General features: G+C 41.4%; 43 protein-coding genes (1 of these 43 running past the window's edge). 25 read left to right on the top strand and 18 right to left on the bottom strand.

Annotated features, from left to right (window positions below):
- The 5 genes from Q4533_RS16610 to Q4533_RS16590 form a co-directional block, all read left to right on the top strand.
- Positions 1-747: the 3' portion of a hypothetical protein gene (locus tag Q4533_RS16610; RefSeq protein WP_303503394.1), read on the top strand. Its footprint begins 594 nt before the window's first position; only the last 747 of its 1,341 coding nucleotides appear in the window; its start codon lies beyond the left edge, outside the window; its stop codon occupies positions 745-747.
- Between the two features lie 524 nt (positions 748-1,271).
- Positions 1,272-3,683: a winged helix-turn-helix domain-containing protein gene (locus tag Q4533_RS16605; RefSeq protein WP_303503392.1), complete on the top strand. Its 2,412-nt coding sequence runs from the start codon at positions 1,272-1,274 to the stop codon at positions 3,681-3,683.
- A 24-nt stretch (positions 3,684-3,707) separates the two neighbouring features.
- Positions 3,708-4,148 carry a hypothetical protein gene (locus tag Q4533_RS16600; protein WP_303410711.1) on the top strand — a complete coding sequence of 147 codons (441 nt, stop codon included), beginning with the start codon at positions 3,708-3,710 and terminating at the stop codon, positions 4,146-4,148.
- A 157-nt stretch (positions 4,149-4,305) separates the two neighbouring features.
- Entirely contained in the window at positions 4,306-5,088 is a 783-nt protein-coding gene (locus tag Q4533_RS16595; RefSeq protein WP_102440447.1) for a polysaccharide deacetylase family protein, read from the top strand.
- A 317-nt stretch (positions 5,089-5,405) separates the two neighbouring features.
- Positions 5,406-6,047, top strand: coding sequence for a LysE family translocator (locus Q4533_RS16590; protein ID WP_198589375.1), 642 nt, complete (start codon positions 5,406-5,408; stop codon positions 6,045-6,047).
- 131 nt (positions 6,048-6,178) lie between these two features.
- Here the strand turns inward: Q4533_RS16590 and Q4533_RS16585 are convergent, their stop codons facing one another.
- The 3 genes from Q4533_RS16585 to Q4533_RS16575 all read right to left on the bottom strand — a co-directional run bounded on the left by Q4533_RS16585 (position 6,179) and on the right by Q4533_RS16575 (position 9,214).
- Positions 6,179-7,231, bottom strand: coding sequence for an NAD(P)/FAD-dependent oxidoreductase (locus tag Q4533_RS16585; protein WP_102476684.1), 1,053 nt, complete (start codon positions 7,229-7,231; stop codon positions 6,179-6,181).
- A gap of 209 nt (positions 7,232-7,440) precedes the next feature.
- Entirely contained in the window at positions 7,441-8,052 is a 612-nt protein-coding gene (locus Q4533_RS16580; RefSeq protein WP_102476685.1) for a protein-disulfide isomerase, read from the bottom strand.
- A 298-nt stretch (positions 8,053-8,350) separates the two neighbouring features.
- The gene (locus Q4533_RS16575; RefSeq protein ID WP_303503389.1) at positions 8,351-9,214 is read right to left on the bottom strand and encodes a universal stress protein; all 864 of its coding nucleotides are present in this window, start codon (positions 9,212-9,214) and stop codon (positions 8,351-8,353) included.
- A gap of 115 nt (positions 9,215-9,329) precedes the next feature.
- Here Q4533_RS16575 and Q4533_RS16570 point away from each other — a divergent pair, with 115 nt between their 5' ends.
- Positions 9,330-10,532: a cation:proton antiporter gene (locus Q4533_RS16570; protein ID WP_303503387.1), complete on the top strand. Its 1,203-nt coding sequence runs from the start codon at positions 9,330-9,332 to the stop codon at positions 10,530-10,532.
- A 3-nt stretch (positions 10,533-10,535) separates the two neighbouring features.
- Here Q4533_RS16570 and Q4533_RS16565 read toward each other — a convergent pair whose 3' ends face one another.
- Together Q4533_RS16565 and trmH are read right to left on the bottom strand one after the other, a co-directional pair.
- A complete protein-coding gene (locus Q4533_RS16565) occupies positions 10,536-11,294 on the bottom strand; it encodes a hypothetical protein (RefSeq protein ID WP_102476687.1) in 759 nt (252 codons plus the stop codon).
- Positions 11,295-11,497: 203 nt separating this feature from the next.
- Positions 11,498-12,199: a tRNA (guanosine(18)-2'-O)-methyltransferase TrmH gene (trmH, locus tag Q4533_RS16560; RefSeq protein ID WP_102440436.1), complete on the bottom strand. Its 702-nt coding sequence runs from the start codon at positions 12,197-12,199 to the stop codon at positions 11,498-11,500.
- Positions 12,200-12,735: 536 nt separating this feature from the next.
- Between trmH and Q4533_RS16555 the strand changes: the two genes are divergently transcribed.
- From Q4533_RS16555 to Q4533_RS16545, 3 genes are all read left to right on the top strand, one after another.
- Positions 12,736-17,430 carry a transporter substrate-binding domain-containing protein gene (locus Q4533_RS16555; protein WP_303503384.1) on the top strand — a complete coding sequence of 1,565 codons (4,695 nt, stop codon included), beginning with the start codon at positions 12,736-12,738 and terminating at the stop codon, positions 17,428-17,430.
- The gene (locus tag Q4533_RS16550; protein WP_303503382.1) at positions 17,414-18,505 is read left to right on the top strand and encodes a two-component system response regulator; all 1,092 of its coding nucleotides are present in this window, start codon (positions 17,414-17,416) and stop codon (positions 18,503-18,505) included. Before Q4533_RS16555 ends, Q4533_RS16550 begins: the two co-directional genes overlap by 17 nt.
- Positions 18,506-18,860: 355 nt before the next feature.
- Positions 18,861-19,514 carry a TetR/AcrR family transcriptional regulator gene (locus Q4533_RS16545; protein ID WP_198589377.1) on the top strand — a complete coding sequence of 218 codons (654 nt, stop codon included), beginning with the start codon at positions 18,861-18,863 and terminating at the stop codon, positions 19,512-19,514.
- Here the strand turns inward: Q4533_RS16545 and Q4533_RS16540 are convergent.
- Both Q4533_RS16540 and Q4533_RS16535 read right to left on the bottom strand, forming a co-directional pair.
- Positions 19,504-20,721: an FAD-binding oxidoreductase gene (locus tag Q4533_RS16540; RefSeq protein WP_102531899.1), complete on the bottom strand. Its 1,218-nt coding sequence runs from the start codon at positions 20,719-20,721 to the stop codon at positions 19,504-19,506. The two genes, Q4533_RS16545 and Q4533_RS16540, sit on opposite strands and share 11 nt — an antisense overlap.
- Positions 20,714-22,273, bottom strand: coding sequence for an NAD(P)/FAD-dependent oxidoreductase (locus Q4533_RS16535; RefSeq protein WP_102440441.1), 1,560 nt, complete (start codon positions 22,271-22,273; stop codon positions 20,714-20,716). Before Q4533_RS16535 ends, Q4533_RS16540 begins: the two co-directional genes overlap by 8 nt.
- Positions 22,274-22,681: 408 nt before the next feature.
- On the opposite strand from Q4533_RS16535, the gene kynA reads away from it, so the two are divergent.
- Positions 22,682-23,527: a tryptophan 2,3-dioxygenase gene (gene kynA / locus Q4533_RS16530; RefSeq protein WP_102476692.1), complete on the top strand. Its 846-nt coding sequence runs from the start codon at positions 22,682-22,684 to the stop codon at positions 23,525-23,527.
- A 147-nt stretch (positions 23,528-23,674) separates the two neighbouring features.
- Positions 23,675-24,862, top strand: coding sequence for a kynureninase (locus Q4533_RS16525; RefSeq protein ID WP_303503379.1), 1,188 nt, complete (start codon positions 23,675-23,677; stop codon positions 24,860-24,862).
- Positions 24,863-25,035: 173 nt separating this feature from the next.
- On the opposite strand, the gene Q4533_RS16520 is transcribed toward Q4533_RS16525, so the two are convergent.
- Positions 25,036-25,857, bottom strand: a complete 822-nt coding sequence (locus tag Q4533_RS16520) for a LysR family transcriptional regulator (RefSeq protein ID WP_303503377.1) — start codon at positions 25,855-25,857, stop codon at positions 25,036-25,038.
- Positions 25,858-26,004: 147 nt separating this feature from the next.
- Here Q4533_RS16520 and Q4533_RS16515 point away from each other — a divergent pair, with 147 nt between their 5' ends.
- Together Q4533_RS16515 and Q4533_RS16510 are read left to right on the top strand one after the other, a co-directional pair.
- Entirely contained in the window at positions 26,005-27,996 is a 1,992-nt protein-coding gene (locus Q4533_RS16515) for an alkyl/aryl-sulfatase (RefSeq protein WP_303503375.1), read from the top strand.
- A gap of 279 nt (positions 27,997-28,275) precedes the next feature.
- On the top strand, positions 28,276-28,665 hold the full coding sequence (locus tag Q4533_RS16510) for a ribosome recycling factor family protein (protein WP_303503372.1): 390 nt from the start codon (positions 28,276-28,278) through the stop codon (positions 28,663-28,665).
- A gap of 45 nt (positions 28,666-28,710) precedes the next feature.
- Here the strand turns inward: Q4533_RS16510 and Q4533_RS16505 are convergent, their stop codons facing one another.
- Positions 28,711-29,610: a LysR substrate-binding domain-containing protein gene (locus Q4533_RS16505; RefSeq protein WP_303459042.1), complete on the bottom strand. Its 900-nt coding sequence runs from the start codon at positions 29,608-29,610 to the stop codon at positions 28,711-28,713.
- A 105-nt stretch (positions 29,611-29,715) separates the two neighbouring features.
- Between Q4533_RS16505 and Q4533_RS16500 the strand changes: the two genes are divergently transcribed.
- From Q4533_RS16500 to Q4533_RS16485, 4 genes are all read left to right on the top strand, one after another.
- Complete coding sequence (locus Q4533_RS16500) at positions 29,716-30,177, top strand: CidA/LrgA family protein (protein WP_102439135.1); 462 nt, start codon at positions 29,716-29,718, stop codon at positions 30,175-30,177.
- 1 nt (position 30,178) lies between these two features.
- Complete coding sequence (locus tag Q4533_RS16495; protein WP_241901120.1) at positions 30,179-30,910, top strand: LrgB family protein; 732 nt, start codon at positions 30,179-30,181, stop codon at positions 30,908-30,910.
- Positions 30,911-31,071: 161 nt separating this feature from the next.
- Positions 31,072-31,977, top strand: coding sequence for a dienelactone hydrolase family protein (locus Q4533_RS16490; protein WP_102477040.1), 906 nt, complete (start codon positions 31,072-31,074; stop codon positions 31,975-31,977).
- Between the two features lie 460 nt (positions 31,978-32,437).
- The gene (locus Q4533_RS16485) at positions 32,438-35,728 is read left to right on the top strand and encodes an EAL domain-containing protein (RefSeq protein ID WP_303503368.1); all 3,291 of its coding nucleotides are present in this window, start codon (positions 32,438-32,440) and stop codon (positions 35,726-35,728) included.
- 134 nt (positions 35,729-35,862) lie between these two features.
- On the opposite strand, the gene Q4533_RS16480 is transcribed toward Q4533_RS16485, so the two are convergent.
- The gene (locus Q4533_RS16480) at positions 35,863-36,858 is read right to left on the bottom strand and encodes a calcium/sodium antiporter (RefSeq protein ID WP_303445481.1); all 996 of its coding nucleotides are present in this window, start codon (positions 36,856-36,858) and stop codon (positions 35,863-35,865) included.
- Between the two features lie 365 nt (positions 36,859-37,223).
- Positions 37,224-37,658 (bottom strand): MarR family winged helix-turn-helix transcriptional regulator, encoded by a 435-nt coding sequence (locus tag Q4533_RS16475; protein WP_102439129.1) that lies wholly within the window; start codon positions 37,656-37,658, stop codon positions 37,224-37,226.
- 101 nt (positions 37,659-37,759) lie between these two features.
- Between Q4533_RS16475 and Q4533_RS16470 the strand changes: the two genes are divergently transcribed.
- From Q4533_RS16470 to Q4533_RS16460, 3 genes are all read left to right on the top strand, one after another.
- On the top strand, positions 37,760-38,500 hold the full coding sequence (locus Q4533_RS16470; protein WP_303503366.1) for a siderophore-interacting protein: 741 nt from the start codon (positions 37,760-37,762) through the stop codon (positions 38,498-38,500).
- A 394-nt stretch (positions 38,501-38,894) separates the two neighbouring features.
- Positions 38,895-39,104, top strand: a complete 210-nt coding sequence (locus tag Q4533_RS16465; RefSeq protein WP_076539522.1) for a cold-shock protein — start codon at positions 38,895-38,897, stop codon at positions 39,102-39,104.
- 446 nt (positions 39,105-39,550) lie between these two features.
- Positions 39,551-39,790 (top strand): hypothetical protein, encoded by a 240-nt coding sequence (locus tag Q4533_RS16460; RefSeq protein ID WP_303503364.1) that lies wholly within the window; start codon positions 39,551-39,553, stop codon positions 39,788-39,790.
- Positions 39,791-39,827: 37 nt separating this feature from the next.
- Here the strand turns inward: Q4533_RS16460 and Q4533_RS16455 are convergent, their stop codons facing one another.
- From Q4533_RS16455 to Q4533_RS16440, 4 genes are all read right to left on the bottom strand, one after another.
- A complete protein-coding gene (locus Q4533_RS16455) occupies positions 39,828-40,913 on the bottom strand; it encodes a GGDEF domain-containing protein (RefSeq protein ID WP_303503362.1) in 1,086 nt (361 codons plus the stop codon).
- A gap of 206 nt (positions 40,914-41,119) precedes the next feature.
- Entirely contained in the window at positions 41,120-43,216 is a 2,097-nt protein-coding gene (locus tag Q4533_RS16450; protein ID WP_303503360.1) for an HD domain-containing phosphohydrolase, read from the bottom strand.
- A gap of 2 nt (positions 43,217-43,218) precedes the next feature.
- Complete coding sequence (locus Q4533_RS16445; protein WP_303410649.1) at positions 43,219-43,488, bottom strand: hypothetical protein; 270 nt, start codon at positions 43,486-43,488, stop codon at positions 43,219-43,221.
- Between the two features lie 234 nt (positions 43,489-43,722).
- Complete coding sequence (locus Q4533_RS16440) at positions 43,723-45,273, bottom strand: helicase HerA-like domain-containing protein (protein ID WP_368389899.1); 1,551 nt, start codon at positions 45,271-45,273, stop codon at positions 43,723-43,725.
- Positions 45,274-45,643: 370 nt separating this feature from the next.
- Here Q4533_RS16440 and gloA point away from each other — a divergent pair, with 370 nt between their 5' ends.
- From gloA to Q4533_RS16425, 3 genes are all read left to right on the top strand, one after another.
- Positions 45,644-46,027 (top strand): lactoylglutathione lyase, encoded by a 384-nt coding sequence (gloA, locus tag Q4533_RS16435; protein ID WP_102439116.1) that lies wholly within the window; start codon positions 45,644-45,646, stop codon positions 46,025-46,027.
- An 87-nt stretch (positions 46,028-46,114) separates the two neighbouring features.
- Positions 46,115-47,215, top strand: coding sequence for an alkene reductase (locus Q4533_RS16430; protein ID WP_102477049.1), 1,101 nt, complete (start codon positions 46,115-46,117; stop codon positions 47,213-47,215).
- A gap of 260 nt (positions 47,216-47,475) precedes the next feature.
- Positions 47,476-48,336 (top strand): DMT family transporter, encoded by an 861-nt coding sequence (locus Q4533_RS16425; protein WP_102477050.1) that lies wholly within the window; start codon positions 47,476-47,478, stop codon positions 48,334-48,336.
- A gap of 61 nt (positions 48,337-48,397) precedes the next feature.
- Here Q4533_RS16425 and Q4533_RS16420 read toward each other — a convergent pair whose 3' ends face one another.
- Together Q4533_RS16420 and Q4533_RS16415 are read right to left on the bottom strand one after the other, a co-directional pair.
- Positions 48,398-50,989: a M1 family metallopeptidase gene (locus Q4533_RS16420; RefSeq protein ID WP_303503357.1), complete on the bottom strand. Its 2,592-nt coding sequence runs from the start codon at positions 50,987-50,989 to the stop codon at positions 48,398-48,400.
- A gap of 411 nt (positions 50,990-51,400) precedes the next feature.
- Entirely contained in the window at positions 51,401-52,057 is a 657-nt protein-coding gene (locus Q4533_RS16415; protein WP_102439108.1) for a LiaF domain-containing protein, read from the bottom strand.
- 401 nt (positions 52,058-52,458) lie between these two features.
- Between Q4533_RS16415 and Q4533_RS16410 the strand changes: the two genes are divergently transcribed.
- Positions 52,459-53,118, top strand: a complete 660-nt coding sequence (locus tag Q4533_RS16410; protein WP_102520790.1) for a nitroreductase family protein — start codon at positions 52,459-52,461, stop codon at positions 53,116-53,118.
- A 713-nt stretch (positions 53,119-53,831) separates the two neighbouring features.
- Here the strand turns inward: Q4533_RS16410 and Q4533_RS16405 are convergent.
- A complete protein-coding gene (locus Q4533_RS16405) occupies positions 53,832-55,010 on the bottom strand; it encodes a patatin-like phospholipase family protein (RefSeq protein ID WP_102439104.1) in 1,179 nt (392 codons plus the stop codon).
- Between the two features lie 482 nt (positions 55,011-55,492).
- Between Q4533_RS16405 and Q4533_RS16400 the strand changes: the two genes are divergently transcribed.
- Positions 55,493-57,586, top strand: a complete 2,094-nt coding sequence (locus tag Q4533_RS16400; protein ID WP_303503354.1) for a carboxylesterase family protein — start codon at positions 55,493-55,495, stop codon at positions 57,584-57,586.
- Positions 57,587-57,671 lie beyond the last annotated feature (85 nt).

Raw genomic sequence — 57,671 nt, 5'->3', positions numbered from 1 at the left:
AATGACGGTAATCTAACGTCAGTCACTACACCTAATTCATATCACGGCTTACCAGAATACAAGCGTGATTATTATGGTCTAGAGCTTACCGCTGATAAAGCAATGAGCAATGGCTGGAAAGCGAGCTTCTCATATGTGCTTTCACGTACCCATGGTAATGCTGAAGGTTACGTAAACTCTTCGTTAGCTCAGGAAGATCCGGGTGCAACGCAGGATTTCGATCACCAAAACTTTATGCATGGATCTGAAGGTTACTTACCAACAGATAGAACGCATCAGTTTAAAGCTTTTGGTTTATATGAAATCACTGAAGAGCTTCTAGTATCAGCTAATATCTCTTTAGTTTCAGGTATCCCGATGAGTTGTCAGGGCTTTGTTAAAACTGACGATATGCTTACAGGTGATGGCACAACAGGTTACGATGCGCCAAACTTCAGTCGATATGGAGCTTCAAGCTTCTATTGTATGAATGACGATGGTCAGCAAGAACTTTCAGAACGTGGTGACGAAGGACGTACTCCTTGGTTGTTTAATGCGGATCTAGGCTTAAGCTATTCTCCTATGTGGGCAGAAGGCTTGAATCTTAAAGCAACAGTGTTCAATGTGTTCAATAATCAAGAAGCTACAACGTTTGATCAAGTGAACGATTATGAACAAGGGTCAACAGCAAGAAGCCCTAATTACTTGAAAGCGAGCTCTTATCAATCACCACGCTACGTGCAAATTTCTGCGCACTACAGCTTCTAAAGTTTTTGATAATAAAAAAACGGCAGCCTAGGCTGCCGTTTTTATTTATGACTTTTAGCGTTTAAAATAAATGTGACTTAAACATATAGAGTTTATAGCTCATGCTATAAACACCCAACAAAACCTGCAATAAAGCTAAATTGAACAAAAATATAAAAGATGTAAGTCATGTATCTGCATCATTTAATGTTTACTGAGCTCCACAAAACTTCACTTAGCGTGTCGTACAACTAAAGTACATATAATGCTCTATTATCTTGTACTACTTATGTATGTAATTTCAGTTACTAAAGTGAACCGGTAAAAATTACAGATAGCATGTATATCGCTACATTGCCTGATATGGCCGCTTTAGAGCCATTTCTTTGTGATTAATATCGCTGAATCAAGGGGCTCACATGGTTTGCGCAATATACAAAACCTACCTAGACTGAACATTCAGTTTAATATCAAGTTTCTCCCCATTTAACAGTGAAGTTTCCGCATAATCAAGCAAATATTAGAATCTATAAGGCTCAATTTTTATGGACTCAAAGGGCAGAAATCAAAGCGATATGGAAGGAATCGACCCTAACTTACGTCAAGGTTTTGTGTTAAATGACATTGTGGTATTACCCGACGATGGTGAAGTGATTGTTCATGGGGAACGGCGTCATTTGCCTCCTAAAGCTTTTGAAATCTTATTATATTTATGTTCAAACCCTGAGCAGTTGCTTTCAAGTCAGCGATTGCTCGCTTTTGGTTGGGGGAAACTTAATCGAAAGCGTAGAAATTTGAGCCATGTAATTAGCGAAATTCGCCACGCCTTAGATGATCACAAAGAGTCCCCTGTTTTTATCCAAACCATTACCCGAAAGGGCTATCGATTAATCGCGACAGTCGCCCCCCTTGATGAAGAGGCGCTTAACCGAAAGCGTGCTGCGTTAAAAGCGCCGTTGTCTACCACGCATTCTGCCGATAGCGCACATACACCGCAATGGCACTTAAATATTGCCCTGTTAAAAAACTCTAATTTATTTCGTGTTAGCGTGGCTTTTTCGATTATGACTTGGCTCATTATTCAAATTATAGCCATTATCTTTCCGATTTTTAATGTGCCTGATTGGGGCATTAAAATTGTTGTTTTAGTACTGGTTGTCGGTTTTCCAATATTACTTATTTACACATGGTTTCAGGATATTAAGGTCAAAAAAGACTTATTTAAAGCTGATAGAAATCATCCGAAGAAAAAGGTGTTTTACAAACAGTTGGCGTTTGATTTTTTCTTTATTGGCGCGTTGTCCATTTTAGGTGGCTTTTTATCGCTGCATTTAATTGACTCTATTTATAATGAAAAACCCAAGGTCGCAGCGCTGAAAACTAGCCTACCTATTCAAGATAATCTCATTGCGGTTATCCCTTTTGTGTTTGATGAGCAAAGCCAATTACCACATTATTTTGAATCCACCTTTCAAGGCGAAGTGATTAGCGCCTTAAGCAAGCAAAGCGCTTTTAATTTAATGTCTCAGCGGGCAGTAAATGAAATTCCCCAAAACAGCAAACTATCCACCTATGCCGAAAAACTCGGGGTGCGATATTTAGTCGATGGCGCCATTACTGAAAATGCAGGTGAATTTTCAATAATATTACATATTACTGATATCAAAACGTATTTACAGGTGTGGTCTTCGGTTGTTAAAGGTGATGTCGGCAATATTTTGTTGGTGCAAAAACAAATATATCGTGAGCTTTTTAATGCCTTATCACTGATTGCACAGTCGAGTGAATTAGATAGTCAGGACCTTATCAGCACCGATGATTTCAAAGCTTATGACAGTTATATACAAGGTAAAAGCGAGCTGTTTAAAGCTCCCACTCAGGCCACATTAGCCCAAGCTGAATTTCATTTTATGAAGGCGTTGGCATTTGATGGGGAATTTACCTTAGCCAGCGCTGGTTTATGCCAAACCTATCTAAATCAATACCAGATAAATAAAAAACTTGCGACGTTTGAATCAGCCCAGCAAATTTGTAATGCACTGACTCAGGTGTCGAATTTAAAAGAAGAAGGCTTAGTTGCCTTAGGTAACCTAGAGCGCTTAAGTGGCCGTTATTCACAATCTATTGCGTTTTTTGACGAGGCATTAACCCTTAACCCTAAAAATATTGAAGCAATTATTGGCGCAGCCGACAGTCAGACTCAACTGGGTCACAATGATAAGGCGGTGGATTTATTTGCTAATGCGATTCAATTAGAGCCGGGATACTGGAAAAATTATCAGCGCTTTGGCAATTATTACTTTAATAATGGTCAATATAAAAAAGCCAAAGATAAATACCTTAAAGTCACATTATTAAAGCCTAACTACGCTAATGGCTACAGTAGTTTAGGCGGCGCCTATTTTCTTGATGATGAATTAGAAAAGGCCACTATGGCGTGGCAAACCGCATTATCTTTAGCACCTAATGCGTTAACTTACTCAAACCTTGGGACAGCACTCTTTTTTAGATATGAGTTTACTGATGCAGCCCAAAGTTATCGTAAAGCCATTAAGCTGAGCCCCAACGACCCTGTGTTGTGGGCTAATTTAGCGGATGCAGAAAAGTTTTCCGGTGATACCACTCAAGCCCTTGAAAGTTACCAACAAGCCTATAAATTAGCCCGCGAGCAATTTGTAGTTAATCCTAACGACCATGTTATGCAAGCCATGTTTGCCAGGTATCAATCAGAGCTTGGGGAGTGTGAACCGGCATTGCAAAAAATAACCTCAACTCAATTACAAGATAGCCCCGATCCATATCTTTTTTATGATATGGCCATAGCGGCGATAAATTGTGATGAAAAACAACTGGCTATTCAGTATATCGATAATGCCCTTAAATTAGGCTATTCGAAAAAGTTGCTGGCTAGAGATATTCAGTTTCAAGGTGTTTACGTCAACATGGCGATGCCATAACGCAATAAAACAAGGAAGAAGGCAATGAATATTACTATAAAACCATTACTCACAGCTCGAGCATTAACCTTAGTTACACTCATAGGTCTATTGGGGATGTTTTCACGACAAAGTCTTGCTGAAGATCAAACCATTAGTTTGGTTGCCAGTGAGTGCGCTGTCACGGTAACACCTAAAGAAGGTAGCGGCTGTGAGCAAGGGCAATGTGAAGGGGTTGAAGCGTGTATCTGCGCTAAGCGAGGTGACTTTATCACTTGGGAAATGAGCGATAATAATAGAGCCAAATTTAAGTTAAAGTTTAGCGAAAATTCGCCGCTTAAAGAACAATGTGGTAAGAATTTTAAAAAAGGTAAAGTAAAGTGCAAAGTGAAAGAAGAGCTTGACGTTGGGGAAAGCTTTGACTATTTGGTGATGCTTGAAGGCTGTGATGAAGGCACAGATCCACGTATTGTTATTTCGAAATAATAACGACTCAGTGAAAGTCAGAGTATGCATAATAGGCTGATTTATATGTTAGTTTATAGCTTGTTTTATATTTGGATTTATAAAAATCTGGGCTGGCATGACTTTTATGGGCGCGAAATTGATTATCAATAAACAAATATTACAGATTTTAAGGTCAATGGTCTTACTCCCATTGGCCTGTTTTTCAGCGTCGGCAGCTGAAACTCAAAGGTTTACTTGGCCTAACGGCGAAAAACTAGCAGTGAGCCTTTCTTATGATGATGCCTTAAACAGCCATTTAGATAATGTGTTGCCAGCACTGAATAAGCATCATTTTAAGGGCTCTTTTTATGTTATCTCCACGTCTTCGGTATTAGCGCAGCGAAAGAGTGAGTGGCAAGCTGCAGTTAAACAAGGTCATGAGCTAGGTAATCACAGTATGCAGCATCCTTGCCGCGCCTCATTGCCCAATAGGGGCTGGGTTAAGGTAGAGCAAGACCTTGATCATTATAGTGTCACACAGATGATTGATGAGCTTAGTGCTGCTAATACTTTTTTAAATGCTATTGATGGTAAAACTGAGCGCACCTATACCGTCCCTTGCGGTGATTTACTGGTGGGCAGTGCTTTACGCTTAGATGATGACTCGACTGGTGGTCAAGAGTACCTTAACAAAGTAAACCACCTCTTTACCGCGATTAAAGGCCACGGCGCTGACACACGCTTTAACCCCATCATTTACCCAACCGGCGAAACCGGTAAAGCGTTAATTGCTTATATTAATAATACCTCTACAGATACCTTGCTGATTAACTTAGTTTTTCATGGGGTGGGCGGTGATTACTTATCGGTATCATCCAAAGCTCATGCTGAACTATTGGCTTATTTAGCGGCCAACCGTGACAAGTACTATGTCGATTCATACCTTAACCTGATGAACTATGCAGCCGCTCAGCAATAACACTTTTTTAGATTTGGGTGTTTTAAGCTTTGGCTATATTTAGTGAGAGGCAGTGACAAGTATCATGTGGATTCATACCGTAATTTGATGAACTATGCAGCTGCGAAGTAATAGCAGCTAATTCTATTTAGCTTGTTTCAGCTTACGCTATCTTTAGCTTAATTCAGCCTTTAACATCAGCCTTTAACATCAGCCTCTAATATTAGCTGTAAATAAACTCTGCCAACTCAAGATCTCATTTAAACACAAGATGACTTTTATTCATGTTGGATAACTGTAGAATCCGCGGCTGTTTTATCACTAATTTTGTATTTATCATGATTGATCTGGCTTTACTTCCTGTTTATTTAACCACTGTGGTCGCTTTACTGCTAATACCTGGGCCTGACATGCTGCTGATCGCCAGCTCGAGTTTAAGTTATGGCCGCAAGGTGGGCGTGTATGCAAGCTTTGGCAATGCGACCTCTGGGCTTATTTTAACCTTGCTGGCAGCTATGGGTGTGTCGGCGTTAGTGGCAATGAACCCGATGGCATTAGAAGTGCTGCGGGTGCTAGGCGGCGCTTATTTATTAAAAATGGGCTGGGATTGTATGCGCAGCAGCGCAGCTGATGCCCCTGAAATTGAGCAGCAAAATAATTTAGCCAAATTACTTTATCGCCGCGCGGTAATGAGTAACCTGCTTAATCCCAAGGCGCTGATATTTTTTGTGTTATTTTTGCCGCAGTTTGTCTCTACCCAGCTTAGTGCCAGCTCAGGCGAGCAGATGTTGACTCTTGGGCTGATACTGAACGTCATGGGGCTCGCTTTTAATTTACTGCTGGTGGCTTTGGTGGGCAGTTTAGGTAAGCCGCTGCTTAAAAATGACAAGTTTAGAACCTATCAAAATAAGTTTATGGGGCTGATATTTTTTGCCTTAGCCATTTGGTTGCTAGCTTCTCAAGTGCAAAGTATCAGTTAGGCCAATAGAAGAAATTGAATTTTTAAACGACTTTGCTTAAAAATAAAAAACGGAATGAGCTGCCACTCATTCCGTTTTTTGTTTTAGAGAACAAGCCATTAATATTAATAGCGCGTTCTTGATATCTGCTTTTAAGCCGCTTTAACGTTTTCAGAGATGTAATTCATTAAGTACTGCGCATCCTTGTAAACGCCGCCTAGGGTGGCAGAGCCTCGGGTATAAAGCCACGGCAAGCCAATAAAATACAAGCCCTCAATATCATTACTGACACCGCGATAATTGCTGGGGTAGTTCATTTCATCAAATGAGATACCGTCAATCCAAAAAAAGTTGGGTTTAAAGCCTGTAGCCCAAATAATATTTCTGATGCTACTCACACTGCCTTTTTGAAATTTAATACTGCTTTCATCGGCTGACAAGGTTCTGCCCATGTGGATGACATTGTCTTTTGCTAGTAGTGATTTTACGTCAGTGCCAATGACAGGTTGCACGCCGCTGCTCAACCACTTGCCAATTTTGCTAAAACGGTTAACCGATAAAAAGCCGATTTTGGTGAACCACCACCATAGGGTTTTACCTAAAAAGGCTTGGGGAATGGCTTTGATTTTATTGGTGCCAGAAAAATGCACTGTGCGGCCGGTATCGGCTATTTCAGATAATATTTGCACCCCAGAATCACCCGCACCCACGACTAAACAATCACCTTGTTGCAGTTGAGATGGGCTTTTATAGTTTTCACTGTGCAGTTGAACAACATCTTTGGCAATATCAGCATGACAAGGTGGGGTGTAAGGGGTATGAAACGGCCCGGTGGCAATGATGACTTGTTTGGCTTTATAGCTTGTGCTGGCAGTAGTTATGTCAAAAATACCATTCACTTTTTTAATCGAGGTGACCTTTTGGTTAAACTCAATCGGTATCGAGAACTTATCTACATAACTTTTTAAGTAGTCTGCCACTTCATATTTATTGGGGTAATAACCTTTGGGAAAAGGAAATTTCATACCCGGTAGATGGTTATATTCAGTGGGAGTAAACAGGGTTAAAGAGTCCCAGCGCTTGAGCCATGGAGCCCCTATATATTCATTGGCATCGAGAATGAGATAGTCTTTATTATTGCTCGATAAGTTATACGCCATAGCCAGGCCAGACTGCCCTGCGCCAATGATGATAAATTCTTTCATGGAACCCCAATAAGTACATATGGTTATTATTATGGGCTGCATTCTAACAGAACATCAGCGCTGAATCGGCTGTGGCCTTAAAAGAGTTAATGGCGTTACTGTAAACCTTGGTCGCTTTTCAGCGTTTAAATTAAACTCTAAAGGTTTAATTTCAATAAAAAACCACGGTAAATACCGTGGTTTTTTGTTTGTGACTAGCCTTAGCTATATTACTTCTTAAACGCAGCTATTTCTTGCTCAACAGCTGCCACCACAGTATGCGGGCTACTGATGTATTTTGAGTGATCGATAAATATGGCGTTATCACCTACAGTCATCACTAATGCTGGAAAACTGTTAGTACCAATGACCTGTTGGATTTCGGCAATGCCTTCGAGTACGTATTCAGCGTCCATACTCAGCTCATCTTTAAAGACTTTATTTGATGGCGACAGTTTAAACTTTTCAACGATAGCATTGAAATCATGCTTAGTATCAAGCGGGTTACCTTCGATAAAGTGTGCTCTTTGAATCGCATTAAGTACAGGCAGTTGTTTATTCGCTTGCTTGCTTTGCAACCATCCCATTAGGTTAGCGGTTTTGACTGAGTTTTTAGGGCTATTGGCATAACGAATATGATCTCTGCCAAACTTAAGTCCACTCATTCTTGCTGCCGCTTCCATTTGCTCTTCGCCAGCACTGTCTTTGCCGATGAAATTGGCGCAATGTAATAAGTTTACATTCATTTCAGGGTAGGCTTCTTGTAATGCATTCACCAAAGGTGTTGCGGCGTAGCTCCAAGGGCAATGTGAGTCGTAGATGAAATAAAGCTCGGTGGTCATAGGAAAATTCTTGTTTGCTATCTGATGAGTTGATCCTAGTGAGTTTGTGGCCATTATTCAATGATTGAAAGCATACATAGCTAATAAGTTGGCTGTTTACATCTTGCAGAGGGGCTGACCCTTTACAATCGATATCGTGCTTTGAATTTTTCCTTATACAATTCAACCATCAAACGACAGCACATATCGATGGTAGGGCTTGATTTAATCGAACCAGACGTTTAAGTCCTAAGTAATCTTTTTGAGGTACAAAATGAAGCTAGCAAGTAACTTAAAACCTTTGGTCATAGCAATGGCATTAATCTGCCAAGCGATGTGGCACCACTAAAACGTTACTGCGAACTCGCTCTAAGATCGACTCAGCGGTATTTCCGAGCATAAATCCAATAATGCCTTCTCGCTGGCGAGCGCCTATAACAAGATATTGAGCTTTTAGGCGACAACTTAATTCGAACAGGCATAGATCGGCATTGCCTGTCAGGATATGCACATGCTCCTTATCTAGGCCAAGCTTTGCAATCTTGCTGTCATAACGCTGGTAAGCTTCTTTCACTAAGGTGTGAGTATTGACGATATCCATATCCCGCAGTATTTGCGGAAAACGCACCACGTAGCCTAGGTGTAAATCACAACCCGTAGCCTTAGCAAGTTGCTGGGCTTGGGTAATTACATCTTGGTTGAGGGCTTGTTTTAGTGGATCGCTAGTGCCCAAGTCCAGCGCCATTAAAATTGAATTTGCCTTATGCAAGGGGTGATTACTCAATAACATCAACGGTACTTTGATATGACGAATAAGCTGCCAATCTAAAGGGCGAAAACAGGCTGATTCATGAATAGATTTTAGCATCATGGCGTACTTGTCGGGGGTGACATACTCACATACATGTTCAACTAAATGCTTACACCACATATTAGTAAACTGTACCTCATTGGCATTGAGAACACTCAGTTGTTGCTTCACTGCGGCGCTATCATCGGCGCGAACTTGCTCTCGAACCACGCCGGCAATACGGGGATTATAGTAAGCATCGCCACTTAAGGGCTCATAACTGTAGGACATGATTTCAGGAACTAAGCCTAACTGTTTAGCGAGGTTAATCCCTTCTTTTATGGCATTAGTTTGCTGCTGATGCTGTTGTGAAATAATAAATAATTTACTCATTTTCATTTCCTCTGACACTAAGTATAAGCTTAGCAGTTGGTTAAAAATCAACCTTGATCTTTGTTATCTAAACGCTCGATATTTAATCAATAACAATAAAAAGATTAAGGTTAATATGAACGTTGACCAGTTTGTTATTTCACTTTGCCTGATTTTGTTTTTGGGCAAACTTTTTGGCGAGATTTTTCAACGCTTCGAACTGCCAGAGGTGGTGGGAGAGATTCTTGCGGGCTTATTATTGGGCCCGTCGCTTACTAATGTTATCAGCCCTGATCCTACTTTGACTGTATTGGCAGAGCTTGGGGTGATCTTGCTGCTGTTTTCCATTGGCTGTGAAAGCTCAATTAAAAGACTTTATCAAGCTGGTGGTCGCGCGGTAAGCGTGGCCTTAGTGGGAATTATTGTTCCGGCTATTGTGATGGGCGTGAGTGGTGCCTACTATCTTACCGACTCAATATTCACCGCTATTTTTCTTGGGTGTGCCTTAACAGCGACGAGTATTGGCATTTCATTACGGGTGTTGGTTAATGCCAATCATGCAAAAACGACCGCGGGACATATTATCTTAGGCGCCGCCGTGTTTGATGATATCGGCGGAGTGATTTTGCTCAGCATTTTGTTCAACTTTGCAGCCCATGGGGAGTTTGATGTATTTAGCACGCTATTACTTATCACTAAAGTGCTGGTGTTTTTGTTACTGACGCCGCCCGTGGCTAGGGTGTTATTGTATTTTGCACGAGTACTAAAACCGGCTAGCGATAATTCAGGTTATGAAGTTATCATCACTATGATTTTAGTGTGCTTGTTTGCATGGCTAGCACACTTATTCGGTGCGCCAGCCTTGTTAGGCGGCTTTGCGGTTGGCTTAGCACTTAGCCGCCAATTTACCTCACCACTCAATCGCTACCTAGTTAACCCTTTTGCCTTTACCCACAAAATGGAGCAATCAAGTAAGGCATTAGTTGACGTTTTTACCCCGATATTTTTTGTTTACGTTGGAATAAGCTTAGATCTGAGCCAGCTAGATTACAGTACTAGCGGGGTATTGCTGTGGCTGTCATTGTTAGCCATTGCCAGCAAACTGGTTGCCGGCACGGTTGCTGGTGGTAACTGGCAAAAGAAACTTATTGTGGGTAGCGCTATGGTGCCGCGAGGGGAGGTCGGCTTAGTGTTTGCTGAAATGGGGCTGAAGACGAACATTATCGACAATAAATTATTTACCGAGTTAGTGGTGATCATAGCAATCACCACGTTAATCGGCCCCATGTTGCTCAAATGGAGTTTGAACAAGCATGGTCATCATTCGCAAGTAGAATAAACCTTAGTCAGCTTGGTCATTAACCACTGTCAGGGTAAAAGTTAATTTTTGCACCGACTGTGACGGCTGGTTATTGACCATAGAATACGATGGCATTGGGAAGGTGACATAGGGTTGCCCTGATTGTCCATCTACGCTTATTTGGCCTTTATCGTCAAAGGTAAACGATAACAGCTCGCCGTTCCAAAGCTGCAGCTCTTTTCCTTGATTATCTTCTCGCCATTGGGTGACCCATTTCATCACTAGCGTCGCCTTACCTGGGCGAGCATTATTTTGAAAGACACTGGCTTTTACTGACTCAATATCAGTTTTATTGCTGTGGATCTCAAGTACAGGGCTGCCTTTATCTAATGATAAATATAGAGGTAGCGTTAATGTTTTGCTGGCATCTGCTTTATCGGTAAAGGTCATATCTAATTGGGTGCTGACACAAAGTTGACTCCAACTGGCATCTTCGCTTTGGTATATATCTTTGATGACAATGTCGGTTTGGTATTGCTGAATATGGGCTTTAGCATATTGGTCAAATTTATTATCAACGATATAGCCTGATAGGGTATTGGCTGTAAATACGCTGAGTGAGCCGATATTGGCATTGTTATCCGTCACGCACCTGCCAGTGTTTTGTGTCACGCTGATATCGAGGTCTTTTTTAGCGCTGATGACAGAGGTGGTTGATTGACAGCCACAAAGCGCAAGTAGTGTTGCTAAGGCAACTCCTGTTAATTTTACCCTTGAATGATTCTTAGCAGTTATCCCCATACCTATTTCCTTATGTAAGTAATTTTTATTTACAACAATAAGCATAGACGCTGTTAGCGGTTAAGTTGCTCACAACTGGAGTTTTATTTATCAAAGAGCCGCTAGAGGATGTTTATTGAGGAAGCGAGAGCCGACAACACTGAGACTCTAGGCCTCAGTGTTGAGGATATTCTTATCTTGTTTAATATCAGTAAAGGTTAATGTTAACCGAGCTCAGCTTGTGGATCTGGCGCGCGCATGCGCTGCCACCATTCATCGCTAGCATCAATTTGCCCTTGCAGATCGATAGCTGGGTATGGGATGTTTTTTCTACGGCAGGCCTTGGCGAATATTGGGTGACCTTGTTCAAATAACATGGTTTGGCAGTAGCTGTGATCAAGCTGGCGGCTACCGTACATATTAGCTTGTTGGCGTTGACGCTGGGCTTCATACATGACTAAGGCTGCAGCGACTGATACATTCAGTGATTGCACCATGCCAATCATAGGGATGATGATATGTTGATCGGCGGCTGCGATGGCTTCAGGGCTGACACCATCACGCTCGTTACCCATGATGATGGCGGTTGGACGGGTATAATCGATTTCGCGAAAATCTACCGCAGTGTCTGAAAATGTGGTGGCTAACACCTGCATTTTTTGCGCTTTAAATAGCTTATTTGCATCATCAAAATTGCGGTGATTGACGGTATTAACCCACTGCTGACTACCAGATGCAGTATTGCCTGAAACCCAAAGGCTGTTATCGGGCATAACCGCATGAATTTGATGGATGCCAACGCTATCAGCGGTGCGCACCACGGCTGCAATATTTTGCGATTTATGGACTTTATCGAGGCAAACTGTCAGGTCGACTTGGCGATTATCAAGCATCTGATTTATTCGGGCTAAACGTTCTGGGCTCATGGGGCTGTTCTACTTGGTTTTATCTAAGAAAAAGCGAATTAATAAAAGGCGTATAATCCGTCCGTAACTGCTGAGTTAATATCTGCGTCATTATAACGCTTAATTGCTAAAGCTAAAATGCTATTCAGTTGTACATGTTTGATTTTAGTTATTAATCTTAGTTAGGGGACAAAACCTTAAATAATTCATTTTAAATTACTCCCCCCGTACACATGATGAGTTGACGCAAGGTATTAATTTATTTGGCTAACCGTCTCGTTGTACTTTTTGGGCTGCGTTGGTCAATAGCATTAATGACTTGCGGAGTTATTATGTGCTTTACATTGGTGGGTATGTCATTTTTCAGGGACGAACTTTCTCTAGGTTGACTTGTTTTCAATAAATAATAAAAGGATTTAAAAATGAATTATTAATTACTGTTTTGATGCTGAAATTTTATCGCCAAAATTGCATCTGGCCATTTGAGTGCTAAGATTAATTCAGTGCAGGTAAGCACATAAGGAATTTATTATTTTAAGCTCATACAGGGAGTTAGCATGAGTCGCTTCACAAGGATGCCTCGTCTACTTTTAGTAAGCCACTTTGCAATGAAATTGAGGTTAGCTTGCCTATTCCTCGGTTTTTTTTGTCCTTTTTTCTGTCACCTTACGGCAGCAGCTGAAGCTGAAGCAATTCCTAATGATGAGCAAGTAGTGCGTATTGCTTACCGAACTGATAGCACTCCGTTGCAATATCTTAATGACAAAGGCCAAGCTGCTGGTATTTTAATTGATTATTGGCGTACTTGGTCGCAAATCACAGGTAAAGCCGTTGAATTTGTACCAGGCTCTAATGCAGAAGGGCAAACTTGGTTAGCGCAGAATAAAGTCGATTTGTTGGCTGGGGTATTTCAAAATGAAAAACGCGCTAAAAGTATGTCTTTTTCTGCGCCACTGTTACATAGTGAATATTTCTTATATGCCAATACTGTAGAGCAAGGTATTGAATTTATTAAACAAATACCACAATACCGTATTGGTGTTACCCACAATAGTTTTCATCATAATTGGCTAAAAAAATATTTCCCCAATGCCGACATTAGGACTTTCAAAGGCTATAAAGCATTATTTGATGCTGCAATTAATGGCGAAATAAGCCTGTTTATCTGCCAGCCGCTTTACCTTGACACCTATTTAAAACAAACACCTGCAACGACTAAATTCAAAACCATTGAATCCGCATTATATTCACATCCTTTTCGCGCAGCAGTGAAGAAGGAAAACGTTGAATTACTGCAAACAATAGATACAGGCATACAACAAATAGATAATAAGAAAAAAGATGCGATATCTGCTAAGTGGAGTGGTTTTCATTGGGAGTATCAAAATTTAGCTGAACCGTTATTAGTGACACAGCCAATTATTACCCTTACAGAAGAAGAAAAAGCATGGCTGGCTGCTCATCCGATTATTCCTATTGGCGTAGACGGTCGTTGGCCGCCGGTAGATTTTATCGACCCTAATGGTGAGCACTCGGGAATTTTACATGACTATTTAACCCTTTTTGAAAAGCAGTTAGGAGTGAGCTTTGACACTCGAGTGTTTGGTAGTTTCCAAGATATGCTTTCTGCGGTTAGTTCTGGAAATTTAAAACTAGGTGCAACATTAGTAAAAAAACCAGACCGTGCCAAAAACCTGTGGTTTAGTGCGCCTTATTTTAGTGCGATTAAGGTGATTGTTTCTAAAACTGGCGCACAACAATATTCCAAATTGACAGAATTGTATGGCAAGAGATTAGCATTAGAGAAAGGCTTTTATTTAGTCGATGAAATTAGCAATAATCATCCCGAGATTAATCTAATGACCTTTTCAACAACTGAAGAGGCATTGAAAGCGGTCTCTTTCGGTACAGTTGATGCGTATATTGGCAATCAAGCGGTTGTCACTTGGCTTATGGATAGTTTGCAGCTGACTAATTTAACCTTTAGTGGCGATCCTATGTTTGCGCCCGCTCATCAAAGATTTGCCATTTATAAAGATCCTGAATGGGAGCCCTTGCTTGGCATTCTCAATAAAGCCCTCGATTCGATAAGTGTGTCAAGACGCCAGCAGATACATACTGATTGGATTAATCAAGACAGTAAAATTAGCAGTCCACTTATTTTTACTCAAAAACAGCATGCATGGTTGGAGGCTCATCCCACTTGGCGACTAGGAGTTGATAACAGCTGGCCGCCTTTTGAATTTATTGATGATAACGGTGTTTATTCTGGGATGTCGGCAGATGTGATGTCCAGATTGACAAATTTAATTGGTGCAGAGTTTATTTCCCCTGTTAACAAACCCTGGTCCCAAGTGTTGGCAGAGTTTTCCGCTGGAGAGCTAGATATTTTACCTGCTGTAACCCCCACACCTGAACGGCGCGAGGTGATGCTGTTTTCTACCCCTTATTTGGAAAGTCCATATATGGTGTTAGTTCATCAAGATACCCGTTTTGTGACCAGTCTTGATGATCTTGATAATAAGCAAGTTGGTGTGGTTAAAGGCTATGCCATCGAAGAGACATTAAAACATGATTATCCACAATTTAATTTAGTACCATTTTCATCCAATAAAGAGGCACTGATTGCACTAAGCGCTGGTGAAATTGATGGCTATATTGGTAATTTAAATGCCTCATCTTGGACATTAGAAGAACTCGGTATTCGTAATGTAAAAGTGACCGCAACCACGCCTTATACCTTTAAACAATCAATCGGTATTCGCAAAGATTGGCCTGAATTGTTGGAAATTGTCAATCTCGCGATTGCGAGAATTGACCCTCAGCAACGGCAAGCTATCGAAAATAAGTGGTTTTCTGTGCAGTTTGAACATCAGGATAATCATTATCAGATTTGGCGGGCTATCTTAATTACCTGTGGCATATTGTTGCCAATGATACTGTATACCCTTGTTTGGAATAGAAAGCTTAATAAAGCAAGGCTTAAATTAACACAAAGTAGTAAAAAACTTGAGGAGGCAAAGCGTGATGCATTACAGGCTAGCGCTTTTAAAAGTCAGTTTCTTGCCAATATGTCCCATGAAATTCGCACCCCCATGAATGCCATTATTGGTATGACGCATTTATTGCAAGGGACAGAATTAAATCATAAACAACAGGATTATTCTGAAAAAATAAGACGAGCGTCTTTAAGTTTGTTGGGGATTATTAATGACATACTCGATTTTTCAAAAGTAGAGGCGGGTAAACTCGAAATTGAACAGAGCGAGTTTCTCTTACATGAAGTATTTACTAACATTGCCAACCTATTGGGGATAAAAGCCGTCGATAAAGGCATTGAGCTGCAGTTTGAGTTAGACCCTAAAATACCAGAAACAATTATTGGTGATGCGTTACGCATTGAGCAAGTGCTAATAAACCTAACCCAAAATGCGATAAAGTTTACCGAAAAAGGTGAGGTATTGCTGCGTACTAAAATGCTGTCGCAAACAGACGAGCAAGTAGCCATAGAATTTTCAGTTAAAGACACAGGTATAGGGATTGAACCAGCTAATTTAACTAGTATTTTCAATGCCTTCACTCAGGCTGATGGCAGTATTACTCGGCTCCATGGTGGTACTGGTTTAGGCTTGAGCATCAGTAAGCAATTAGTTGAATTAATGCAAGGTGATATTTCTGCAACCAGTCAACCCGATCAAGGTAGCACCTTTAGCTTTAGGCTTAATCTTGCAGTGCCTAAAGTCACTTCTAGTCGAAAATCAGTCATTACGGAATGTGCTTCCCTTAAAGGGATGAGAGTGCTTGTGGTTGATGATAATGACAATGCCAGAGAAATTTTAAAAGAGCTGCTGGAGTCATTTTCCTTTGAAGTTGAGACCGCAGTCAGTGGTGCGCAAGCGATTGAAATGCTTAGCGTGATCAACAATATGGAAGATGAGCGGCCATATCAATTAGTGTTAATGGATTGGCAGATGCCAAAAATGAATGGCATTGAGGCTAGCCGAAGCATTAAATACTTACCGCTGCGTAAGCAACCGTCAATAATCTTAATTACCGCTTACGGGCGTGAAGATGTGATGAATGAGGTGGAAAATGATTTGCTGGATGCATTTTTAATTAAACCGCTTAATGCGTCAGTGCTATTTGATACCTTGATGAAAATCTTTGAGCCTTCGCAGCCCATGGGGCCAGCAACAGAGAAGAATACGATTGAGCAGTTAGAGGGCCATGTGTTATTGGTAGAAGATCAATCGATTAATCAACAGGTCGCTACTGAATTTTTACAGCGTATGGGGTTAACCTCAGCAGTAGCCGACAATGGTAAGCAAGCAATAGAAATGGTTGATGAGCAGACATTTGATGTTGTTTTGATGGATGTACAAATGCCGATTATGGATGGTTTCGAAGCCACCGAAATCCTCCGCAGCCGTTTTGATAAAAAACAACTCCCGATTATTGCGATGACCGCCCATGCGATGAAAGGGGATCGCGATAAGTGCTTACAAGTTGGGATGAACGCTCACCTGGCTAAACCCGTTGAGCCCGATCAGCTTTATTTAGCCCTTAGCCCCTACCTTACCCATAAACAAAGCCAGAAAGTTCAGGGGCAGCAAAATATGTCGCTTGCCCCCATAGAGGGAGTTGATGTGCACTGGGGTATTAAGCGATTAGGGGGCAACCAACAGCTTTATGCGCAACTTATTGGTGAGTTTTATCAGCGTCACAAAGATCAGTTGCACTTGTTGCAGAGTTATCAAGATGCTGACGATTTAAAATCAACCATACGAGCCGTTCATACTTTAAGAGGTGTTGCTGGCAATATTGGCGCTAAACAACTAGAGCTGGCGTCGGCTAATCTAGAAAGCCAACTGCATAGTCACCCATCCCCCTTTGATGTCCCTGAGTGGCAAGCTTTTACCGATAGTCTTACGGTATTAATCGCAGGGCTTGAGCAATGCCAATGGATTAATCAATCCGTAAGTAATAGCACTGACATAAGACAGCCGTTTAAAGTATCAGCCAATTTAAGCAGGGTTTTATCACCGCTTGATGAGCTATTAGCAGCTGGAAATCCGCAAGCTAAAGAAAACATATTAGCCCTCGATGGCGAGGTCGATAGTCATCTGATTGAGAAACTTATCGAGCAGGTCAATGAATTTGAGTTTGATAATGCTAGAGAATTAATCGCCCAAGTCATAGCCCAAGCAGAACAGGAAACTGAACAGGAAACTGAACATGTCACCATATCTTAAAGATAAAATATTAATTGTTGATGATGAAGCATTTTACATTAGTGTATTGATCGAGGTTTTGGGGAGTAAATACCATGTTTCTGTGGCGAAAAGTGGCGAACAAGCACTGGAGCGTATCGCCCAAGGCTTTATGCCTGATTTAGTGTTACTGGATATTTTGATGCCTGGATTAGACGGCTATGAGGTATGTAAAAAGTTAAAAAGTAACCCTGACACTAGCAACATACCGATAATTTTTTTGACGGTAAAGGCTGAAATAGAAGAAGAAATATTGGGCTTTGAATTGGGTGCTGTTGATTACATCACCAAACCTTTTAGCCTTCCCATTATTCGAGCTCGAGTTAAAACCCATTTGGCCTTAACTTCGGCAAATAGAGCTCTGGCAGAGCAAAACCATGACTTAGAAGCCAAAGTGCTTGAGCGAACGGCTGAAATATCTCGAACCCAAGATGTCGCTATTTACTGTATGGCCTCGCTAGCAGAAACTCGTGATAATGAAACCGGTAAACATATTCGTCGCACTCAATATTACGTTAAAGCCTTAGCTGAATATTTAAGAGAAAACTCACCTTATTCTGCGAGTATTGATGATGCTTACATTGACCTATTGTTTAAATCAGCGCCGTTACACGATATTGGTAAAGTGGGGGTTCCGGATGCCGTTTTACTAAAGCCTGGCAAGCTTGATGAAGGCGAATGGAGTGAAATGAAAAAGCATGCCGAATATGGTAAATCAGCACTGGAAAGCGCTGAAAATGAATACGGAAATTCAAGCTATTTAAGCATCGCTAAAGATATAGCTTATAGTCACCATGAGCGTTGGGATGGCAGCGGCTATCCAGAAGGTTTAGCTGAAGAAGATATTCCCTTGTCGGCACGGATTATGGCCATTGCCGATTGTTATGATGCACTTATTTGTCGTCGAGTTTACAAGCCGCCTTTTACACACGAACAGGCTACAAGCATAATCAAAGAAGGCCGCGGCTGTCATTTCGACCCACATATAGCAGATGCCTTTGATGCGCTTCAAGAAGAGTTTATTAAAATTGCCGATCGCTTTCAGGATGATGATTAACCTTAACGATTAAGCAATAAAAGAGGCGTGACAAGCCTAATGCACTTTAAGTCTTAGGCTAACGTTCTATTTTAAATCAATTTATAACATTGTCGTTATTTTAAAGAGCCTATGTTGTTTGGCGGATTTGCTATCTCAAAAAAGGGTCAGCGGATTGTTGAGGGGGAATAAAGACTACTGCGTGACAGTGGCGCTAATCGTTAAATAGGCTTTTTGGCTATTGGGTACAAGCATTATTGTAAAACTCGTCATCTAATTTAAAGCAAGATATTGGATTTATTATATATTTCTAATGATTTCTCACGTTGCCCTCATTATAATAATTAACATATTAGACTTAAGGTGTATGAGTTTTATGAGTGATAAACAATATCATCACGGTGACTTAAAGGCGTCTTTGATTGCTGCAGCCAATACTATCTTGCAACGCGATGGCGCTAATGCCTTGTCACTGCGGGCGATAGCGGCTGAAGTGGGTGTTTCTCATATGGCACCTTATGCGCATTTCAAAAACAAAAAACAATTGCTGAGTCATATTATTGAGTCTGGTTTTGTACTCATGGCTGATGCGATGGAACACTGCACGGCACATCTAGATAAAAATGATGCTGCGGTAGCGGGAGAGTTAGTGTTGGCTTATGGGGTGAGCTACTTAGAGTTTGCCATCGCGAATCCACAACTATACCGTTTGATGCTTGGTCAAGTTGAGGCTTCAGCAATGAAAACGCCAGCATTAAAGACAAGTTCGTCGACTGAACAAAATAACCATAGTGAGAATAGTCATAATGAAAATGAGCAACTAAGACGACCATTTAATTTGCTTCGCTCCGCCTTTGCCTTACAAAATGAAGACAACCAAAAAGTAAAAGCCCAAGCAATTGGCGCTTGGGCTATGGTACACGGCATGGCGGCACTTATGACCGAAGGCCATATTCAGTTACCGCAAGGGGTTAACTTAAAACAATATTTAGCTGACGCCAGCTCGGTTTATTTCAAGCTTAAATCATAATTTCAATGTCGCTTAAGGGAAAAGCCACACAAGAATGACACCAGCCATAAGCTTCATCGGTTGAGCGTAGCTTTGCTTCTGCGGGGTTAAATACCGCGCCGTTTAACACCTTCACTCGACATAAGCTGCATTCACCAGAGCGGCAGGCATTCTCGGCGCTAAAGCCATAACGCTCCATGCTGTTGAGTAATGGCTCATCCACTCTGGCTTCAAAACTGCCTTGGCCTTTAATCGTCACCTTAATCACATCTGAGGCGTTAACATTGCTCGGCCATCCCGCTAAGTTTTGTGGGTTTTTAGGCGGGCCATTACATTCTATTCGTACTCGTCTGGCTTTGACGTTAAGTAGCCTGAGTTGCTCAGCGCAGTGGTCATGAAAGCTGGTAGGCCCGCATACATAGAACATCTTCTGTGATAATTTTTCAGCGTCATCCCCTAACAATTGTGTCAGCCGCTCAACATTAATCCGTCCTGTCATCCCTTGGTATTGCTCGTTGGGACGGGTAATGATCCAACTGATGCGCAAAAAATCATGCTCTTTTTCAAGTTGCTTTAATTCTTCATCAAAAATCACATCAGCTTGATAACTGCTGGTATAGATAAGATGCAGCTTTTGGTTTTTCTTACGCTCAACTAAGGTGTTGGCAACAATGTCTTTGATCATACTTCTGGCTGGGGCAATGCCTGAACCGCCTGCAATGAAGACTAAGTCATCACCGTGAAATAGCGGGTTATGGTAAAAGGTGCCCATGGGACCTGTGCTTTCAAAGCTATCGCCTGTTTTCACTTGATCTAGTAAATAGTTAGATACAAAGCCACCCTCAACCCGTTTGATGGTTAAATCATAATATTCTCGCTGCTGGGGCGCTGAGGATATGGCGTAAGGTCTAGCGGTTTTAGTGCCGTTAATATCGACAAATAAATTAATATATTGGCCTGCCTGAAATGGCGGCAGGGTTTGGGTGTTTGAGGTTAAGCGCAAGGTGACTGTGCTTGGGGTATCGACAATCACCTCACTGACAGTGAGCTTTAATCTTTTAGGATGTAACCGAGCGATAGTTTGGGCCACATTGCCTTTTTGTTCGTTAAAGTCGGTGCCTGCCTGATACAAGTTTTTTTGGTGTGCTAGCGCTTCATTGTAACCGTCGACCGCATGCAAAATATTCACCACGGGGCGTTGTTCTTTTTCGATGACTGAATTAGGCATGTGATAACTCCTGTTGTGGTTGCGAGGCCGCTTTAGGCTTTGATAATTGCTTTAGTACTTCTTTGGCGGTGCTTTGACCGACCATATAGGTTGGCTGGAAGCCGCCCATGCCATTCCAGCAACCTGCTAAGTTGAGACCGGCTACTTCACTGACGCGGCGACGAAATATATTGGCATCTTGGGTGTTTTGCTGGAAACCATATATCGCCCCATGGGGGGTATTTAAGTAACGCATCATGGTTAATGGGGTGGCCACTTCTACTTCTTCAATATGCTCACGAATGTGAGGAAATACTCGCTCGGCGTGATCAAGGAGTTTTTCTGCAAACTGGTATTTGGTACGAGCATAATCTTCAGGGCTGAGTGCTTGCCAAGGTTCGCCATACTGCAAACAAAGTAAAGATAATGCCGACTTACCTTGCGGGGCAAAACTGGGATCATCATGGTTATAGCAGGTCATCATGGTGTGTTTTGGCGGCGTTAAGGATTGCATGATCTCATGAGCCACTTCTTCATCTCGATCATCAATAATAAAGTTGGATGCCGCAGTCACGCCGATATCACTTGGGGAGCAATCTAACCCTAGGTAAAGCACAAAAGCAGAGGTGCCAATACGGCGCGACTTCATATCAAATGCGGCTTGTTTCGGCGTTGGGATATCCAGCAGTTCATTGAAGGTGTGTAATGGGCTGGTATTGGAGATAACTTGCTTACAAGTAAATATCTCATTGTGCTCAGTTTTAACCCCAACAACTTGGTTTTTATCAGTAATAATTTTGTCAGCGCCGCAGTTAAAACGAACCTCACCACCCGCATTAAGGAATGATTCCAATAAGGCGCTAGAAATAGCTTGTGAGCCGCCTTTAATATGACAAGGTTTGAATGATGCGTAGGCATATAGCATCACTGCCAAGTCACGAAACGGGAAGTCTTTTGGCGGTAAACCCAGATAGCACCAGTAGGCGGCGATAACGGCTTTAAGATCTTTATTGGTAAAAAATTGATCCAGTAATTCTTTGGCTGGCCTTAAGCCGTACTTCACAAATAACGGGCAGCTTGCTTTTAAAACAGCTTCATCATTTGAATGCCTTACTTTAGGCATGACCATAAAGCATTCCATGGCAAGGCCTGCACATAAATCTAAAAACTGGCCAATATTGTCTGCTTCTTCTGGATAGTGACTCACCAGTGTTTTACCCAGCGCTTTCCAATGTGCTGGCAAAGTAATATCAATTTCAGGCTTAGCGCCGTTAGCTGATGGCATCACAAAGCGATATAGCTCGCGCTCTTCAACCACATCAAGTTGATCCATGATGCCCAGTTCAGTGAATATTTGACGCATGATAAACGGATTTTGCTCAGTGCCCATGCCGCTAAGTTGGTGCAGAGCCACTTCAAATTCAAAATTACCGCGCACAAAAGAGGTGGCACAACCTCCAGGAATATTATGGCGTTCGAGCAATAATGTTCTTGCTCCGCCTCTTTGCAAGGTGGTTGCTGCGGTTAAGCCAGCGTTCCCTGCTCCAATTACAATAGCATCAAAATCTGTCATTGTGGTTTCAGCTCCATTGTTAGTATCAATTTGTTATATCGACTTGCGGTATAAATCCCTTGTGTCCCTTTGAACAGATAAGGCTCGAACGAGTAAGGCAAAGTTAAAAAGCAATCCTTACGGTGTAAACTTTATACTGTAAAGATATGTGTGTTATGTGTGCTTTGTCAAGATTGATTCAGTTAATCATCTCTGTTTTTTTGATCAATTAACTGGCTTTTGGACAATGGCTGTTGGTTTAGTTATCGGTTGAGCTGTCAGTTTTGTTATCGGCACTTGTAACGTCAGTGTTAACTCAGGCGTACAGTAAGGCATGACGTTAATATTCAGTCCTCACTGACTTGAGGCAGTGTTCGTGATTAAATAAATCGTTTTTGAGGCATAAAAATAATAACCGGAGCGATAAACATGAGTTGTCCCCACAGTAACTATCGGGCGATGGAAGAGGATATTCACACCGACTTTAAAGATGATATGTCCTATGGCGATTATCTACAGTTAAATCAAGTGTTGTCGGCGCAGCAGCCATTATCAGATCAACATGATGAGATGTTGTTTATTGTTATCCATCAATCCAGTGAATTGTGGCTAAAGCTAGCAGGGCATGAACTCAGTGTGGCGATTACCAATATCCAGCAGGGCGATTTTGGTCATGCTTTTAAAGTGATTTCTCGGGTCAAACAGATTTTTAACCAGTTAACTCAGTCGTGGAATATTCTTTCAACACTTACCCCTGTGGATTACCTTAAATTTCGAGATTCTTTAGGCCACTCATCGGGATTTCAGTCTTATGGTTATCGTAAGTTGGAGTTTTTATTGGGTAACAAGAACGCCTCTTTACTAAAAGTGCATGAAAGCGATCCTGTGGTGCATCAAGAGTTAACGCAAATTCTCGAAGCGCCTAGTTTGTATGATGTCACTTTAAAAGTATTGCATGAGCGTGGTTTACATATTGAAGCATTGCAGTTAAATCGTGATTTTAGCCAGCCCTATGAGCGTAATGATTCAGTGTTAAATGCATGGCTAAACGTCTACCAAAATGCCGACGAGCACTTTCAACTGTATGAACTCGCCGAAAAGTTAATTGATATCGAAGACAGTTTTCAGCAGTGGCGCTTTAAGCATATGTATACCGTGCAGCGCATAATTGGCAATAAAATGGGTACGGGCGGCTCATCTGGGGTGGGCTTCTTGAAAAAAGCCCTGGATATTAGCTTTTTCCCTGAGCTGTTTGAGTTACGCACCCATCTGTAAATTTGATTACGGGTTTACTACTATATTTACAACCCTGCTAGCACAAGTACGAGCGCGGGCAGCAATATCAGTAGCGATATCAGTAATAGTATCAGTTACAAATAACACAAGATTACCAATAAAAATAATCGGTTTTGGAGAGCAAGCATGGATCAGGATTTTGCGCTAACACTACAAACTCACTATCAAAGCTTTAAGGTGAGCGAGCGTATTTTATTGTCGGGCCACTCTCATCAAGCCTGGCCTGATGTAGCAAAGCTGGGCTTAGTAAAGTGCTTTGATGATGCCGCAAAACACATAGATGAAAAATGGTCACTAGCCTTTGAAAAAGCTGACCGGGTGCGTGACTTTTACCGTGGTTTATTGGGTGAGCCCCAAGCGCAAATTACCTTAGGCGCTTCAACCCATGAACTGATCTTACGCTTTTTGTCCGACTTGCATTGCTTTAAACAGCCCCTTAAACGCCCGATTAAGATTGTCACTACAGATGGTGAATTTCACTCCTTGAGGCGCCAGCTGAGCCGTTTAAAAGACATCAATGTTGATATTGAAGTGGTTGAGGTGCAGCCAAGTGACACTTTAGCTGAGCGCATCATCAACAAGCTTGATAGCGATACCGATGCCGTAATGTTATCAGCAGTATTTTTTGGCACCAGTGAGATATTTAACGACGTTGGCTTGGTGGCAAAAGCGGCACAAGATTTAAACATCCCTTGTTTGGTTGATGCCTATCATGCCCTTAATGTGCTGCCATTTAATCTCGATGCATGGCAGCTCACCTCGGCATTTATCGTTGCTGGTGGCTACAAATATTGTCAGGCAGGTGAGGGCAATTGCATGCTGCGCATTCCTGCAGAGTATCAGGGCAGCCCGATTATCACTGGCTGGTATGCGGAATTTGAGGTACTTGATCACGTACCGGGGAAAGTGGGTTATGGCCCGGGTCAAAGCGCTTTTGCAGGCTCGACTTATGATCCCGCCAGCCATTACCGCGCCGCTGAAGTGTTTGATTTTTTTGAGCAACATAAGCTTACTGACATCAAGCTGAGGGCGATAAGTCAGCAGCAAATTACTGCCTTATGGCAAGGGATTGAAACTATGGGCTTAAGCCGTGAGGTTTTAGCTTTGCCATCACATAACATTATTGATAATGCCGGATTTTTGTCTTTAACCACCGCCAAAGCCAATCAGTGGGTTGTGGCGCTGGGGAAACAAGGTATTTTATGTGACAGTCGCGGCAATCAGTTACGCTTTGGCCCCGCACCATACTTATCAAATGCGCAGTTATCTAATGCGCTGAATGTGATTGAGGACTTAGCTAAAAGCTTGAGCTAGTTTTTAACTTAACTTTTTTACTAAATTTCTGTTACTAAAGTTTTTTAGCTTAGTTTTTGCAGCGCTTGTTTGCTTAGCTTGCCTGCTTAAAAGGTTAACCAGCCATGCTACTTGGTTGGTTAACATTAATGAGTTAATTTGGGTCGCTGATAATTGACGGCTTAACCTCAGCTCTAAAGGCTAATTTTATTTTTCACTTTTTGCCTTAATTTTTTATGCTCATCATTATGTAAAAATGATCGATGATAAAGCATCGAGATGGGCGCTTTATTCATTTTCATTGGGCAAGCAAGTAGCTTTACGCCAAGTTTTGCTGCAATCGAAGTAAATCGTTTCGGGGTGATGGATATGGTATCAGTATGGGCAACATAGGCAAGCTGCGAGACTAGCGAAGTGGCCTCATGAGCAATATCTCTGGGTTTTGGCGCGTCACTTAATAGCATAAATAAGTTCGACTTTTCGCGCCTGACATTGATGGATACATGGCGCTCATTATAAAACTCTTGTTCAGTGATTGAGTCTACAATCCGAGGATGATCTTGTCTTACGGCAACCATCACTTCTTCTTCAGATACCTTTTCACTCACCACGCTTGGGTCGTTAATGGTGACAAAGTCTAATACCAAGTCGACCTTTCGATTTCTGATATCAGTAAAAATCTGCTCTTGATTCAGCGGTGGGGTATACACGTCAATGTCGAGGCTGGCTAAGTCATAAACCAATAAATCAGGGGCATAAATTTTATGGCCGACTTTAAATAGGGCTTCATAAACTAAATCTGACGCTGGCGCGAGTTTAGTCATCATGTAATTGGCATGGGCAGTAGGCTCAATAGAGCGGCCTTTGCGGATAAATAACGTATTAGCGATATCGGCTTCAAGTTGTTTTATGCGCATACTCACCGCCGCCTGACTGATATTAAAATGCTCGGCAGCTTTAGTGTATGACTGTAATTCATACACTTTCATGAAGGTGTTTAGCAGATTCAAATCCATATTACGGCCTCTTTAATATAAGTCAGGCTTATGTTTAACATCACTTGTAGCTTATTCATCGTTGTCACAGCTTATATATAATACACCTATTGATGATATTTAGTCCCCTTAAACTGATATCTGGCTTTACTTTAAACCGAGGTGTTTATGAAAAAATCAATTATTACTACAGTAATTTTGTCTGTATGTTCTTCAGCTGTCGTGGCGCACGATCATGACCATAGCGCAGGCACTGATGAGCATGCGCTTACTACCACATTCGAATACCAAGGAAAGCCAGCCACCAAAGCGACGATTGCAGCCAATAAAGCTTTTGCCAAAACCTTAGACTTTAACAATACCAAGGGTTTTGAAGAAACCCGTAAAGGCTTAATCGCCGAATTTGATGAAACGACCGCAGCCATCATTTGGAATGACTATCGATTTTTAGAAGGTAAAACCCCTGATACGGTGAATCCATCATTATGGCGTCAAGGACAAGTGAACCATGAAGCGGCAGGCTTGTATCAAGTCTCAGATAAAATCTTTCAGGTACGCGGCACCGACCTTGCCAATATGAGCCTTGTTAGAGGTGAAACAGGCTGGATTATTTTAGATCCGTTAACGACCCCAGAGGCTGCTGAAGCATCGCTTCGTTTTGCGTTAAACAACTTACCAGAAGACGGCGATTTACCAGTTGTAGCGATGATCTATTCCCACTCCCATGGTGATCATTTTGGCGGCGCTCGTGGTATCCAAAAAATGTTCCCTGATGTGGTGGCTTATGGCTCTAAAAACATCACCAAAGAAATTGTCGATGAGAACGTGCTAGCGGGTAATGCCATGTCACGCCGCGTGTCTTATCAATACGGCACCGTATTGCCAATTGGTGAAACCGGTATTGTTGATGCTGCGCTATCAAATGCGGTAACTAAAGGCGAGCTAAGCTACGTCAAACCGATTGAAACTAATCATAAAGCTGATATCGAGTCTTGGACGATTGATGGACTTGAATTTATTTTCATGGATGCATCTGGTACAGAGGCAACCTCAGAAGCTGTGGCCTATATTCCAAGCATGAACGCCATTTGGGCAGCAGAGCTGACCTATAAAGGCATGCATAACATTTACACCTTACGCGGCGCAAAAACCAGAGATGCGTTGCTATGGTCAAAGAAAATCAATGAGGTGATCACTGAATTTGGTGGTGAAGCGGATGTATTATTTGCTGCGCACTCAGCGCCGATTTGGGGTAATGAAGATTTAAATGATTTTCTTAAACTGCAACGAGACAACTATGGCTTTGTTCATAATCAGTCGCTGCGTTTAGCCAATAACGGCGTAGTGATGCAAGACATTGGCTGGGAGATCCAAAACCTGATCCCAGAAACCATACAAAGTGCATGGCATACCAATGGATACCACGGCACCTATAGCCATAATGCCAGAGCGGTATATAATTTGTATCTTGGCTATTTTGATATGAATCCGGCAAACCTTAACCCACTGCCAACCCAAGCTGAAGCAGCTAAGTTTGTTGAATACATGGGAGGCTGTAAAGCGGTGTTAACCAAAGCGCAGGGCGACTTTGACAAAGGCGAATATAACTTTGTTGCCACGGCAATGAATAAAGTCGTAACCGCTTGCCCTGAGCTACAACAAGGCCGCGACTTACTGGCTGATACCTACGAGCAACAGGGTTATCAAAGTGAAGGCGCGGGCTGGCGCAACGTGTATTTAAGTGGTGCTTATGAACTGCGCCATGGCATTCAAGAAACAGTGTTAAAAGGCAATTCTGCTGATGTGATCAGTGAAATGGACATGGGGATGATTTTAGATTATCTGGCAGTGCAAGTTGATGCCAGTGTTGCCCAACACAATAGCTTTACCATGAATATCGTACTGCCTGATATTAACGAAACTTACTATGTTGAAATGAGTAACGGTAACCTCAACAACATCAAAGTGACTAAAAAGAGCGCTGCAGATGCAACCTTTACCATCAACAAAGAAGATGTTGATAAGTTTAGTTTACAGCAGGTGAGCATCGCGGAATTACTGAAAACCAAGCAAGCCAGTTTACAAGGCGATCAGACAGTAATTCAAAAACTCGCTAAGTCGCTAACCCAAGCAAACCCATCGTTTAAAATTGTGCCATAGTTAACAGGCTCTTAGGGTAAATATTGCAGTAAGAGGCAGCATTTGATTTATGTTGCCTCATTTTTTATCTTTTGTAGCGAGCTCAGTAACTGTTGTTTCTTTATCTAGGTATCATAACGTCACAGCAATGTGGCGTTTTGTGGCTGATAGCCAGTTGACTGTTATTACCGTTAACTTAATAAAATCCTTAATATGAGGATTTTATTAATTACAGGGCTTATATCGAGTTATGATTTACCATAGATTAAACCGCCTGAGTAAATGTTCACAAATCCTCTTATGAATGAAGGTATCACCATTGCACTGCCTTCGCTTTTTCATCGCATCGGTGGCAGCGCAGCCAAGCAAGCTAAAGATATGGCAAAGCAATATGGCTGCGAGCTTAAGCGAGTGCGCCGTTCACGCAACTGGCAGTTGGTGGGTGATGCCATCAATATTCAGTCCTTTGCTGCGCAGTTACATGGGCAAGCTAATACTGAGTTTGCCCACCTGATAAAAAAGATCAATATCGCACTGCTTTCCCATAGTGACAAACTAGAACCGTTAACGGCTAAATTAGCGCGTTTGATCACTGATAGTCCCAGCATTACTCTGGCTGAATTGATACAACTTACCGGCTGCACAGAAGCCGAGGCTAGAGTGGCTCGCTTTGATACTAACTTGTGTTAAGTTGTTGTTTAAAATGTAGTTAACATTTAATCGTTAACTGGTAAGTTATTTCATTTGTTGGTGTTTTAGGTGCTCTTTAACCAGTTCAATCATGGCCATTGCGGCAAAAGATAATGGCTTGCCTTTACTCCAAAATAAATTCATCTTCCAGCTTAAATTGGTATCAATAAGTTCACGCTGCACCACGCCTTCCAGTTGATAACGCTCGGCAATAAACTTAGGTAATAACATTATCCCAGTGCCTGCAGCAACCAGCGCTATGCCAAACTCAGGTTGATTCACTAAGGTTGGGCTTTCTATGCTGATACCAGCCTGTTGATAAGCATTAATGACCATCTCATGCAGTGAAAACTCTGCTTCAAATAAGATATGCTCGCAGTTACCCAGTGCCTTGATGGATATTTGCGGCTGCTTTGCCAGCGGGTGCTGACTTGGCAGCACCACGACCATAGGCTCGGTATGAATTGCTATTCCTTCAAACTCTTGATTAAGCTCGATAATACCTGTTGCTAGCTCTATTTCGCCATTTTTTAATGCTAAGGTTTGTTGCACTCCACCGCGAACTAACAGCTGATTATTAATGTGTGGATAACGTTGCTGGTATTTGGCAATAATTGGCGCAAATAGCTCGGCGCTGCCCAGTGGCGCTAAGCCTAATTTTAACTGCCCTTTATGGAGCCCTTTCAGTAAGGCTATTTCATCAAACAGCGCTTGTTTGGTGCTGAGTAACTGCTGCGCATAGTCATACACCAGCTGGCCGTAGCTGGTAAGGGTTACGGCTGTGCCGCGTTTACCACGGGTGAGTAGCGTAAGCTCAAGTTCAGCTTCCAATTGGGTGATGGATTTTGACAGCGCAGGTTGGCTAATATGGATTTTTTCTGCAGCGCGATTAAAGCCACCACAGTTTACGATGTCGACAAAATATTGCAGCGTTTTAAGATCCATAATTACATAACCATTAGTTATCTATTTGGTAAATAATATTCATTATTTTTATTTTTATTGCAAGGGTAAAATAGCCACATCGAAACTAATTCAATCTGATGTGTTATGACTTCCTCCCTGCTGTTTGTAAAACGAACTTCCCATTTGCTGTTACAAGTGGCTTTTTTGTGTGGGTTAGCTTTTAGCGCCCAATACTTGGTTGAGCTGTTAGCGTTACCCATACCAAGTAGTGTGATTGGCCTGATTTTTTTGTACAGCCTGCTGGCATTTAAGTGGTTACCTGAGCGGTTTGTGGCCGTTGGCGCAATGTGGTTAATTGGTGAATTATTGCTGTTTTTTATTCCTCCCGTTATCGCCTCAATCCATTATGCTCCTATGTTTGAAGAGTTTGGGGGTAGTTTGATGTTCACCTTAGTGCTGGGCAGTATTTCAGTGTTAGTGATCACCGGCTTTGTTATTGATAGGGTATTTAGATTCGAGCGCCGTAGAAACCGAGCAAGGCGCAACAGAGCGACAAAAATGTTAGCAGATGCAGCGCTGGCAACGTCAGATACGGTGGGAGTTTAATATGCAGTTTCTTAGCTCATTGACCTTAATGACGTCGCCATGGATGACATCACAAACCTTAGCGCTGATATGTCTTTTAGCGACTTTAGTGGCTTATTTTAGTAGTAAGTTTTTGCACCGACATTACCATTACTGGTGGTTATCACCGATTATTTCAACTCCGGCGAGTTTAATGGTATTGGTAGTGATTTTTTCAGTGCCGTTACCTACTTATTTTGTTTATAACCATTATCTTAGCGCTTTGCTTGCGCCTGCAACCATCGCTTTTGCGCTGCCCATATACCGTGAGCGTAAATTAATTGGCCGTTATCCATTAACAATTAGCATTGGGGTGATTACTGGTTTGCTGGTGGGATTATTATCTTCATGGCTGATTGAGCAGTTTGTTTATTTACCGCCTGAGCTATCACACAGTTTACTGGTGCGTTCAGTATCAACCCCATTTGCTATTGAGGCAACTACCGCATTTGGCGGTGCACCTGATTTAACTGCAACCTTAGTATTAATTACTGGGGTGCTAGGCATGTTACTTTGCGGCCCTGTATTTAAATTAGCCAAAATTAAAAGCCCATTGGCAAAAGGTGCAGCTTTAGGCGGCGCTGCCCATGGTGTGGGCGCGGCCAAGGCGGCTGAAATTGGCCAAGAGGAAGGGGTTGTGGCCAGCCTAACCATGATTTTTACCGGTATTGCTATGGTGATTGGCGCGCCGTTATTTGCTTATGTTTTAGTGTAAATAAATCAACTGCTTTATGTTTGCTTTTTAAGCAAGCTTACCGCATATTAATTAGTCAAAATGGTTTTGATTGTTATTCTCATTTGTTTAGGTAAATGCAGCGATGAGTTAATAGTAATCAAGTCAATACACCAGCGCCGCTAATTTGATATGGGTAAAATATGAAAAATAATAATATTCCACAAGAAGCTTTTGATTGGTACGATGAATATGCCCATGGCGGTATGGACCGTCGTACTTTTATGAAAAAATTAACCGGTTTAGTGGCGCTGGGCTATTCCATGACAGTATTAACCAGTGCGCTATTACCTAATTATGCCTTAGCCGAGCAAGTGTCATTTAACGATAGTGACATTAAAGCCAGTTATCAGAACTTTGCGTCCCCCCAAGGCCATGGCGAAGGTCGAGGCTATTTAGTGTTACCCACCCAAGCTGTAGAAAACCCTGATAGTAAATTCCCTGTGGTATTGGTTATTCATGAAAATAGAGGTTTAAACCCTTACGTCAAAGATGTGGCCCGCAGGCTGGCTAAAGCAGGCTTTATTGCGTTTGCGCCTGATGCCTTGTTTCCGCTAGGTGGCTATCCTGGCAATGACGATGAAGGCAGATCCATGCAGCGCACCCTTGAGCGTGAAAAAATTCAATATGATTTTGTTGCCGCTGCTAAGTTTTTAAAATCACATCAGCAATCTAACGGTAAACTGGGGGCAGTAGGTTTTTGTTTTGGTGGCTATATGGTGAATTATTTAGCCGCGATAGAAAGCGATCTGATTGATGCCGGAGTTCCATTTTATGGTACGCCAGCGGCCAAAGCCTTACGGCCAAATATTAAGGCGCCACTGATGATCCAATTGGGTGAGCTTGATAAACGGGTTAATGCGTCATGGCCAGAATATGAAGCGGATTTAAAAGCGGCCAATGTCGATTACGTTATGCACATGTATCCCAATGCTAATCATGGTTTTCATAATGACTCTACCGGCCGTTATGATGAGAAAAATGCTGAACTTGCTTGGTCAAGAACCGTGGCATTTTTTGAAGCAAGACTAGCCAGAGTTGAGCGCTAAGCTGTGTGTGGGCATGTGTTAACTTGCCCACCTGCTCAGTGCTATTTTTCCAGAGTTCAGAGTCAGGTGAACTCTTTGCTGGGTTATCTTATCGGTTTGCATATTTTATTGGCAGTATATCCAAGCTATTCACACTCAGCTTGAATACATACTTGCCACAAATTGGCGTTATTTGACACTTTTTTAGATTAAACTAGCCTGGCTGATGGCGAAGGTGTTGTTATCTTCTATACTTTTATTATTCAGTGTTTTGGCTGCAAAGATAAAAAGTAGTTTTAGCGGTTTAAGTCGATTTTAATATCAGGGAAGAAGAGCAATTTTTAGATTCTAATAGCTTTAGTTATATTCCCCTCCCTGCGATGGCAATGCCGTTTATTTCTTAATCTCAGTACCAATAAATTCATGGTTTAAGTACAGCATTTAGCACCCTTTATCGACTGTTAGCGCTAAGGTTTACTGCATGTGGTTTGGTTTATTATCGCTCAGAAATTGTACCTATGCTTCGATGATGCGTCGTGCAGCAGTTGTGTGTGTGCTATTTGTCTTAGTGACTTTGTTAATCTTAAGCGTATCTAGCTCGTTCGCTGCTGCTTTATCTGCCCCCTTATCAGAGCCTAAATCTGAACCTTTAGTTGAACGCTCTGTAAAAACCTCAGCACAGCTCAAAATAACCCAAATATCAGAATCGTTATCACTAGCGTCAACAAAAGCAGTGGATATCGTATATTTGCAGTTACGTTGGCATCATCAATTTCAATTCGCCGGCTATTATGCTGCGTTAGAAAAGGGTTTTTATCAAGAAGAAGGTCTTGAGGTTCGTTTGCTTGAAGGCGATCCGCAACGCTTACCGGTAGCCGAAGTGTTATCGGGTAATGCTTTATATGCAGTAGGTAACAGTGAGGTGCTATACCATCGCCTTTTAGGTGAACCACTTATTGCTTTGGCTGCTATCTTTCAGCATTCACCATCTATCTTGTTGACGTTAAAAGAGTCAGGAATACGCTCTGCCCATGACCTTATTGGCAGAAGAGTGATGCTGGCGAATAAGGATAAAGATGCAGGCTTTTTGACCATGTTAGTTAATGAAGGCATTTCCTTGTCACAGCTTGAGATCGTCCCCAGCAGCTTTCAGCTTGATGATTTAATCACGGGCAAGGTGGATGCTTTTAACTCTTATATTACCAATGAACCCTATGTACTTGCTCAAGCTAATGTCCCCTATGACATTATTGATCCAGTAAGCTACCGAGTTGATTTTTACAGTGATATTTTTTTCACTACTGAAGCTGAGTTAAATAATTATCCAAAACGTGTTGCGGCAATGAGGCGAGCGACCCTCAAAGGTTGGCGCTATGCCATGGACAACCCTGAAGAAATAGTCGATATATTAATGGCTAAGTATCAGGTTAATAAAACCCGTGAGCATTTGCTCTATGAAGCTAATGCAATGCAAAACTTGATTCTGCCTAATTTGATCCAAATTGGGCATATGAACTCTGATCGCTGGCAACATATGGCAAATACCTTTGCTAAGGCCAGTGTGGTCAATGATATTCGTCACCTTGATGGCTTTATTTATAATGATAGCCCTACATCAACTCCTAACTGGCTCTACCCGGTATTATCCATAGCGCTTTTTTTGGTGGTTTTAGCCAGTAGTATCACTCTCTATATGCACTTGTTTAATCGACGTTTGGCAGAGGCTAAAACGACTTTACAGCAAAGTGAGGAGCGCTTTAGGGCTCTTAGCGAAGCAACCTATGGCGGTATTGTTATCCATGATCAGGGCCGTATCCTTGAGTGTAATAATGGTTTATCCACTATTACTGGTTTCAGTTACTCAGAGCTCATTGGTATGGATGGTTTGAAATTAATCGCGAAAGAGTATCTTGAAACGGTAAAAATAAGAATGCATCAAGATGATAGAAATAGTTTTGAAGCTGAAGGCCTTCGCAAGGACGGAACACGATATCCGCTAAGCATTAAGGGAAAAAATATTACTTATAAAGGCTGTAATGCACGAGTTATTGAAGTTATTGATATTAGTAATAATAAAAAAATTGAAGATCAACTCAAACTCGCAGCCAGTGTTTTTACTCATGCCCGTGAGGGCATCATGATCACCGACATTAATGGGGTTATTATTGATGTTAACGCCACTTTTAGCGCGATTACCGGTTATGAGCGAGAAGAAGTCATTGGCAGAAACCCACGTTTTTTAAACTCAGGTAGGCACAACAGCGAGTTCTTCAACAGGATGTGGGCATCGTTATTACAACATAAGCAGTGGTCAGGCGAGCTGTGGAATAAGCGTAAAAATGGCGACATATTTGCCGAGCTAATCACCATTAGTGCGGTTACAGATTCCGAGGGGCAAACCCAAAACTATGTCGCACTGTTTTCAGATATCACCTCAATGAAGCGCCATCAACAACAACTAGAACACATTGCCCATTATGATCCGCTAACAGGGTTAGCCAATCGGGTAATGCTGGCGGAACGACTGGATCATGCAATGAGTCAGAGCATCAGACGCGGAAAATTTTTAGCCGTGGCTTACCTTGATTTAGATGGATTCAAAGCCGTTAATGACACCTATGGCCATAATGTCGGTGACGAGTTGCTAATTACTTTGTCGCAGTTAATGAGCGAAACTCTGCGAGATGGAGACATTCTGGCCCGTATTGGTGGTGATGAATTTATTGCTTTACTGGTGGATTTAGAAAGCATGCACGATTGTGAGTTGGTTCTAGAGCGGATGCTAGAGGTAGCAAGTTGTCCGATTAAAGCTGCTGGAGCCATTTTGCAGGTGTCTGCCAGTATTGGCGTTACCTTGTACCCTCAAGATGGTGTGAGTGCAGATCAACTGATACGCCATGCCGACCAGGCCATGTATATAGCTAAACAAAGTGGCAAAAACCGCTATCACCTGTTTGATGTCAATAAAGACAAATCCTTACAAAGCACCCTTGAGGTGATTGATGATATTCAGCGGGGGATTTTGCAAGATGAGTTTGTTTTATATTACCAGCCGAAAGTGAATATGAAATTAGGCACTGTGATCGGTTGTGAGGCGTTGATCCGTTGGCAGCACCCAGAGAAAGGCTTGCTATTACCTGGGGAGTTTCTTCCTTTTATTGATAATCATTCCATCAGTGTCACTTTGGGAGATTGGGTTATTGATACCGCGCTTTCACAGATGTATTCATGGACCCTTGCTGGCTTTGATATTGCTGTCAGCGTTAATATTGACGCCTTACAATTACAACAAAAAGATTTTACTGCCAAACTCTCAGCAGCATTAGCGCAGCGACCGTTGATTAAACCGAGTTCATTGGAGCTTGAGATACTAGAAACCAGCGCGCTGGGGGATATGGGGCAAGTGCTGGCGACAATGGAGCAATGCATTAATATTGGCGTCAGCTTTGCACTTGATGACTTTGGCACAGGGTTTTCATCACTCACTTACCTTAAACGTTTACCTGCCAACCTACTGAAGATTGATCGGAGTTTTGTCAAAGGCATGCTGATTGATATTGATGACCGCGCCATTGTGATGGGGGTGATTAGTTTATCGCGGGCTTTTCATCGCCAAGTTATTGCTGAAGGTGTTGAAACCATCGAACATGGAACCCAGCTATTGTCTATGGGCTGCATGCTAGCGCAAGGTTATGGTATTGCACGGCCAATGCCTGCTGAGCAATTACCAATGTGGGCAGAGAGTTGGAAGCCTGATAGCGCTTGGCAGTAATCAAGAAAATACAGAATAGGAATGAGAAGGTTAAGTAAGCGAAGGGTAAAGGTCAGTGGGGCACTCGAACCCCACTATTATTTGTCTTTTGTTTACCTAGCCAATGGTTACCTAGTTAATATTTACCTAGCTAACTAGGCCTGCATTGTCACAGCGCCGAGATAAAGCATATAGCCACTAAAGCTCACTAAACACAGCGCCCCCGCAGTGCGGCCAAAGGTATAACTTTTTTCAGTAGCAGGGATGTTTCTTTGTTTAAAATAAGTAACCATAAATGCCACAGCGACGATAGCGGTGAGTAACAGCATCATAGGGTAATCACGGGCGACCAATAATTCTGGTAATGGCTGCTTGTCACCTAACAGCGCAGGGAAGGCAATCACCCCAAGTATATTGAAAATATTTGAACCAATCACAGTTGCAAATACCATGTCATGCATACCGCGGCGCACTCCAGCAATGGCTGCTGCTAACTCTGGTAAACTGGTACCAAAGGCAATAACGGTTAGCCCAATGATTAACTCACTGATCCCGGCAGCTTTAGCCAGTTCTACAGCGCCCCAAACCATCAGTTGTGAGGCGGCTAACAGCACACTTAGCATTAATAGCGTTTCCACAGCAGAGCGGCTTTTAGATATTTCTAAAAACTCAACTTCTTCTGCGTCAGCTTCGCCTTTACCCACTAAAAAGGCTAGGTAACCACAATATGCCGCTAACGCTACTAGTAGTAATAAGCCATCTGGGAAGTCTAAATTGCCGTCTGACATTAACAGGGCGCAAAATAAGATTGCCGCGATTAAGATAGGTAAATCCCGACGAATGAAATGGACTTTAATGGATAACGGCACGAGTAAAGCACAAATGCCAAGCACTAATCCTATATTAACGATATTAGAGCCAATACCATTACCAATAGCGAGTTCGCCAGCACCATTTAGGGCTGCGATAGAGGACACGAGAAGTTCTGGAGCTGAGGTGCCAAAAGCCACCACAGTCATACCGATAAAGGACATAGAGACTTTGCAATGCTTAGCCAGAGTCGCAGAACTTGCGATCAACCGGTCGGCACTGACAGATAAAGCGATAAGACCTGCAACGAGTGCAAGTAAAGGTAAAAATAATGACAACATAATATAACGCACTGCAAGGGCTGGTTGTGTTAAGACACGAAAAACCCACGCCCAGCCCTAGCTATATGCGTGTGGTCATTCGAGTCTCGCCAGACGCTTAATGCTAAGCGTTGATTGCACCATGGTCTTCGACCAATTATGTTGACACAACCTCCTGTCGTGGTGACAGAACGGCTACTCCCTCAAATTTGGGCGCATTTTAATCTGTTATTCGATTCGTTTCAATAGCAAATTTGTGGCTAATCGCGTCAAAGCTACTGCCAAGTATTTAGCACTGATATCGCTCGGCTTACAAGCCTTAGTGCTAGGAGAGACTTGTCATGCTAAAAACCGGCTAAGATAAAGGCAACTAACTAAAAGGCCGCTTATTCTTCATTGTCATTAAGGTTATTAAAGAGCGCATCAGCAATGCGTGTAAATGTGGCCAAGTCTTCAACTGGCAGGTTTCGCAGCATTTTTTGATTCACATCGTTTTGGGTTTTTGCAATCAGTACAGCGAGTTTTTTACCGTCTGCAGTCAGTGATAATATCTGACTTCTTTTATCTTCTGGGTTTGCCGTTTTCGTTAGCCATTGGTTATCCATCATTTCTTTTATTAACCGAGCAATTTGTGCTTTATCTCTGGCTAAAAGGTTAACAATATCGTTTGCGGTGCAAGTGTGACTGTTGTTAATCAAGCTAAGGCATTTAACATGCATGGCATTTAAGCCAATTTCATTAGCCTTAAGAGAAGATCGCATGGCTAAACGGTATGAATGTGCGATGTTAAAAATCGCATCAGAAATGGATAAGTGACTCATTTTTGGTTGGTCCTGATAATTAGTTGACTTAGTCAACAATGCTAACTATAGTTGACCTTATCAACTTACTAGCTTTTTTTCAAGTCGAAGAGGATGTCTCTATGAAGCCTAGAAAGCCCAATTTGCGCTCTGTACAGGTTGCAGAGATTATTGAGCTGTCGTCTCATTTACGTCGAATTATCTTTAGCGGAACCAGTTTACAAGGTTTTCCGCAGGGGCTTGAAGGCGCGCACGTTAAAGTGTTTTTGCCATCGACGGGCGATGAAGCGCAAAAAATGCGTTCGTACACGATTCGTTTTTTTAACCCACACACTAACCAGCTAGGGTTAGATTTTGTGATTAACCGTCACCAAGGTCCTGCCACCAGTTGGGCAAAAAAGGCAAAAGTGGGCGACCGTATTAGTATAGCGGGCCCAGGTTTGATGAAATTAACTGACTTTAATCTCCATAGTTACTTGCTGGTGGGGGATATCACCTCTGTAAATGCCATAAATGGTTACGTGCCTAGATTTAATCCTGATGCCCAATTAAAGGCCATTATTAGCGTGCCTACCCGTGCAGATATCATTGAGATGGATTATGACGATTCAAAAAATACTCATTGGTTTATTGAAGATGAGTCAACAATAACCCTTGAGCAACAAGTACAACTAATCGCTAAAGACTTACCCAAGGATAGTCATGTCTTTATGGGGCTAGAAGCTGGTCAAACACGCGCTTTGAAGCCCGTATTACAACAAGAGCTTGGTTTTGAAAGGCTTAACATCTTTGCTGTTGGCTATTGGAAGCAAGGGATTGATGCTGATCGTTTCGGGGCGTTGAAAAAAGTTAATCCACTGTAAATATCCATGATAACCGTCATAGCCAAGTGACAAGCTATATTATTATCAATCACAGCTAAACCATAGCAGCCAGAGCTATAATTACTGCTAAGCATAAGTATATTAGCGATTAATTGTGCTATATACCTGTTAGTCAGTGGTCAGATATCTGGCTGTTTTGATATTTAAATAAAATAATACCTTTACAATTTTTTAAACTAATGTAAGATTCACCTCGCTCTGACATTCAGAGTTATTAATGAAACATCAAGTAAAAGTAAAGCCTCAGAATTCTACGTTATCGTTGTTCCTCTGTGTTTCCCTTAGCTTCATCGTCACATTAAATAATTCAGCTCTCAGCGCATCGCATTTTCGCGATAAATTTTTTAATTCTTAATTATATAAGGGACACATTATGTCTAACACTACTGGTATCGTAAAATGGTTTAACGAAGACAAAGGTTTCGGCTTCATCACTCAAGACAATGGCGGCGCAGATGTATTCGTACATTTCCGTGCTATCGCTTCTGAAGGTTTCAAAACTTTAGCTGAAGGCCAAAAAGTTTCTTTCGATTTAGAGCAAGGTCAAAAAGGCCCACAAGCAGCTAACGTAGTTGCTATCTAAGTTGAAAGTCTACGTAACGGGTTACCCGTTACGTTACTTCAAATAATTACGCATTTAGGTTTACCTATTTATCGTAATTATTAAAAGAGCGAACCTTTGGGTTCGCTTTTTTGTGTCTGAAATTCAAGGTATAACGATCTGTGTATCACATCAAGGCGCTTAAGCTTAGTAACTAAAAATGCTGCAACTAAAGCGCTAGCTGGAACGCATTTAATCTTCTAAGCCTGGTAGCCTTTTTTGTCTTTAAGAGAGCTATTTTAATAAAAGCTAAAAGCTTAGCTGGTTAACCCATCTTTTGTCAGAATAAGCTCTTTAACTGCTTGGTAATATTTAACGTAACCTGTGCCGCGACACTCACTGACAATGGTGGCATAATTTAGCTATATATTGACTACAATGTCGGTGTGCTATGCCAAGGTGTGTACCATTAAGCTGAGGAGAATTAAGTGAGCAATAGACAATTAATACTACTGCTTAGAACCTGCATAACCATTGGTATTTGCTTAATTTTACTTGGGATTTATTTGCACAACTTTAATGACACTGTTGCTGCAATGGGCGTTAAGGGAATTATCATCAGTTCGATGTGTGTCGCTTTTGGTATGGCACTGTCACTGCCAACTAAAATGTATTTAACTTTTATTTTAGTTGTCGCAGAGACGACTAAAAAAGACCAGCCTGAATGAAGCGTTTTTGGCTTTGAGGTAAGGCGAGTCATGGTTTTTAGTTGGATACTTTTTGACGGCAAACTTGGTTTCTACCGGCTTTTTTAGCTTGGTATAAACAGCGATCGGCTAAGGTTAAAAGCTTGGTTTTATTAACTAGGTGACGCTGATTGGCACTAACACTTACCACCCCAGCGGATGCTGACAGAAACCCGGTTGCTGAATCACTATGCTCAATCTCGAGCCGTTTAAGCTGCATGGGGAGATCTTCAAGCCAGTGCTTATTTTGATTTGAACTGACAGAAACCAAAATAAATTCTTCGCCACCAAAGCGCACCACCATATCGGCACCTTGGTTTGAAAGTAACTGGGCAAAGCTGACCAAGGCTTTATCGCCCATTAAATGCCCGTAGCGGTCATTATATTTTTTAAAGTGGTCAATATCGATCATCGCCAATGAAAGGTACTGCCCCTGTTTTAAATTGTGTAACAGAGTCGAGAATTGCTTATCGAAATTATAGCGATTATGAATCCCTGTTAACTTATCAGTTTGCGCTTTTTGTGTTTGAATTAACTCGTATTTATATTGTTTTCTCAGCAGTACATCCGTTTGATATTGCATCGCGGTCATGATAGCAACTGTTATCACATAGAAGTTTATACTCCAAATGATATCCACCTCGGTGTTGAATTGGATTATAAGCAGAGCAACACCCAGTAACAGCCAAATAATGAACTTTTGACCTAAGTGAAGTATGGGAATGGCTGTAATAAAAATGGCTGACAGCATAGGGCCGCCTTCATGGAGCTCTTGATGGTTAATAGCATAGCTATAAAAGAATAAACCATTGATGAGGGTAAACAGCACCGCAAAAAATAACAGTATCGAATCAAGGTAACAGGTGGCTGATTTTTTAATACTGAAAATCATTACCATTGCAATTAGGAGGCTGACAATACGGGTTAAGATGTCGGCGAAAGTATAATTAGTGGCTGCAAATGAAGATAGGGTAAAAAATAGCAACACCGTAATTAAGATGTAACTCATCATTACTGCATTTGTGCGTGAGCGTTGATTTAAAGATTGTTGAAATGATAGTTCTGCCTCTTTATCTAACACCCACTTAGCAGGTAACCATTTCATTATTGACTTCCTTAGATTAATACTACGAGATACGACTCAAACCCTCAGTTAACATTATAGTATTAGTTAATTTTTTAGTTAATTTTTATTTCGCATTTTGGCTACTTGATCGATTATTTTATGATTAATCTCGTGACTATTAGTTAGACAGTATTGCATGAATACCCTCTATTCATGCTGTTGCTTTACAAGCCTGATACAGAACTTTAGGGCATATTGGGGCAAGTCTTCTTATTAACTATCTTGTTAATAATCTCAGTAAATTGAGTTACATTGTGGATTTGCTGCTGGTCAATATTGATATGCTCTAACGCAAGTTCAATATTAAGGTTATCAAGTTCTAGTTGCGCGATTAGCGACTTTGCATCTAGCTCTATATGCTCTAGGGTTAAGATAAGAAAGTCATTGCCAAACACTCTAAAAATTAACGACTCTGGCAAAAATGCAGTTAACTTGTTGGCTATAAAGGTAAGTTTTTTATCACCTTCGAGCCAGCCGTGGGTTTTATTGTATTGACCAAAATTGAACAAACTGATGACGTAACAGCAATGATAATGTTTGCTAAATAGCTCTTCGTTTAACGTGATAACGTGCTCTAGATATCGATAGTTATATAAACCGGTAAGCGAATCTTTGTAATAATAGGCAAGCCTTGCTTCTTCAAACTCATCCTTTAAATAATTATGATCAACAGGAATTAGATTAGCACTCTCTAGCACTGGCACAGCTGCTTTTACCGTTTCAGGGCAAAATTGTTTACCTGCCAGCGCCTTTATTTCTGCGATAGCTTCTTGTTTCGATTTACTCATTTTATAGATACGTTTTGAGGTCATTGCATCAAAGGCGTCAACTAAAATGAGAATATGAGAAAGTGGGCAGATCTGTTTGCCTTTAAGTCCCCGAGGGTAACCCGTCCCATCATAGTGTTCATGATGGCACCTGATGATTTCAGCATGTTTTTTAAAGGCTTTAATCGATACCAGTAGCTTGTAGCCGCTGTCTAAATGCTGCTGAATAATTTTGTATTCTTGCGAGGTGAGTTTACCTGGTTTTAGTAGAATACTATCGGGTGTAGATATCTTACCTATGTCATGCATGATTGCTGATTCATAGAGGATTTCCACTTCAGCATTACTAAAGCCCATCTCTTTAGCTATCATCACTGAGTATTGTGCAACCCGCCGCGTATGACCAGCGGTGTAGCTATCGCGCCGCTCCACTAAATCAAGCATAGATGATAGTACTTGACGGTAGTTTTTTACATCTTGTTGCTTGTGTTTTAGTGCCAGCTCTCGCTCTTTACTATTAAGGGCATTTCTTTCTATCACGTATAAACATATAACCAGTAACACGGATAAAAAGATGGCGATAATGGCAACCAGATTATTGTAAAAATTGAGCTCAACCATCAGCTTGTTGATCTCTTGATCTACTGCAAATTCTAAATCATCCACATATACCCCTGTGGCGATAATCCAATCAAAAGGCTTATATAATTTGGCATAGGCCAGTTTTTTAACGATTTCATCATTGGTTTTACGTTTGAAATAATACTCGAAGTAAACTTCACCTTGAGCATTAATGCCATCAAGCTCCATCTGGAAGGGGTAGTTACCTTTGATGTCTTGACTGAGGGTTGATAATAGCAGCCCTTCGGTTTCAGGCTGGCTAGGGTGAACTTTTCTAATGGCAAAGTCATCACCACCGGCGTAATTAATCACTTCATTTACCCAAACGTAGGTTTCTGGGTTCTGCAGTTTAATTAGCCTAATAAAGGCAGCGATCCTTTTTTTCGCTTCATTGATAACTTGAGGTGGTAATAATGACAGTGTCATTTGCATATCATCAGCAATCGCTGTGTTAATACTTATTTCAGCCAAGGTATTGTCTGGCTTAGAGGAGTGTAAACTTGGCTTATGGGATGACTGACAAAGAGCTTGTCCTGATTGTGTTAATTGGTATTGAAACTCATCATCGTCAGCGGCTAAAGTTTGTAGCACTTGGCAGCGTTGATGTTCAGGGGTGTTATTAAGTACTAATTTGAATTGTTGCGAATGCGTTTGTAGATTAGTTTGTTGTTTTTGGTATTCGCGCTTAAGGGTTGCTTGAGCTGCGATATGCACCGATGAAACAAGATCAGTAATATGCTCTTTTTTTAATTTAAATAAGTTTTCGCTGATAAGCTGTTTTTGCTTATCGATGACAAAATCTTCTGAGCGATTATCTAGATACAGAATTGATATACAGAATGAAAATACAATCAGTCCAAATAATAATGACTTTCTTAAATGCAGGTTAATCATATCTATAAGTCGCCCCTTATTAAGTTATTGTGACTAATAAGGGCTGATGGAAGCACAGGGGCGTAATATGCCACTAAGTGCTTGAGGTGTTTGATGCTAGCTGCGCGTATAACGTCAGAAGGTCTTGTAAAATAGCGAAGAATAACAACATAAGTGGTTTGAAAGGCATTGGCCTGAGTAATGCTATCTATTACAGAGGCATCAGCTAACGTGACATATTCTAACGTGACGTCTAGTAAACTAAGATTGAGTAAAGTGAAAAATTGGCTCATCCTTAATCACCTCTAAAAACTCCATTAACTAAACAATAGCGCATTTATTAGTGAAGTTACAACTAAGTTAACCAAAGGGATTGCTGAAATTTTTCAAAGTTAGATATTATTGATTTAATCAAAAAATATAGCTTGTCACAAGGTGATCTTTCTAGGCAGTTATGGCTAAAAATTCCTATTTACAGGTCAAGGATGAGTTAAAATGACTGGCTAGAGCAATATAACCGCGAACAATTATTTACCGCTTTTGCCGCTAATGCTGCCCAGTATTCCCCGCAAAATTTGTTTGCCAAACTTACTGCCCACCGCGCGTGCAGCTTGTTTTGAAAAGCTCTGTACTAGACCTTGACGGCGCTTGGTGCCAAATAGCAATTCGCTAAACCAATTGCTTTGTTCATCCTCGCTATCTTTTTGGGGTGTTGAGCTTGTTTTTTTTGGGGTAGACTTTTTAGTGTCAGCTTTTTCTATAGGAGGCTTGGCATCAGGGGCTTTTTCAAGTTGCTCGAGTTGATTGAGGCGTTCATAAGCCGACTCGCGATTAATGGCGATATCATAATGATTGCCGATAGGGCTTTGGGCGCGACAAGCATTACGCTCAGTCAGTGTTAATGGCCCCATACGACAGCGGGGCGGGGATATCAGCGTTTGCTCAACCATACTGGGCACACCATTATCTTGTAAGGTTGATACTAAGGCCTCACCCACGGCTAAGCTCGAAATCACTGCGGTGATATCCAGTTTAGGATTTACCACAAAGGTTTCAGCGGCGGCGCGAACCGATTTTTGGTCCCTTGGTGTATAAGCCCGCAAAGCATGTTGAATACGATTACCCAATTGTCCCAATATCGCATCGGGTATATCGTCAGGAAATTGTGAGCAAAAATACACCCCAACCCCTTTAGAGCGGATTAGGCGCATAATTTGCTCGATACGCTTAAGTAGATGATCTGGGCTATCCTCAAACAGTAAATGGGCTTCATCGATAAAAAAGGCCAACTTAGGTTTGTCGGCATCGCCCACCTCAGGCAGGTTTTCGTATAGCTCTGATAACAACCATAGTATAAAACTGGCATATAAATTTGGGGTTAATACTAATTTATCTGCCGCCAGAATATTGATTAAGCCATGGTTTTGCTCATCAACGCCCATGATGTCACTTAGCTCAAGGGCGGGCTCGCCAAAGAAAACCTCACCACCGTCACGCTTTAAACTCATCAGCGATCGCTGAATCGCCGCTAATGATTGCGCACTGACTAAACCGTATTCAGCACTGATGGTTTTACGCTCTTTTGAGACCAAGGTCAGAAGCGCTTTAAGGTCGTCTAAATCCAGCAGTAATAAGCCTCGGCTATCGGCTAAGGCAAAAACGATGTCTAAAATGCTGCTTTGGATGTCATTTAGCCCCAGCATTCTGGCTAATAATGTTGGCCCCATTTCACTGACGGTGGTGCGAATAGGGTGACCTTGCTGGCCGAGTAAGTCCCAAAAAACGCATGGATTAGCTTGGGGGCTGAAATTGCTAATACCAATTTTATCAGCGCGGGCTAATAGTTTATCTGACACCTTGCCTGCAGCGGCTAGACCTGAAATATCCCCTTTAATATCAGTAACAAAAACCGGCACACCTTGACGGGAAAAGTTTTCAGCTAACATCATCAGCGAGACCGTTTTACCCGTACCTGTCGCTCCTGCAATTAAGCCATGACGATTACCATAACGCAGTTGTAGCTCAACGGGATTATCGCCTTTACCTATCAATATCGTGTTTGTTGAACTTTGTTTCATTGTCGCTCCTTGCAGATATTGCTTTAGGTAAAAGCACAAAGGGGTGATGGTTAACGCTTATGTAATACCTTTATGGCAATAACAGTGTAGAACAAGAATGTAAAATAAGAATGTCGAATTGATTGGCTGGCGCACAAACGCTGTGGCCGCTAAGTAGCATGTCGCTAGCGAGTGATTCATTTTTGTAGCGCTATAAAATCTATAGCTCATACGAATAATAAAAAATTATCGTTTTAAGAATTTTTAATAATTATTTTAATCCTCTCCATTGCCGTAAACTAGCCCTATTAAATCAACGCAAGCGTTTTAGATTGTTATTTTGTTATCACTACTAACAGCGCTTTCATCTCTGTGAAGCTAAGGGCAAATTATGAAATTTTTACACACTATGATCAGAGTTGCAGATCTTGAGAAATCGATTGAATTTTATACTGATGTGCTGGGTATGAGTGTGCTCGATAGAGCTGAAAACACTGAATATCGTTATACCTTAGTGTTTGTTGGTTATGCCGATCAGCCAGATGGCACTAGCATTGAGCTGACTTACAACTGGGATACTGACCAGTATGATATGGGTAATGCCTTTGGTCATTTAGCCTTAGGTGTGGATGATATTTACGCTGCTTGCGACAAGATTAAAGATTTAGGCGGAAAAGTCACTCGTGAGCCCGGCCCTGTAAAAGGCGGCGCGACGCACATCGCATTCATCACTGACCCTGATAACTATCAAATTGAGCTGATTCAACTGAGCTAACTGAACCGAGCTAACTGAACTGAGCTCGTTATCTCAAAGCCCTATTACATCGGCTGCTCAATGACCCATTTTTCGAGGAATGACAACATGAAACAAGCATTATTTCAAACGCTGCAACTAGGCCGTCATACACTAACCAACCGCATTGTAATGCCACCAATGACCCGTTCACGTGCTTCACAGCCAGGAAACTTGGCTAATGACATGATGGCAAAATATTATGCTCAGCGCGCACAAGCGGGTTTAATTGTGGCTGAAGGCACGCAGATTTCTGCAATGGGCCAAGGTTATGCTTGGACACCGGGTATTTACAGCCCTGAACAAATTGCGGGTTGGAAAAAAACCACTGATTTAGTTCATCAACAAGGCGGGGTTATTTTTGCTCAGCTTTGGCACGTTGGCCGCGTTACTCACCCTGATAATATTGGTGGCGAGCAACCTATTTCATCTTCTGCCCTTAAAGCTGAAAATGTAAAAGTCTTTATCGACAACGGCACCCAAGAGCCTGGTTTTGTTGATGTGGTTGAGCCACGGGCAATGACCAAAGCAGATATTAAAGCTGTGATTGAAGAATATCGTCAAGCGGCGCTTAATGCGATTGAAGCGGGTTTTGATGGCATTGAATTACATGCTGCTAACGGTTATTTAATTAACCAGTTTATTGATTCAGAGGCGAATAACCGCACCGATGAATACGGCGGCTCAGTAGAAAACCGTTTACGTTTTTTAAGTGAAGTGGTTGGCGCTATGATTGAGGCGATTGGCGCTGACAGAGTTGGGGTGCGTTTAGCTCCATTTACTTCATTAAATGGCACCGTTGATGCTAACCCTGTTGAAACTTACACTGCTGCAGCAGCGTTATTAAATACCCATAAGATTGTGTATTTACATATTGCAGAAGTGGATTGGGATGATGCTCCTGAAACCCCAGCAGGCTTTAAAAAAGCGGTACGTGAAGCATATCAAGGGGTACTCATTTATGCCGGTAAGTATAACGCCGATACCGCAGAGCAAGCGATACAAGATGGCTTAGTGGATATGGTTGGTTTTGGCCGCCCATTTGTGGCAAACCCAGATTTACCTAACCGTATTAAGCATGGTTACCCATTGGCTGCGCATGATCCAGCCACCTTATTTGGTGGTGATGAGAAAGGCTTAACTGATTATTGTGAGTATGCTAGCAACTAATGCCTATAAAGCGCACGCTTGCTAGTTAAGCAGTCGCTAAACAGGTTAAAATATAATAGCCACTTTACTTCACTGTAAAGTGGCTATTTTACTATATGAGGGGGTGGTTAAGCTAACCGCTAATACCTTTCTTTTTATCAATGCATGACGATCCATGCATATTGATACAGCACTTTAGTTAATCTTATTTTCACTGCGGCCTGCTTGTTTTAGGCGCTGATGAGCTGTGTCTGTTTCAATATTACTCTAGAGAATTATCAATGCGCGGAGCGTTATATTTATTTATTGCCACCTTGTTGGCTGCTGTTGGCTGGATTTCGTCAAAGCTTGTGGTTGATGAAATGCCCGGCGAAGTGTTTATTGCTAGCCGCTTTATGTTAGCTAGTCTGATTTTATTACCTTTTTGCTATAAAAGTATTTGGCGATTAAGAGCCAAGCAGTTGCTATTAGCCTGCGGAGTAGGCATTTTCTTGGGGATGTCGTTACAGATTTGGGTGTTTGCGGTATCGATCAGTAATAGCCTGTCTGAAGGGGCATTTATCATGAGTTTAGCGATGATCATTGCGCCTATGACCGCCTGGGTTTTGTTTAAAGTTAAGCCTCACCGCGCATTTTGGTTAGCTTTACCCATCAGTGTGGTAGGGATGATGTTACTGAGTTTAAGTAATGGCTGGCAAGTGGAGACCAGTCAATGGTATTTCTTACTTGCCTCTTCATTGCTGTCTGTTCATTTTGTGTTGAACAAAAAAATTAGTCTCAGTATTAAGCCACTTGATTCGATATGTTTACAGTTATTTATGGTTGGCTTAGTTGCTGCTGTGTATGTAGCCTTTACCCAGCAATTAAGCTTTGAGGTCAATGATAGTTTGATATTTTGGTTTGTGGTTTCTACTGTTATCGCTACGTCAGTGCGTTATGTATTTCAGACTCTAGGCCAGTATCAAGTTAAGATGGAAACCGCGGCATTGATTATGATTTTAGAGCCTATTTGGACCATGATCTTAAGCTTTAGTCTGTTAGATGAGCAAATTTCGCTGCAAAAAGTTATTGGCGGTGCGCTGATTTTTATATCCCTAAGTGTTTATATTAAGCTGTCTAAGCCACCTAAAAACGCTAACTGATGCACTAACAACAAAAAGCCAGTCGTGAGACTGGCTTTTTAGTTAAGGCTCTACAGACCGATTAGAGCTGGTTTAAGTATTTCTCAACGCTGGCAAGTTCACGCTGCTTTAAGCTGACGCAGTTTTTAACACTTTCATCGAGCTTGGCTAAGGTACGGCCAAACTCAGGTGTTTGCGCGACTTTTGGCTTAAAGAATGTGTTGGTTGTATCCAGTGCCGCTAAATCACAACCGCTACCGGTAAACGATGGGATCATCGCCACCGCAAAGGGAGGTAGTTTCGCTTTTATGGCGCTGAAGTTAGCATAGATCCAATCTCTAAAGCGTTGTTTACGCTCATCGGTATAAGCTTGCCCTGCAAAGATATAGCGTAAATCTGGCGCATTGACTTTATCGGTCAAACTATAAGCTAGCACGCTGTTTTGTAGTTTTTCAGTAGGCGCATAGCCTAAGGCATACATTAAACGAGTGCGTTTTTGCGGGTCTTTCGTTACCTCAAATTCAGCTTTTACTTTCGCTAATACCTTACTGTCACCAAAATACACTGCAATATTGAGGTAAGTGCCGATAAGGTACTGGTCAACATCGTTATTACCATTAAGGTACAAGTCAGCTTGTTTTTTAGCGGTTGCAATTGTGGCTTTATCTTTGGCTTCAAAAGCTAATAAGTTAATCAATGTTGGGCGTAACTTACTAATAGATGACTTTTCATCAACTTTTGCAGTAACACCGTACTTCTCGATTGCGCTTTGTGCTCTTGAGGCAATGAACTTAGCCCATAGCTCTTGGTTGGTGTCATCAATAAAGGTGCGTTTTTGAGATTGTAAGTAACCTAATGCGGCAGAGACGATTTGCGGATGTTGGTCATCAATAAATGCGCCTAAAATATTCAGTAACTCACCACCTGAGATAAAGCCGGCATCTAATAAGGCATCAGCTGCTGAGATCAAGGCTTTACGCTCACGAGCTGTAAGCTGGGTTTTAGCATTGGCTAATAAGTTGCTCATTTGTGTTTCATCTAACAACCAGCGGTAGTAACCCATGGCGTCTGAATCTGGATAAATCCAATCAGGACTGAATGCTAATTTGATGGTTTGCGATTGACTGGTGAGTAAAATGGTTTCGGTTGCAACTTTGTCACCTTTACCATATTTAACCGATACCGGCACAGTCCAAGACTGCTTTGCAGCTTCAGTGCCAGCATTCACAAAGCGGCTTTGCTTAAGGGTTAGCTTATCACCTGCTAATGACACATCGATTAAAGGGTAAGATGATTGCTCAATAAAGGTGCTTAAGATACTGCCAACATCTTTACCTGAGGCTTTTGATAAGGCATTCCAAAGATCATCAGCTTCAGTATTTTGAAAGGCATGATCTTTAATGTATTGACGAATACCCTTATTAAATTCAGCTTCACCGATATAGTTTTCTACCATATCTAGCACTGCTTCGCCTTTACTATAGGCAAGGCCTAAACCGTCCATAATGTCGGCTTCGTTCTTAATGGGCTTGCGGATTGGCTTGGTCGATACCCGCGCATCTAATGACATCACGTAGTTTTTGGATAATGCTAAGTTAGATTCAAACTCAGGATGAATTTGTTCGGTGATTTTAGCCGCCATCCAGCTTGCAAAAGCTTCGTTTAACCATAGGTCATTCCACCACTGCATAGTCACTAGGTTACCGTACCATTGGTGTGCTAGCTCGTGGGCAATAATTGAAACGGCCGTTTTTTTGCTATTTTGGCTGGCGGTTTGCTCATCAACTAACAAAATATCTTCACGATAAGTGACTAAGCCTGCGTTTTCCATCGCCCCAAAAGGAAACTCAGGTACTGCAACGCTATCAAGCTTTTGATAAGGGTAATCGACCCCAAAATAATCTTCTAATGCTTTTAGAACTAACGGCATTTGCTCGGCTGCATATTTGGCTAGCTCGATTTTCCCCTTAGTGGTTATTACGCGCCCTGGGACTTTCATGCCTGTGACTTCAATTTCTTCAAATTGACCCACAGCATAAGCAACAAGGTAAGAGGATATTGGCTTGGTTTGAGCAAATACGTGAGTTGTCAGGCCATCTTTGGTTGCAACTGAAAGCTCAGGGGTATTGCTGTAAACCTTTTCAGTACTTGGGGCTGTGATGGTTACTTGAAAGGGGATTTTATATTCTGGTTCATCAAAGCTTGGAAAACTGCGGCGCGCATCACTCATTTCAAACTGGGTAAATAAGTAGGGCAGGCCGCCATCAATGGTTTTATACAGGCCGACAGATTGACGGTTATAAGGGGCTGTGAAATCCATTGAGAAAGAATATGCACCAGGTTCGATAGTATGTGGGCAGTTAAACAAAACCACCCCAGTATCTTGCATGATTACATCTAGTTGGCAGTCTTTGTTGTTAGCTGATTTGGCATCTAACTGGATATTGCTAGCAGTGTATTCTAAGCCGTTAAGTTGTAATTGCTTAGTGGCTTCAAGCACTTCAATTTGAATGGCTGTGCTGCCTGAGAAGTTATCTTTTACTGGATCTAAGTTGAGCTTAATACTTTGTGATAGTGGCTTGGCGACTTTACTTAGCACGTATTCATTGGCTAAGGCGTCGGTACTTCCCACAAATGAGAGCGTAACTAGCCCTGCAGTGACGATTCGATACATGTTATTTCCTGTTGTTTTAATTATCATTCCATGATGTTTAATGGCATTGATTAGGATTGAGTGACTATTAGCGTTTTTATTGATAATGATTGTATTCATAACGCTTGTATTGGAACCATTGCATTGATGATTCTATAGGGTCATTTAAAGCTGATGCTGATTATAACAAGTTAACAGCTAAGCGGTAACTTACGAGCATCATTTAAGTTGGGGTTGTTGTAACAATTGATGACTTGCTTAGAGTATTTAGTGTGATTACTTAGAGTAGCGCTTGATTGAAGCATCATCTAATCCCAGCTTGGCGATTGCTAGGTATTGAGTTACTTATGGCTTAGAGCTGATTTAATGGCCGAAATAAGGCAAATATTATCGTTGAGGTTTGCCTTATATTCGGATCTTGTGTTCTTAGTATCAAAAGTAGTTTTTAGTATCAAATGCCGATTTTAAGTTGTTGGCAAACTCGATAAACTTTTCTTTAATGGTGCGCTTGATAGACACCTCCAGCGAGCCCAAAATAACCTTACCCTCAATGGTGATGACAGGAGCTTGGCGGGTTGCGATAGAAGGCGCTTTGTTTTCTATGCTACTGACGAGCCCGTAAGTTTTACACACCACATTAATGCCTTCAGGAACATAGATACTGCTACTGCCCAAAAAGCAATTAATCTCAATGGTGACATGTTGATGCTGAAAAATGGCATCACTAAAGTCCAGAGTTGTTTCGCCAATAATATTATTAACCTTAATAACCTTTGGCACCACCCATTGGCCGCTACGTTCACTGTTACCTAATATGCTGGTTAAGCGCATATCTTCAGTGGCAGTTTTGCTGCCATAGTTTGGCGCAAACTGGTGGTCTTTTTGCTGACTATAGTCAGTATCAGCGGTTAAGGTTAGGTCTGCGACCAGTGCGACGATCTCTTGATGAACACTTGAGTTCATTGCCTCATCAAGGCGTCTTTCAAAGGCTTCAGCAGAGATAATGCCGTGGCTATAATTGACAATTAACTGATCGATAACTTGTTCTCTGACTTGCTCAATAGGGCGATCTTCTAAAATCACGGCCATAATGTCACTCCTTGGACTTTATAGTACATAGTGACTCAGATTTTAGTCACTAGGGTAGATGTTGTATTTAAGTTAAATTAAAGCAATATGCAGGCCAGTTTAAAGATGCTATATAAAAACAGTGCTTTATCATTCTTGCAGCATTGCGTTATCGTTTTTAACCTTTATAAATGCAAATGATATAGTGAAAGTAGCCAGCTGAATTAGTCAAAATAACCAGTGAACAGCCATGGGTTTGTCATTTTTTCTACGTATAGTTACGCTATAGAGCCATCTGCACCCGCTATTACGGATTTTTTATGGTTTAAAAACTCCATAAAGATTGGTGTCTAGCACTCTTTTTTTCTCAATGGAAAAGCCTAAAATGCACCGCATCGGCATCACCTATGAGGAAAATCATTATGTCACACCCAATTATTGCAGATTTGAATAAACGTTATACTGTGAAAAAGTATGATTCAAGTAAGCGTATTTCAGCAGCGGATATGGACGTAGTGAAACAAGCGATTCGTTTAACTGCTTCTTCTATTAACTCACAGCCGTGGAAATTTATCGTATTAGAAACTGATGTGGCAAAACAACGTTTTCATGAAACGTTTGCCAATATGCACCAGTTTAATCAGCCTCATGCTACTGAAGCCTCCCATGTGATTTTATTTGCCCATAACCCTAAGTTCACTAAAGATGACTACAGAAAAGTTGTTGATGTTGAAGTGTCGTCAGGTCATTTACCGGCAGACATGTATGACAACATGCTAAATGGTGCTTTTGGTTTTGCAGAGCAAAATACTGATGACAGTGGTTTTAATGGCCATTGGACTAAAGCGCAAACCTATATTGCTATTGGTAATACCTTGCATACGCTAGCTCGTTTAGGGATTGCTTCTACATCGATGGAAGGCGTTGACCCAAGCTTAATTGGTGAGATTTTTAAAGAAGAGTTAGATGGTTACGTTTGTGAGTTTGCGCTAGCAATGGGTTATCACAAAGAGGGCGAAGATTATAACTTTGGCCTACCTAAATCACGCTTACCTGAACAAGATATCATCACAGTTTTATAAACTATATTTGGTCGTTTAAATTATAGCTTGTAACACCTTTCTAATTGATTATTCTGTCCCTGTTATTAAAGCCCATCATGTACTCTTGATGGGCTTTTTTGTGTTGAGTATTTTTAAAAGATTAAATCAGCAGCTTAGTCTCCATTTTAAACAGTTACTATTTCACAGGAAGGTGAAAAATTTTAGGTTCGGCTTTTATAAGCCCTAAATGACTGATAATACTGCAATGTAACCCGTCACATTAACGTTGAGCATGAGTTAAACCTTTATAGGGACTGACTTCAACTGGAATACTGATGAAATTGAGTAGCCTCTGCAAGGTGCTATTCATACGTGTCATGCCATGAACCGCTGGCGCTGAAACGATATTATGAAGAATGGAATGTATTTGATGGGAGGCATGAATATTGATGGATGAATGCAGCTGCTTTGGTTGATAGTAGTATCATTAAGGCATTGCGCAATCGCTAACAACAGACAGTATTAAGAAGAGGAGTTACTTAGCTGCAGCTTATTGATAAAGCCGCCATTATGTTCAGTGTTTCAAGTCGTTCTCAACATGGTAAGTTATTCCAAAAAGTGTAGAGTCATAACTAAAGCGACTAAAAATGCTGATAAAATGGTAAAAAGGTGGGATTAATAATGACGTATTAGCTTGATTTTACTCTCCCAGTAATGACTTGGGAGAGTCGTGAAAGTAAACTATAACTTCTTTAATAAGGAACTTGGTTTTGCCATAAATTGTTGTTTACCGCCTTGTCATAGCCGTTTTGGTATAAGGCTTCCATGTACTGCTGATCAAACATTTTCTTGGTGGCAGGTTCTGCATCAAACTTGTCGTCAATATAAGTGAATGACAAATCGTAGTTATTTACTTCGCTGTAATACAGCATTCGATATAAATCACCTCTAGCTTGTTGAATCGTCATACTTTTCAAACTGCGATTCAGTAGTTCAAGGCCTTTATCATGTAGGGAAATATAAGGTGATTTTAATACCCCGTTACGGATAACGTGAATATTAGTTGGTTGCTGATAACCTAAAGCCTGATTGACTAACCCATAATCGAAATTACCTGGGTCGACAAACATTTGTGAGTTCATGCCGCCATCAACATGTAGTTCTTCTAGAGGCTTTCCATCTATCTCAACATTGATGAATTGTGGTGGAAACACCCCTGGAATTGACGAGCTTGCGGCTAAAATTTGATGAACTAAGTCATATTTATTTGGTAAGTTACTGGCAGCAATTTGGCCAATATTCCAGATCATCAGCTCGCCAGAATCAAACTGCGTAGTGCCAATAAATAGTCGACGCCCTTTTTGGTGTTCAGTCGCTATTTTATCAATCATTGTAGCAGGGTAAAACTGCTCCACTAGCTCATATAGACTACTGCCATCAGTAAAGGCATCTTTAAAAAGAGCATTTAAAAAATTGCGTTTACCTAATATAGCCTTATCGTTAAGGCCTAGCATGACTTGCTTTAATCGATGAATTTCATCACCACCAATAAATGCAAATGGTGCAATCAAAGAGCCTGCACTGATCCCTGTGACAATGGTGTATTGCGGTAGTTGATTACTATCATAAAGGCCGTTTATTACTCCGGTGCCATAAGCACCCTTAGCACCACCACCCGATAACACTAATATATTTAGCTTTTCTGACGCACTTGCTAATGGTGTGGTGTTGGTGGTTGCATCATATAAAAACGCAGGTTGTTCATCAGCCCAAAATCGATAAGGTTCAGCTATTTCGGTTTGATCCGCCGCCACGAGAGCATCTTTGTAATTGTTAGCATCAACCCGTTGTTCAAGTTGATGATTTGAGCTACAGGCCGTTATGAACAAGGCAAAAAATATTAACTTAATAAGGTTCTTCGGGGTGTTCATTAGTGTCTCCATTTAGCCGTTTAGCGGCTAAAAATCTAAAGATATTTTAAATCAAATTAGCAATATTATAGAAGCGAAAGCGGTTTCTATGATCTGCTGATAATTAATATTAGAAGGTTAATGGACATTGTGTAATCTGTTAAATCGCGTTTGAAGGATTTAACCCTCACAAAACGGCTATCGTGAATTGCTATCGTGAATTGCTATCGTCAATTGGGGGTAGATGGGCGATTTATCGATTTTAAACCGTGTAAATCTCACGCTTTTACTACTCTATAGCGGTTAATTTTATTACTTCAATGTTAATGATGATGGTTCGATCCTTCATAAGCGATTACAAGGTAAGGGTTAAATTAATTACTATAAATTTAATTATTCAGGCTCATACAGCAAAGATGCAAACTTTAACCTAATATTAGGCTTGAGCTACTTTGATGATTCACTAGCCAAACCCTAGCAATCAGAGATACATGGAGTTAATTATGACCGTGTTTTACCGTTCTACCCTTGCAGTGCTTATTTCATTAACATTAGTGGCCTGTGGCAGTGATGACAGCCCTAGTGTTACAGATCCAGAACCTGAAGTACCCGTTGTCGAGCCACTGCCACCACAGCAGATTGATCTGATTATTGGTGATAGCACCGTAATGGGGCTTAGAGAGTCAGTGGTGATTAATGATGTAGAGGGTACGGCAACGCGAGTTGAGTTAGAGGCGTTTAAAGGCATTACTTATGCGACTTCTGCGCGCTTTGAGCACAGTGTGGTCACAGAATTAACAGATGTGGTCGATGCAACGGTTTTTGGTGATGCCTGTCCGCAACTTGATTTAACGGTGCAGGAGCAATCAGAAGATTGTTTAAACCTTAATATTTGGCGCCCAGAAGATACGGTCGAGTCCGCTGATTTACCTGTTTATGTGTTCATTCATGGTGGTGATTTTGAATTTGGTTCAGGCTCAGACCCGCTAGTACAAGGCGATAATGTTGTCGCTCAGGGGGCATTAGATGATAAACCATTTATTGCGGTCACTCTAAATTATCGTTTAGGTATTTTAGGTAGCTACTGGCTTGATGGTAGTAAGAACGACAAAGGCGGTAATTTTGCTTTAGGTGACCAAAAACGCGCGCTTGAATGGGTCAATAACAATATTGAATTATTTGGTGGTAACCCAGATAAGGTTACCCTTGTTGGCCAAGGCGCTGGCGCCATGTCAGTAGGGATTTTACAGCAAACCGAAAACAGTGAAAGTTTTGCTGGTGACTATTTCCAGCGCGCTATTATGCAAAGCAACCCTTATGGCTTTGATTATAAGTCTTATGATCAAGCCAAAACCTTTCAAGGTAAGTTACAAGATTATGGCGATGAGTTATTTGCTGAAGAAGGCTCTGTGGTACTTGATGAGTTAACCCTTGAACAAATCATGCAAGTGCAGGAAAAGGCACTAAATCCATTAGCGAAAGTTGGCGCTTGGTCAGGATTAGACTGTATTGATGTGGATAACTTAGTAGGCAGTGGTTTATGTTTAACCTCTAAACTTAGCGCTGAAACTACGCCGTTAGCCAATTTAAAGCCTTTTTCGCCTTATGTTGATTTTCGCGCTAGAGGCGGTATTTTTGTCCCTGAAATCAGTGGTTATCATTTAAAAGCGCAGCCAGCATTAACTGAATTAAATGTACCGACTGTATTAGGCTTTAACAGTAATGATTCAAGAACAACGGCATTTCTGCCGAGTTTAACTTCATTAATACCGACGATTATCAATTTAATCCAACAGCTTAATGATGCGCCTGAAGATCCTGATTTAGCCGCTTTAGATATTCAGGCTTGGTTAGAATCCCAAGATAACTTGGCATTGTTAGAGCAAGAGTTAATGGCCATAACAAACTCAGATGTTGAAGCCCAAGTTGAGTTAGGTGACATTTTACCTAGCACAGCCTATGACGCCATTACCCGCTTTTTCTTTGGCTTAGGCAATGGCGCTATCATAGATGAACTGTTTAAATTAACGGACTTTTATCCAAACGATGAAAGTGAGTTAAGCGGTGCCACAGGTAATATGGCGCAATTTAATTTACTCGTTAACGATATGCTTTTCAGTGGTCCAGCACGGGTTATGGCCAAGCAAACCAGTGATAATGGTGTGGTGCCAGTGACTTTTTATAACTTTGATTACAAACCAAGCTTTAATGTGTGGACCACAAGTAATGAAGCAACATCCATTGACCTTGCAGCGCTAATTAAATCAATTAGCTGCATTGGTAACATTTGTAATGGTGCGGAATTACCATTTGTGTTCAATAAACCTTATACCGTGACAGGTAACAAGGTTACTCCAAGTGATAGTGATATGATGTTAATGGATAAATTGTCACGTCTTTGGTTTAGTGATGAGCTGTTTGATAACTATCAATTCAATACCAGCGATGACAATGTGTTAGTGATTGATGGTGACACCAATATACAACTTGAGTCTGATTGGGATAAAAGAAAGCAAGCTGGTATAGACCCTGAGTTACGCGAAGGTCGCTTAACGGGTCTTGAGGATTTAGGCTTAATTTTAGGCTACTTTAATTAATGACTAAATAGAGACTGTAACTAATTTTGTGTAACTGCTTATCAACACGTACTCTATAGAGAGTCAAGGATAGGCAGATACTCAT

The sequence above is a fragment of the Shewanella sp. 6_MG-2023 genome (assembly GCF_030547195.1).
Lineage (GTDB): Bacteria > Pseudomonadota > Gammaproteobacteria > Enterobacterales > Shewanellaceae > Shewanella.
This window is presented reverse-complemented; position numbering and strand designations above follow the sequence as displayed.

Coding starts and splice junctions, on each gene's coding strand:
- Q4533_RS16505 (WP_303459042.1), bottom strand. CDS start 29,610: ATGGATCTTAAAACGCTGCAATATTTTGTCGACATCGTAAACTGTGGT.
- Q4533_RS16425 (WP_102477050.1), top strand. CDS start 47,476: ATGCGCGGAGCGTTATATTTATTTATTGCCACCTTGTTGGCTGCTGTT.
- Q4533_RS16420 (WP_303503357.1), bottom strand. CDS start 50,989: ATGTATCGAATCGTCACTGCAGGGCTAGTTACGCTCTCATTTGTGGGA.
- Q4533_RS16555 (WP_303503384.1), top strand. CDS start 12,736: ATGAGTCGCTTCACAAGGATGCCTCGTCTACTTTTAGTAAGCCACTTT.
- Q4533_RS16520 (WP_303503377.1), bottom strand. CDS start 25,857: ATGGATTTGAATCTGCTAAACACCTTCATGAAAGTGTATGAATTACAG.
- Q4533_RS16580 (WP_102476685.1), bottom strand. CDS start 8,052: ATGACCACCGAGCTTTATTTCATCTACGACTCACATTGCCCTTGGAGC.
- Q4533_RS16495 (WP_241901120.1), top strand. CDS start 30,179: ATGCAGTTTCTTAGCTCATTGACCTTAATGACGTCGCCATGGATGACA.
- Q4533_RS16470 (WP_303503366.1), top strand. CDS start 37,760: ATGAAGCCTAGAAAGCCCAATTTGCGCTCTGTACAGGTTGCAGAGATT.
- Q4533_RS16400 (WP_303503354.1), top strand. CDS start 55,493: ATGACCGTGTTTTACCGTTCTACCCTTGCAGTGCTTATTTCATTAACA.
- Q4533_RS16545 (WP_198589377.1), top strand. CDS start 18,861: ATGAGTGATAAACAATATCATCACGGTGACTTAAAGGCGTCTTTGATT.
- Q4533_RS16465 (WP_076539522.1), top strand. CDS start 38,895: ATGTCTAACACTACTGGTATCGTAAAATGGTTTAACGAAGACAAAGGT.
- Q4533_RS16455 (WP_303503362.1), bottom strand. CDS start 40,913: ATGAAATGGTTACCTGCTAAGTGGGTGTTAGATAAAGAGGCAGAACTA.
- Q4533_RS16590 (WP_198589375.1), top strand. CDS start 5,406: ATGATTGATCTGGCTTTACTTCCTGTTTATTTAACCACTGTGGTCGCT.
- Q4533_RS16500 (WP_102439135.1), top strand. CDS start 29,716: ATGACTTCCTCCCTGCTGTTTGTAAAACGAACTTCCCATTTGCTGTTA.
- Q4533_RS16565 (WP_102476687.1), bottom strand. CDS start 11,294: ATGGGGATAACTGCTAAGAATCATTCAAGGGTAAAATTAACAGGAGTT.
- Q4533_RS16415 (WP_102439108.1), bottom strand. CDS start 52,057: ATGGCCGTGATTTTAGAAGATCGCCCTATTGAGCAAGTCAGAGAACAA.
- Q4533_RS16600 (WP_303410711.1), top strand. CDS start 3,708: ATGAATATTACTATAAAACCATTACTCACAGCTCGAGCATTAACCTTA.
- Q4533_RS16405 (WP_102439104.1), bottom strand. CDS start 55,010: ATGAACACCCCGAAGAACCTTATTAAGTTAATATTTTTTGCCTTGTTC.
- kynA (WP_102476692.1), top strand. CDS start 22,682: ATGAGTTGTCCCCACAGTAACTATCGGGCGATGGAAGAGGATATTCAC.
- Q4533_RS16540 (WP_102531899.1), bottom strand. CDS start 20,721: ATGCCTAATTCAGTCATCGAAAAAGAACAACGCCCCGTGGTGAATATT.
- trmH (WP_102440436.1), bottom strand. CDS start 12,199: ATGAGCCCAGAACGTTTAGCCCGAATAAATCAGATGCTTGATAATCGC.
- Q4533_RS16450 (WP_303503360.1), bottom strand. CDS start 43,216: ATGATTAACCTGCATTTAAGAAAGTCATTATTATTTGGACTGATTGTA.
- Q4533_RS16550 (WP_303503382.1), top strand. CDS start 17,414: ATGTCACCATATCTTAAAGATAAAATATTAATTGTTGATGATGAAGCA.
- Q4533_RS16605 (WP_303503392.1), top strand. CDS start 1,272: ATGGACTCAAAGGGCAGAAATCAAAGCGATATGGAAGGAATCGACCCT.
- Q4533_RS16585 (WP_102476684.1), bottom strand. CDS start 7,231: ATGAAAGAATTTATCATCATTGGCGCAGGGCAGTCTGGCCTGGCTATG.
- Q4533_RS16575 (WP_303503389.1), bottom strand. CDS start 9,214: ATGAGTAAATTATTTATTATTTCACAACAGCATCAGCAGCAAACTAAT.
- Q4533_RS16535 (WP_102440441.1), bottom strand. CDS start 22,273: ATGACAGATTTTGATGCTATTGTAATTGGAGCAGGGAACGCTGGCTTA.
- Q4533_RS16510 (WP_303503372.1), top strand. CDS start 28,276: ATGAATGAAGGTATCACCATTGCACTGCCTTCGCTTTTTCATCGCATC.
- Q4533_RS16515 (WP_303503375.1), top strand. CDS start 26,005: ATGAAAAAATCAATTATTACTACAGTAATTTTGTCTGTATGTTCTTCA.
- Q4533_RS16475 (WP_102439129.1), bottom strand. CDS start 37,658: ATGAGTCACTTATCCATTTCTGATGCGATTTTTAACATCGCACATTCA.
- Q4533_RS16430 (WP_102477049.1), top strand. CDS start 46,115: ATGAAACAAGCATTATTTCAAACGCTGCAACTAGGCCGTCATACACTA.
- Q4533_RS16485 (WP_303503368.1), top strand. CDS start 32,438: ATGTGGTTTGGTTTATTATCGCTCAGAAATTGTACCTATGCTTCGATG.
- Q4533_RS16480 (WP_303445481.1), bottom strand. CDS start 36,858: ATGTTGTCATTATTTTTACCTTTACTTGCACTCGTTGCAGGTCTTATC.
- Q4533_RS16440 (WP_368389899.1), bottom strand. CDS start 45,273: ATGAAACAAAGTTCAACAAACACGATATTGATAGGTAAAGGCGATAAT.
- Q4533_RS16525 (WP_303503379.1), top strand. CDS start 23,675: ATGGATCAGGATTTTGCGCTAACACTACAAACTCACTATCAAAGCTTT.
- Q4533_RS16570 (WP_303503387.1), top strand. CDS start 9,330: ATGAACGTTGACCAGTTTGTTATTTCACTTTGCCTGATTTTGTTTTTG.
- Q4533_RS16445 (WP_303410649.1), bottom strand. CDS start 43,488: ATGAGCCAATTTTTCACTTTACTCAATCTTAGTTTACTAGACGTCACG.
- Q4533_RS16490 (WP_102477040.1), top strand. CDS start 31,072: ATGAAAAATAATAATATTCCACAAGAAGCTTTTGATTGGTACGATGAA.
- Q4533_RS16410 (WP_102520790.1), top strand. CDS start 52,459: ATGTCACACCCAATTATTGCAGATTTGAATAAACGTTATACTGTGAAA.
- gloA (WP_102439116.1), top strand. CDS start 45,644: ATGAAATTTTTACACACTATGATCAGAGTTGCAGATCTTGAGAAATCG.
- Q4533_RS16595 (WP_102440447.1), top strand. CDS start 4,306: ATGGTCTTACTCCCATTGGCCTGTTTTTCAGCGTCGGCAGCTGAAACT.